Source organism: Streptomyces sp. NPDC012935, from assembly GCF_042900345.1.
In the GTDB taxonomy this organism is placed as follows: domain Bacteria; phylum Actinomycetota; class Actinomycetes; order Streptomycetales; family Streptomycetaceae; genus Streptomyces.
Map to the genome: position 1 here is coordinate 57,672 of NZ_JBIBBC010000024.1, position 56,799 is coordinate 114,470.

Annotated in this window: 47 protein-coding genes and 2 pseudogenes (1 of these 49 cut by a window edge); 23 read left to right on the plus strand and 26 right to left on the minus strand. The window is 70.8% G+C overall.

What is annotated here, in order from left to right; genetic code table 11:
• The 4 genes from ACFY5C_RS37205 to ACFY5C_RS37220 form a co-directional block, all read right to left on the minus strand.
• Window positions 1–547, minus strand: the 5' portion of a protein-coding gene (locus ACFY5C_RS37205; RefSeq protein WP_389453447.1) for a carbohydrate ABC transporter permease. Its footprint begins 341 nt before the window's first position; only the first 547 of its 888 coding nucleotides appear in the window; the start codon lies at window positions 545–547; its stop codon lies beyond the left edge, outside the window.
• Between the two features lie 18 nt (window positions 548–565).
• A complete protein-coding gene (locus ACFY5C_RS37210; RefSeq protein ID WP_389453563.1) occupies window positions 566–1,546 on the minus strand; it encodes a carbohydrate ABC transporter permease in 981 nt (326 codons plus the stop codon).
• Window positions 1,547–1,718: 172 nt separating this feature from the next.
• Entirely contained in the window at window positions 1,719–3,050 is a 1,332-nt protein-coding gene (locus ACFY5C_RS37215) for an ABC transporter substrate-binding protein (RefSeq protein WP_389453450.1), read from the minus strand.
• Between the two features lie 270 nt (window positions 3,051–3,320).
• Complete coding sequence (locus ACFY5C_RS37220) at window positions 3,321–4,442, minus strand: ROK family protein (RefSeq protein WP_389453453.1); 1,122 nt, start codon at window positions 4,440–4,442, stop codon at window positions 3,321–3,323.
• Window positions 4,443–4,711: 269 nt separating this feature from the next.
• Between ACFY5C_RS37220 and ACFY5C_RS37225 the strand changes: the two genes are divergently transcribed.
• The 5 genes from ACFY5C_RS37225 to ACFY5C_RS37245 all read left to right on the plus strand — a co-directional run bounded on the left by ACFY5C_RS37225 (window position 4,712) and on the right by ACFY5C_RS37245 (window position 11,419).
• Window positions 4,712–5,620: an N-acetylglucosamine kinase gene (locus ACFY5C_RS37225; protein ID WP_389453456.1), complete on the plus strand. Its 909-nt coding sequence runs from the start codon at window positions 4,712–4,714 to the stop codon at window positions 5,618–5,620.
• A 180-nt stretch (window positions 5,621–5,800) separates the two neighbouring features.
• Entirely contained in the window at window positions 5,801–7,723 is a 1,923-nt protein-coding gene (locus ACFY5C_RS37230; RefSeq protein WP_389453459.1) for a phosphatase PAP2 family protein, read from the plus strand.
• A gap of 347 nt (window positions 7,724–8,070) precedes the next feature.
• A complete protein-coding gene (locus tag ACFY5C_RS37235) occupies window positions 8,071–9,621 on the plus strand; it encodes a phospholipid carrier-dependent glycosyltransferase (protein WP_389453566.1) in 1,551 nt (516 codons plus the stop codon).
• A gap of 80 nt (window positions 9,622–9,701) precedes the next feature.
• On the plus strand, window positions 9,702–10,622 hold the full coding sequence (locus ACFY5C_RS37240; RefSeq protein WP_389453569.1) for a MurR/RpiR family transcriptional regulator: 921 nt from the start codon (window positions 9,702–9,704) through the stop codon (window positions 10,620–10,622).
• A gap of 422 nt (window positions 10,623–11,044) precedes the next feature.
• Complete coding sequence (locus ACFY5C_RS37245; RefSeq protein ID WP_383601764.1) at window positions 11,045–11,419, plus strand: hypothetical protein; 375 nt, start codon at window positions 11,045–11,047, stop codon at window positions 11,417–11,419.
• Between the two features lie 46 nt (window positions 11,420–11,465).
• Here ACFY5C_RS37245 and ACFY5C_RS37250 read toward each other — a convergent pair whose 3' ends face one another.
• Complete coding sequence (locus ACFY5C_RS37250; RefSeq protein ID WP_389453463.1) at window positions 11,466–12,284, minus strand: cellulose binding domain-containing protein; 819 nt, start codon at window positions 12,282–12,284, stop codon at window positions 11,466–11,468.
• 228 nt (window positions 12,285–12,512) lie between these two features.
• Here ACFY5C_RS37250 and ACFY5C_RS37255 point away from each other — a divergent pair, with 228 nt between their 5' ends.
• Window positions 12,513–14,957 carry a polysaccharide lyase 8 family protein gene (locus ACFY5C_RS37255; protein ID WP_389453466.1) on the plus strand — a complete coding sequence of 815 codons (2,445 nt, stop codon included), beginning with the start codon at window positions 12,513–12,515 and terminating at the stop codon, window positions 14,955–14,957.
• Between the two features lie 36 nt (window positions 14,958–14,993).
• On the opposite strand, the gene ACFY5C_RS37260 is transcribed toward ACFY5C_RS37255, so the two are convergent.
• The 7 genes from ACFY5C_RS37260 to ACFY5C_RS37290 all read right to left on the minus strand — a co-directional run bounded on the left by ACFY5C_RS37260 (window position 14,994) and on the right by ACFY5C_RS37290 (window position 23,302).
• Window positions 14,994–15,836, minus strand: coding sequence for a hypothetical protein (locus ACFY5C_RS37260; RefSeq protein ID WP_389453469.1), 843 nt, complete (start codon window positions 15,834–15,836; stop codon window positions 14,994–14,996).
• Window positions 15,837–15,913: 77 nt separating this feature from the next.
• Entirely contained in the window at window positions 15,914–17,458 is a 1,545-nt protein-coding gene (locus ACFY5C_RS37265; protein WP_389453472.1) for an HAD-IA family hydrolase, read from the minus strand.
• Window positions 17,459–17,585: 127 nt separating this feature from the next.
• The gene (locus ACFY5C_RS37270; RefSeq protein ID WP_389453475.1) at window positions 17,586–18,590 is read right to left on the minus strand and encodes a hydroxyacid dehydrogenase; all 1,005 of its coding nucleotides are present in this window, start codon (window positions 18,588–18,590) and stop codon (window positions 17,586–17,588) included.
• Between the two features lie 47 nt (window positions 18,591–18,637).
• Window positions 18,638–19,561 (minus strand): carbohydrate ABC transporter permease, encoded by a 924-nt coding sequence (locus ACFY5C_RS37275; protein ID WP_389453478.1) that lies wholly within the window; start codon window positions 19,559–19,561, stop codon window positions 18,638–18,640.
• Entirely contained in the window at window positions 19,558–20,400 is an 843-nt protein-coding gene (locus ACFY5C_RS37280) for a carbohydrate ABC transporter permease (protein WP_389453572.1), read from the minus strand. The genes ACFY5C_RS37275 and ACFY5C_RS37280 overlap by 4 nt, the downstream gene beginning before the upstream one ends.
• A 333-nt stretch (window positions 20,401–20,733) precedes the next feature.
• Window positions 20,734–22,092 (minus strand): ABC transporter substrate-binding protein, encoded by a 1,359-nt coding sequence (locus ACFY5C_RS37285; RefSeq protein WP_389453481.1) that lies wholly within the window; start codon window positions 22,090–22,092, stop codon window positions 20,734–20,736.
• A gap of 115 nt (window positions 22,093–22,207) precedes the next feature.
• On the minus strand, window positions 22,208–23,302 hold the full coding sequence (locus ACFY5C_RS37290) for a substrate-binding domain-containing protein (RefSeq protein WP_389453484.1): 1,095 nt from the start codon (window positions 23,300–23,302) through the stop codon (window positions 22,208–22,210).
• Between the two features lie 339 nt (window positions 23,303–23,641).
• Here ACFY5C_RS37290 and ACFY5C_RS37295 point away from each other — a divergent pair, with 339 nt between their 5' ends.
• The 3 genes from ACFY5C_RS37295 (at window position 23,642) to ACFY5C_RS37305 (ending at window position 28,021) form a co-directional block, all read left to right on the plus strand.
• Entirely contained in the window at window positions 23,642–24,319 is a 678-nt protein-coding gene (locus ACFY5C_RS37295; protein WP_389453574.1) for a TetR family transcriptional regulator, read from the plus strand.
• A 266-nt stretch (window positions 24,320–24,585) separates the two neighbouring features.
• Window positions 24,586–24,999, plus strand: a complete 414-nt coding sequence (locus tag ACFY5C_RS37300) for a Zn-ribbon domain-containing OB-fold protein (protein WP_389453487.1) — start codon at window positions 24,586–24,588, stop codon at window positions 24,997–24,999.
• Between the two features lie 241 nt (window positions 25,000–25,240).
• A complete protein-coding gene (locus ACFY5C_RS37305; RefSeq protein WP_389453490.1) occupies window positions 25,241–28,021 on the plus strand; it encodes an alpha/beta hydrolase family protein in 2,781 nt (926 codons plus the stop codon).
• A gap of 307 nt (window positions 28,022–28,328) precedes the next feature.
• Here ACFY5C_RS37305 and ACFY5C_RS37310 read toward each other — a convergent pair whose 3' ends face one another.
• Together ACFY5C_RS37310 and ACFY5C_RS37315 are read right to left on the minus strand one after the other, a co-directional pair.
• Window positions 28,329–28,721 carry a PPOX class F420-dependent oxidoreductase gene (locus ACFY5C_RS37310; protein WP_389453492.1) on the minus strand — a complete coding sequence of 131 codons (393 nt, stop codon included), beginning with the start codon at window positions 28,719–28,721 and terminating at the stop codon, window positions 28,329–28,331.
• 75 nt (window positions 28,722–28,796) lie between these two features.
• Window positions 28,797–29,972, minus strand: a complete 1,176-nt coding sequence (locus tag ACFY5C_RS37315; protein ID WP_389453495.1) for a MalY/PatB family protein — start codon at window positions 29,970–29,972, stop codon at window positions 28,797–28,799.
• A 279-nt stretch (window positions 29,973–30,251) separates the two neighbouring features.
• Here ACFY5C_RS37315 and ACFY5C_RS37320 point away from each other — a divergent pair, with 279 nt between their 5' ends.
• Entirely contained in the window at window positions 30,252–31,607 is a 1,356-nt protein-coding gene (locus ACFY5C_RS37320; RefSeq protein WP_389453497.1) for a S1 family peptidase, read from the plus strand.
• A gap of 8 nt (window positions 31,608–31,615) precedes the next feature.
• On the opposite strand, the gene ACFY5C_RS37325 is transcribed toward ACFY5C_RS37320, so the two are convergent.
• The 4 genes and pseudogenes from ACFY5C_RS37325 to ACFY5C_RS37340 all read right to left on the minus strand — a co-directional run bounded on the left by ACFY5C_RS37325 (window position 31,616) and on the right by ACFY5C_RS37340 (window position 34,085).
• Window positions 31,616–32,014, minus strand: coding sequence for an EamA family transporter (locus tag ACFY5C_RS37325; protein WP_389453500.1), 399 nt, complete (start codon window positions 32,012–32,014; stop codon window positions 31,616–31,618).
• Window positions 32,015–32,217: 203 nt separating this feature from the next.
• Window positions 32,218–32,553, minus strand: a pseudogene (locus ACFY5C_RS37330) (EamA family transporter); the annotation flags it as partial.
• Window positions 32,554–32,638: 85 nt separating this feature from the next.
• Window positions 32,639–32,824 carry a hypothetical protein gene (locus ACFY5C_RS37335; protein WP_369275248.1) on the minus strand — a complete coding sequence of 62 codons (186 nt, stop codon included), beginning with the start codon at window positions 32,822–32,824 and terminating at the stop codon, window positions 32,639–32,641.
• Between the two features lie 100 nt (window positions 32,825–32,924).
• Window positions 32,925–34,085, minus strand: a complete 1,161-nt coding sequence (locus tag ACFY5C_RS37340; RefSeq protein ID WP_389453503.1) for an ROK family protein — start codon at window positions 34,083–34,085, stop codon at window positions 32,925–32,927.
• 191 nt (window positions 34,086–34,276) lie between these two features.
• Between ACFY5C_RS37340 and ACFY5C_RS37345 the strand changes: the two genes are divergently transcribed.
• From ACFY5C_RS37345 to ACFY5C_RS37360, 4 genes are read left to right on the plus strand one after another with little or no spacing between them, the layout of a single operon-like run.
• A complete protein-coding gene (locus tag ACFY5C_RS37345; RefSeq protein WP_389453505.1) occupies window positions 34,277–35,242 on the plus strand; it encodes a carbohydrate ABC transporter permease in 966 nt (321 codons plus the stop codon).
• A gap of 18 nt (window positions 35,243–35,260) precedes the next feature.
• Entirely contained in the window at window positions 35,261–36,178 is a 918-nt protein-coding gene (locus ACFY5C_RS37350) for a carbohydrate ABC transporter permease (protein WP_389453507.1), read from the plus strand.
• A 10-nt stretch (window positions 36,179–36,188) separates the two neighbouring features.
• Window positions 36,189–37,538 (plus strand): ABC transporter substrate-binding protein, encoded by a 1,350-nt coding sequence (locus ACFY5C_RS37355; protein ID WP_389453510.1) that lies wholly within the window; start codon window positions 36,189–36,191, stop codon window positions 37,536–37,538.
• Between the two features lie 14 nt (window positions 37,539–37,552).
• Entirely contained in the window at window positions 37,553–38,755 is a 1,203-nt protein-coding gene (locus tag ACFY5C_RS37360; protein ID WP_389453513.1) for a Gfo/Idh/MocA family protein, read from the plus strand.
• Between the two features lie 42 nt (window positions 38,756–38,797).
• On the opposite strand, the gene ACFY5C_RS37365 is transcribed toward ACFY5C_RS37360, so the two are convergent.
• Entirely contained in the window at window positions 38,798–39,499 is a 702-nt protein-coding gene (locus ACFY5C_RS37365) for a L,D-transpeptidase family protein (RefSeq protein ID WP_389453516.1), read from the minus strand.
• A gap of 160 nt (window positions 39,500–39,659) precedes the next feature.
• Window positions 39,660–40,457, minus strand: a complete 798-nt coding sequence (locus ACFY5C_RS37370) for an SDR family NAD(P)-dependent oxidoreductase (RefSeq protein ID WP_389453519.1) — start codon at window positions 40,455–40,457, stop codon at window positions 39,660–39,662.
• 50 nt (window positions 40,458–40,507) lie between these two features.
• Here ACFY5C_RS37370 and ACFY5C_RS37375 point away from each other — a divergent pair, with 50 nt between their 5' ends.
• A complete protein-coding gene (locus ACFY5C_RS37375) occupies window positions 40,508–41,056 on the plus strand; it encodes a hypothetical protein (protein WP_389453522.1) in 549 nt (182 codons plus the stop codon).
• Between the two features lie 42 nt (window positions 41,057–41,098).
• Here ACFY5C_RS37375 and ACFY5C_RS37380 read toward each other — a convergent pair whose 3' ends face one another.
• From ACFY5C_RS37380 to ACFY5C_RS37390, 3 genes are all read right to left on the minus strand, one after another.
• Window positions 41,099–42,013, minus strand: a complete 915-nt coding sequence (locus ACFY5C_RS37380) for an SDR family oxidoreductase (protein WP_389453525.1) — start codon at window positions 42,011–42,013, stop codon at window positions 41,099–41,101.
• A gap of 190 nt (window positions 42,014–42,203) precedes the next feature.
• Window positions 42,204–42,833, minus strand: a complete 630-nt coding sequence (locus tag ACFY5C_RS37385) for an MBL fold metallo-hydrolase (protein ID WP_389453528.1) — start codon at window positions 42,831–42,833, stop codon at window positions 42,204–42,206.
• The gene (locus ACFY5C_RS37390; RefSeq protein ID WP_389453531.1) at window positions 42,833–43,921 is read right to left on the minus strand and encodes an S-(hydroxymethyl)mycothiol dehydrogenase; all 1,089 of its coding nucleotides are present in this window, start codon (window positions 43,919–43,921) and stop codon (window positions 42,833–42,835) included. The genes ACFY5C_RS37385 and ACFY5C_RS37390 overlap by 1 nt, the downstream gene beginning before the upstream one ends.
• Window positions 43,922–44,781: 860 nt before the next feature.
• Here ACFY5C_RS37390 and ACFY5C_RS37395 point away from each other — a divergent pair.
• Window positions 44,782–46,536: an ABC transporter ATP-binding protein gene (locus ACFY5C_RS37395; RefSeq protein WP_389453534.1), complete on the plus strand. Its 1,755-nt coding sequence runs from the start codon at window positions 44,782–44,784 to the stop codon at window positions 46,534–46,536.
• 134 nt (window positions 46,537–46,670) lie between these two features.
• Here ACFY5C_RS37395 and ACFY5C_RS37400 read toward each other — a convergent pair whose 3' ends face one another.
• Window positions 46,671–47,516, minus strand: coding sequence for a (2Fe-2S)-binding protein (locus ACFY5C_RS37400; protein ID WP_389453537.1), 846 nt, complete (start codon window positions 47,514–47,516; stop codon window positions 46,671–46,673).
• A gap of 382 nt (window positions 47,517–47,898) precedes the next feature.
• Here ACFY5C_RS37400 and ACFY5C_RS37405 point away from each other — a divergent pair, with 382 nt between their 5' ends.
• From ACFY5C_RS37405 to ACFY5C_RS37430, 6 genes are read left to right on the plus strand one after another with little or no spacing between them, the layout of a single operon-like run.
• Window positions 47,899–49,074, plus strand: a complete 1,176-nt coding sequence (locus ACFY5C_RS37405; protein ID WP_389453540.1) for an acetyl-CoA carboxylase biotin carboxylase subunit family protein — start codon at window positions 47,899–47,901, stop codon at window positions 49,072–49,074.
• Window positions 49,071–50,765: an IucA/IucC family protein gene (locus ACFY5C_RS37410; protein ID WP_389453543.1), complete on the plus strand. Its 1,695-nt coding sequence runs from the start codon at window positions 49,071–49,073 to the stop codon at window positions 50,763–50,765. The genes ACFY5C_RS37405 and ACFY5C_RS37410 overlap by 4 nt, the downstream gene beginning before the upstream one ends.
• Complete coding sequence (locus ACFY5C_RS37415) at window positions 50,762–51,250, plus strand: hypothetical protein (RefSeq protein ID WP_389453546.1); 489 nt, start codon at window positions 50,762–50,764, stop codon at window positions 51,248–51,250. The genes ACFY5C_RS37410 and ACFY5C_RS37415 overlap by 4 nt, the downstream gene beginning before the upstream one ends.
• Window positions 51,250–53,031, plus strand: a complete 1,782-nt coding sequence (locus tag ACFY5C_RS37420; RefSeq protein WP_389453549.1) for an IucA/IucC family protein — start codon at window positions 51,250–51,252, stop codon at window positions 53,029–53,031. The genes ACFY5C_RS37415 and ACFY5C_RS37420 overlap by 1 nt, the downstream gene beginning before the upstream one ends.
• A complete protein-coding gene (locus ACFY5C_RS37425) occupies window positions 53,028–54,356 on the plus strand; it encodes a type III PLP-dependent enzyme (RefSeq protein WP_389453552.1) in 1,329 nt (442 codons plus the stop codon). Before ACFY5C_RS37420 ends, ACFY5C_RS37425 begins: the two co-directional genes overlap by 4 nt.
• Window positions 54,357–54,406: 50 nt before the next feature.
• The gene (locus ACFY5C_RS37430) at window positions 54,407–54,772 is read left to right on the plus strand and encodes a nuclear transport factor 2 family protein (protein ID WP_389453554.1); all 366 of its coding nucleotides are present in this window, start codon (window positions 54,407–54,409) and stop codon (window positions 54,770–54,772) included.
• Between the two features lie 233 nt (window positions 54,773–55,005).
• Here the strand turns inward: ACFY5C_RS37430 and ACFY5C_RS37435 are convergent, their stop codons facing one another.
• Together ACFY5C_RS37435 and ACFY5C_RS37440 are read right to left on the minus strand one after the other, a co-directional pair.
• Window positions 55,006–55,986 carry a CU044_5270 family protein gene (locus ACFY5C_RS37435; RefSeq protein ID WP_389453557.1) on the minus strand — a complete coding sequence of 327 codons (981 nt, stop codon included), beginning with the start codon at window positions 55,984–55,986 and terminating at the stop codon, window positions 55,006–55,008.
• On the minus strand, window positions 55,979–56,512 hold the full coding sequence (locus ACFY5C_RS37440) for an RNA polymerase sigma factor (protein WP_389453560.1): 534 nt from the start codon (window positions 56,510–56,512) through the stop codon (window positions 55,979–55,981). Before ACFY5C_RS37440 ends, ACFY5C_RS37435 begins: the two co-directional genes overlap by 8 nt.
• Before the next feature lie 81 nt (window positions 56,513–56,593).
• On the opposite strand from ACFY5C_RS37440, the pseudogene ACFY5C_RS37445 reads away from it, so the two are divergent.
• Window positions 56,594–56,799 (plus strand): annotated as a pseudogene (locus ACFY5C_RS37445) (hypothetical protein); the annotation flags it as partial.

Below are 56,799 nucleotides of genomic sequence, written 5' to 3' on the forward strand. Positions count from 1 at the left end.
GGATGGAGCGGATGAACTGGACCATCAGGAAGATGAAGAACGCGTCCACCGCGAGGAACTTCGGCACGATCAGCGGCAGGAACGTGTTGATCCAGGTCAGGTTGTAGAAGATCGTGTACTGCGGGATCAGGACGGCCTGGGTGGGCAGCATCAGCGTGCCGAGCATCAGGCCGAACCAGATCTTCTTGCCGCGGAACTCGAAGCGGGCGAAGGCGTAGGCGGCCAGCGAGCAGGAGATGACGTTTCCGATCACCGCGCCGATCGTCACGATCAACGAGTTGGTGATGTAGAGGGAGAAGGAGTTGCCGGAGCCGCTCCAGCCCTCGGAGTAGTTCTCGGGGCGCAGCGCAGTCGGGATGAGCCCGGGGTGGGTGAAGATCTCGGTGTCGGGCTTGAGGGAGCTGCTGAGCATCCACATCAGCGGGTAGAGCATGACGATCGCCACGCCGATGAGCACGGTGTGGATGAAGATACGGCGGGTCCCGGTGGCCGAGCGGAGCCTGTGCAGCGGCGACGTCGAGGGCCGGGGCGGGGTGATGGCGGACATGGGTGAAGGACTCCTCGCTCAGTCGTCGTAGTGGACCCAGTAGCGGCTGGCGATGAAGTTGACCGCCGTGAAGAGTGCGATGACCAGGAACAGCACCCAGGCCAGCGCGGAGGCGTACCCCATCTGCAGGTCGGTGAAGCCCTTCTTGTACAGGTAGAGGGAGTACAGCATGGTCGAGTTGAGCGGTCCGCCGGAGCCGTTGCTGATCACGAACGCGGGCGTGAACGTCTTGAACGCGTCGATGATCTGAAGGACCACGTTGAAGAAGACGATCGGAGTGAGCAGCGGGAGGGTGATCTTGAAGAACCTCGTCACGGCGCCGACGCCATCGATCGCGGCCGCCTCGAACACGTCCTTCGGCAGTTGCTTCAGCCCGGCGAGGAAGATCACCATGGGCGTGCCGAACTGCCAGACGGCCAGCAGGACGAGCGTGTAGAGCGCGGTGTCCGGGCTGGAGATCCAGTCCTGTCCGGTGTTGAGCCCGAACCAGCCCAGGAAGTCGTTGAACAGGCCCTCGCCGCCGAAGACCTGCCGCCACACGATGGCGATGGCCACGGCCCCGCCGAGCAGGGACGGCAGGTAGAAGGCGGCCCGGTACAGGCCGATGCCCTTGAGGTCGCGGTTGAGCAGCATCGCCACCGCGAGGGCGAGGGCCAGTTTCAGGGGCACGGAGACGACGACGTACACGAGGGTGGCGTGCACCGAGTCCCAGAAGACCGGGTCGTCGTTGAACATCCGGTCGTAGTTGTCCATGCCGACCCACTGCGCGGGCGTCAGCAGGTCGAAGTTGGTGAACGACAGGTACAGCGAGTCGAGCATCGGGTAGATCGTCAGCCCGAACAGGCCCACGAACCAGGGGGCCAGGAAGAGGTACGGCCACCATCCCCCGCCCCGCCGTCTGGCGAGCCGACGGCGCATACGGTCACGCTCCCGCTGGTCGGACGGGGTCGCGGGAACCGACGGCTCCTTCATGACCTCGCCGGTCTGCGCGGTGGTCATACTCATGTCTTCCTGGCCCTCTCCCGGTATTTCAGCTGGGGCTGCACTCCTCGACGCCCCGGTTGACTGCCACGCCCCCGAGGGGCGCGGGGAACTGCGCGACCAGCCACGACGAATCCGCAGACAACCGACGGCACATCGCGGCAATTCCTCCTCGGCAGTCCCGGCGGAGCTAACTTCCGAGAATCCCCGACGCCTGGTCGAAGAACTCGGAGAGCTGCGCCTTGATCGACTTCTTGCCGAAGGCCACCGCGAGGTTCGACTGGAACAGCAGGTCCCAGATCTGGTCGGCCCCCTGCGGCGGCGGCACCGGCGCGGGCAGGGCGTTGGACGCCTTGGAGACACGCTGGGAGATGTAGTCCGCGTTCTCCATGTTCAGCTTGTCCGTCTCGGTCAGGCCCGCGGCGATGAGGTTGCGGGCCTTCTCGGTCGGCGGGATGCCACGGAACAGCTGCATGTCCTTGATCGCCGTGTCGTCCTGGGCGAAGAAGTTCATGATCTTCACCGAGTCGGCGACCTTCTTGCTGGCCTTGGTGGCGCACAGCAGGACGCCGCCGTTGACGAAGTTGCCCTCGCGGGCGCCGGAGAAGTCGCCCTGCGGGGTCGGCAGGAAGTCCAGCTGGGCGTCGGTGATCGAACCGCCCGCGCCGTAGACACCGGAGTCGAAGGTGAACAGCGCCTTGCCGATGACGACCGCGTTCTTGGTGAGGTCGTTGTGCGCGGCGGAGGTGATCGCCGGGGGCGGGGACGCGTTCGTCCTGCGCATCTCGGCCCAGTACTCCCACCACTCCTGGAGGGTGTCGGAGGTGAAGCCGAGCTTCTTGCCGTCGTCCGAGAAGAAGGTCTGTCCCTTCTCGCGCGCGAACACCTCGAAGCACTGGAGGGTGGAGCCGCCGCCGTCGTCGACTCCGTAGGTCTTGCCGCCGCTCTTCTTGTAGACGTCCTGGGCGGTCTTCTTCAGGTCGGCCCAGGTCCACTCGCGGTCGGGCAGCTTCAGGCCGAGCTTCTCCAGGCCGCTGCGGTTGACGGTGAGCTGGTTGACGCCGATGCCGGACGGGACCCCGTACAGCTTGCCGTCCACGGTGCCGGCGGCGAGGAGTGTCTTGGAAAAGCCCGTCAGGTCCAGGGTCTTGCCGACGTAGGAGTCGAGCGGGGCGAGGACGCCCTTGCGCGCGTACTGCGCCACCAGGGCGGTGTCCATCTGCAGCAGGTCCGGGGCGCTGCCGCCGGCGATGTTGGTGTTGAACTTGTCGAAGTAGCCGTCGTAGCCCTGGTAGGTCTCGCGGATCTTGATCTTCGGGTTCTGCTTCTGGAAATAGGCGAGCGACTTCTTGTAGGCGTTGTGCCGGTCGTCGCTGCCCCACCACGTCATGGTCAGGTCGCTGCTGGTGCTGCCGGCGCCCGTGCCGCCGGCGCAGGCGCTGAGCGAGCTGCCGAGCGCGCCGGCGACGGCCAGTCCGCTCGCGGTGCGGAAGAGAGTTCTGCGCGAGATGTGGTGACCCACCGGGTCCTCCCTGGATGTGCGTGACGGATTGCCCGGCCGGTCAGCGCGGCTCGGATCCTTCTGTGGATGGCGCCCTACGGCCCGCGACCTCGCCCGGTCGTTCCGCCGTGTCGGACGAGGGTCCACGGCCGTCGTCCTGGCCGTGACCGTACGAGCACGCCCTCGCACGGCTGGCCGTACCCGATGTACGGCGCAGTACCTCGTCCCGAGCCGGGTCCCGCCGACTCAGAAAGCGCTTGTCCGGACATTGGCAGAAGCGGGTGGAGTCCGTCAATGCTTCGCCTGGACCGCCCCGGTCACGGTTTGGAGTCCACGGGCGACGGCGAGGCGGGTGGCTCCCACCACGGTGCCGCTGTCGCCGAGCGCGCTGCTGACGACCTCGGTGGGCCAGCTCAGCCGGCCGAGCTCGGTCCGAACACCCGGCACGAGCTGCGGGTTCGAGCCGACGGCACCGCCCAGCACGATCAGCCCGGGGTCCAGGACGGCGGCCACGGCGGCGGCCAGCCGTCCGATGTCGGCGGCATGCCCGGCGACCGCGGCACCGGCCGTGCGGTGACCCGCCCCGGCGAGGGCGAACAGCTGCTCGGCGGTCTCGGGGCACGGCTCGTCGTCGTCCTGCCACGCCTCGGCCGTCCGGCGCAGCAGGGAACGTACGCCCATGCGGTCCTCCAGCGCCTCGTGGCGCGGCTCGCGGCCGTCGTCCCACGGGTACGGCAGCCGGGCCACCTCACCGGCGGCCCCGTTCGCGCCGCGCAGGACCTGGCCTCCTACGACGATGCCGAGACCGATGCCCACGCCGATGCGCAGATATCCGAACGTGCGACGGCCGCGGGCCGCGCCCTCGTGCAGTTCGGCGAGGGCGGCGCAGTTGACGTTGTTCTCCAGGTGGACGGGTACGCCCGGCGGCAGTGCGACGGCCATGGCGTCGAAGACGGGGCCGGCCTTCGCGGTCGCGGGCCGCATCCCGCCGCCGTCCCGGTCCAAGGTCGTGACGTCACCGACGGCGACGACGACGGCGCGCAGCGGGGCGTCGTCGGGCAGGGCGTCAAGGACCTTGCGCACGGTGTCGGCGGCGGCGTCGCGGGAGCCGGTGCCCTCGGCCAGCAGGGTGCCGTCCAGGGCGCAGCAGCGCACCTGGGTCTGGGCGGGCCCGAGGTCGACGGCGAGCACGGCGCCGGCGGCGGGCCCGAGCCGGTAGACGGCGGCGGAGCGGCCGGTGGCGCCGGAGGCGGTGCCGGAGTGGGCTGCGAGGTCGGCGGCCTCCAGTTCGGCTACGGCGGCGGAGACGGTCGGCTTAGAAAGGCCCGCACCTGCCGCCAGCTGGGGACGGGTGGCGGTGCCCGCCCCGGCCAGTACCGCGAACACCGCACGCGCGCTCTCGCTCAGGTCCATGGTCTCCCCAGGTCTTGCCGCGGCAGTCGGAACCGCCGAAATGATCGTGCGGCAACGGGAATTCCGTGCCTCTTGACGCACCCTACTTCGTTAGTTAACTTCCTAACGAACTGATGCGGTACTCGCCTGCCGCACTCGGCAACGAAGCCCGTCCCGGGGTTTCCCTACGCTCAACGGCGCGGATCCACGCCGCTCGTCGCGACGTCCGCGCCCGCCCAGGCACGGTTCGCCCGCCGTCGCAGCCGACGCGCAACGACGAAAGAGGATCCGTGCAGGACACTCCCCACTCGCCTCCTGTCGTGGTGGGCATCGACGTGGGCGGCACCAAGACGCACCTGCGCGCGCTCGCGGGGGACGTCATGGTCGCCGACCACGTCCGTACGAGCAGCGGCTGGCGGCCGCACGACCCGGTCGCCGCCGCCGGCTGGCTGGCCGCTCTGGTCGCCGACACCCTGCCGGCCGGCGGGCGCCCCTCGGCCCTCGCGGTCGGCGGGCACGCCTGCGAGACACCCCGCCAGTGCGGCCAGATCCGTACCGCGCTCCAACTCCACTTCGACGCGCCCGCGTCGGTGGTGGGAGATGCCGAACTGCTCGTCCCCGCCGCCGGGTTGGACAAGGGCATCGGGCTGGTCGCCGGCACCGGGTCCGTCGCGGTCGGCCGGCTGACCGACGGCACTGCGGTCCAGGTCGGCGGCTGGGGCGCGGTCCTCGGCGACGAGGGCGGCTCGGCGGGTCTCGTCCGCGAGGCGGCTCGGGCCGTGTGGGCGGCGCACGATCTCGGCGAGGAGCCCGACGCTCTGACGCGCGGGCTTCTCGACGCGTTCGGCGTCGTCGAAGTGCCCGCACTCGGCGCGGCGTTGGAGAGCGCCGAGAGTCCGTCCGCACAGTGGGGCCGGCATGCGCCGATGGTGTTCGCGGCCGCCCGGGCCGGTTCACCGCTCGCCCGTGCGGTGATCGACGAGGGCGGCCGGTCGCTGGCCGCGCTGGTCGGACAACTCGCCTCGCGTGGGGTCCCGGTGGACGACGTCGTGGTAGCCGGCAGCACCATTCTCGCCCAGCCCGTCCTGTACGACGCCTTCGCCGCCGCGCTTGCGGACAGCGTGCCGGGGGCCCGGCCGTGGCGCCTGGAAGTGCCGCCGGTCGAGGGCGCCGTGGCACTCGCCCGTTCACTTGTGTGACAGCTGCCGGACTCCGCGCCCTCCTGAGTCCGACACAACTCGCCCGTAGATCTTCGCTCGTAAGACTCGATCCCCCTGCGTTTCGTGCGTCTCATGTGCACCAGATGTGCACCAGACCGTCGAGTCGATCACTTCGATCTCCTCCCGGCCGTTCGGGCCGATGAACTCGAGAGAGGCACCATGCCGGCATCCGTCGGGCGCCATGCCACCCCGTCCCTCAATAGAAGGCGCTTTCTCCTGACCTCCGCCGGCGGCGGTGCGGCCCTGCTGACCGTCCCTGCCGTCGCCGGCTGGCTCCCCGCCGCGGACGCCAAGGCCGCCACGAAGGCAGCCGCGTTCGTCGACGACTACAAAACCAACGTCGTCGCGAACCTGACGCCCGAGACCAACGCGGTGGTCCGCGTCCTCGGCGGCTTCGCGAAGATGTGGAAGACGGGCGGCGCCTGGAACACCGGCATGCCGCTCATGCCCGACGTGCTGCGCGCCAACATGCGCTACAGCGTCCGCATCACCATCGCGCGCACGGACGCTCAGGCGAAGGAATCGTTCATCATCGACCGTCAGCATCAGAGCTACTCGGTGATCGCCGGGCTCGGTCCGCTTGCCGACCTGTACAAGTCGGGCGCCAGGGCGGTCACATCGATCACCAGCGCTCCGGACGGCACCCCCTCGGGGAAGATCAGCGACGCCGTGCCCGCGGACGCCCCGCCCGGTTCCGCGATCGGCGCGGGATCGTACGACTCGGAGCTCGGCAAGGTGGCCAAGCTGATCGACACCGTGCGCGGCCCTTTCGCCTCCGGCAACCCGGCCAAGTTCGCCTTCCAGTACCCGCGTCCATGGCGGATGAACGAGGAGAGCGAGGTCGTCGACACCGGCACGAAGGACGAGTTCGGCTTTCCCGTCTACGAGTCGAAGGTGGTCGTCGCCCCGCAGCTGCTGCGCCAGCGCGGTGAGAACGCGACCGAGGACGGCGGCTTCCCCAGCGGGCACACCAACGCCCTGCACCTGGCGGCGCTGGCGTACGCCTACGCCGTGCCCGAGCGCTTCCAGGAGCTGGTGACCCGCGCCTTCGAGCTCAGCCACACCCGCATCGTGGCGGGCATGCACTCCACGGTCGACGTCCTCGGCGGCCGCATCATGGCCACCGCCCTGGCCGCCGCCGCCCTCGCCGACCCCGCGAACGCAGACCTCAAGGCCGCCGCCCGCGCGCAGGCCCTGGCGTACTTCAAGGCGCGGACCGGCACCACGGCCGACACGCTCAACGCGTACGCCCACTCGGCCGACCGCGCGACCGACCCGTACGCCGACCGTGACGCCAACGCCCGCACGGTCGAGCCGAAGCTGACCTACGTGCTGCCCCGTCGGGGCCGCGACGAGCCCCTGACCGTGCCGAAGGGCGCGGAGGTGCTGCTGGAGACGCGGCAGCCGTACCTGACCGCGGCCCAGCGCCGCGAGGTGCTGCGCACCACCGCGCTGCCCGGCGGATACGTCCTGCTGGACGGCTTCGAGCAGTGGGGACGGCTCGACCTGTTCACCGCGGCGGACGGTTACGGCGCCTTCGACTCCGACGTGAGCGTCACGCTCGACGCGGCGGCCGGGGGCTTCGGCGCGGCGGACAGCTGGCGCAACGACATCCGCGGCGAGGGCGGCCTGACCAAGCGCGGCACCGGCACGCTCACCCTGACCGGGCACAACCGGTACCACGGCGGCACGGTGGTCGAGGAGGGCGTGCTGGTCGCCGCTTCCGCCAACGCCCTCGGAGAGGGCGACGTGCGGGTGAAGGGCGGCACGCTCCACGCGGACAAGGTGCTGCGGGTGCGCGGCTCGTACGTCCAGGACGGCGCCGCTGCACTGCAGTTGCCGGTCCGCAGGAATCACGGTCCGGCGCTCGAGGTGTCCCGCCGGGTCACGCTGGGCCGGGGCAGCGTGCTGTCGTTGCGCCTCGACGCGGAGCGTCCGCCGGTCGCAGGCACCATGGTGCCCGTCATCGAGGCGTCACAGCTGCGCGGCCAGTTCGACCGCGTGGAGCTGAACTCCCGCACGCTGCGAGCCGTACCCGTCTGCACGACGGATGGTCTGTCGGTACGACTCCTCAGGCGGTAACGCCGTCCCCGGGGCGGGAGCTGGTGCAGAGTGGGCTCATGCGCCGGCTCCGGATCAGCTCCCGCCGCCGCGGGGTCGACGGCGCCGCGGAGCGGAAGATGGCGCTCGAACAGCACTCGGTCCCTGCCTCGGCCCCGGGGGTGCTCTCCGGTGTGCCCAACGGTTCTGCCGGGTCCGACGCCTGCGCCGGTTCCGACGCCAAAACCGGGTCCGATACCAACGCCGGTTCCGATACCAACGCCGGTTCCGATGCCAAAACCGGTTCCGATGCCTCCGGCGTGCAGCCGTCGCGGCTGGCCGGCCGGCGCTGGCTCGTACCGCTCCTCGTGGTCGTGCTGCTCGGCCAGATGGCCATCGCGATGGTGACGACGGCCGTACAGCAGACTCCGACGATCGATGAGCCCGTGTATGTGGGCACGGCGGCCGAGTATCTGCACGAGCACCGACTGACCCACAACCCCGAGCATCCGCCGCTCGGAAAGCTGATCATCGCCGTCGGAGTGGCGGCGGCCGATCCACACGTCGACCACTCCTTCGCCGGCGATCAGGGCCAGTTGGGGCGCCACCTGCTGTACGAGTCGGGCAACGATCCATGGCGGCTGATGCTGTTCGCCCGACTCCCTGTGATCGTTTTGACGCTTTCGTTCGGGTTGATCGTCTTCGCCTTCGCCCGTGAACTGGCCGGTGCCGCGGGCGGTTTGGGGGCGCTCGGTCTGTACACCTTCTCCCCCGACCTCGTCACGCACGGCTCGCTGGCCACGCTGGACGTGCCGGCTGCGGGGTTCGTCCTCACGTCGGTCTGGCTGCTGTGGCGGGCCCGCCGCGGGCCACGTTGGTACCTGCCCCTCGCCGGGGTGGCGCTCGGCGCGGCACTGGCCACGAAGATGAGCACTCTGGCTGCGGTCCCGGTGCTGCTGGCGCTCACGGGACTGTCGCTCTGGTGCGCGAAGTCGCCCTCGCAGCCGCGCCGACGGGCCCTCGGGCGGGTGGCCGCGGGTGCCGGTGTCGTGGCGGTGACCGCCATCGCGGTCGTATGGGCCTCGTACCTGGTGGTCGACCCGCGGCTGCGCTGGACGCCGCAGCAGCCCGTGCCCGTCGTGCACGGGCTGCGCGCACTCGTCATCGATCTGCTGCCGTTCCCGCAGGCCTACGGCGACGGGATGCGGGTCCAGTTCGGCTTCGAGGAGTACCCGTGGCAGGGCTTCCTGTTCGGCCGGCTCTACACCGGCTCGCTCTGGTACTACCTGCCGGCCGCGCTGCTGGTGAAGACGCCGCTCGGCATGCTCGCCCTGTGGGCGGCGGGTGTCGTGGCGGTGGTGGCCGTACGGCGGCTGCGCCCAGCGGCGCCCTACCTGCTGGTGCCCGCCGCCGTGCTGCTCGTCGCGGCCATGCTCGGGTCACGGGACTTCGGCACGCGTTACGCCGTCTTCGTGCCGATGTTCCTGGCGGTGGCGGCGGGTTGCGTGCTCGCGGTGCGGTGGCGGTGGGCGCCGGTCGCGGTGGGGGCGCTGGTGGCGTTCGTCGCGGTCAGCTCGCTGCGCACGTACCCGTACTACCTGCCGTACTCCAATGAGGCGTTCGGCGGTCCGGCGAAGACCCGTCTGCGGCTGCACGACTCGAACGTGGACTGGGGCCAGGACCTGGGCCGGCTCGCGGACCGGCTGGACGAGCGGTACCGGGGGGAACGGATCTGGCTGGTGTACAAGGGCAGCGGGGTGCCGTCCGCCTACGGCGTCCATGCCGCCGATCCGCGCAAGGCACCCGCCCGTGAGGTGCGCGGACTGCTGGTCGTGTCGAACTCCTCGGTCGCCAAGGCGACCGGCCGATTGGCCGAATTGATCGACAGTAGTCGTATGATCGATACGGTCGGCCATTCGATCACCATCTATCGACGGTGAGCGCGGGAGTCATACCAGCCCAGGTCACCACAGTGTGTGAGCTATGTTGAAGCACTGTGGAAGACAAAGGAGCCGCCTCCCTGCCATCGCCGCAGCAGGCACGCGCACAGGCATCCGCCATCACCTCGGGCAAGTCCGCCGGCGAAGCGGAAGCGTCCCCGACTTCCCAGCTCAGGACACTCTTCGACCAGCCCCGGCTGTCCCCCGGACAGCGGCGCATCGCCCAGTATCTGATCGAGCACATCACCGAAGCGGCGTTCCTTTCGATCACCGATCTCGCCGAGCGGGTCGGTGTCAGCCAGCCCTCGGTGACGCGTTTCGCGGCGGCGGTGGGCTTCAGTGGTTACCCCGCGCTACGGGAGAAGCTGCAGTCGATCGCCCTCGGCCATCTCGCCGGGGGCCCCGCGGCCGAGGAGAACGGCGCGAACGAACTGCAGTCCGCCGTGGACGCCGAGATCGACAACCTGGAGAACCTGCGGCGCGACTTCGCCGACCCCGACCAGGTCATCGACATCGGCCGCAAACTGTCCCGGTCGACGCCGCTGACCATCCTCGGACTGCGCATCTCGGCGTCCCTCGCCGAGTACTTCGCCTACGCGGCGCGCCGCGTCCACCCCGACGTGCGGCTGGTGACCCGGGGCGGCAGCGTCGCCTACGACGCGCTGCTGCAGTCGCGCGAGGCGGGCGGCACCTGGGTGCTCGCGTTCTCCATGCCCAGGCACGCCCAGGAGACCCTGACCGCCGTACGGGTCGCCCGCAGCGCCGGACTGCGGGTCGCCCTGATCACCGACCTGGCGCTCGGGCCGGTGGCCGACAACGCCGACGTCGTCTTCGCCACCGGCACCGGCTCCCGGCTGGTCTTCGACTCCTACGCCGCGCCCGGTGTGATGGCCGCTGCGCTGCTGCAGGCCATGACCGACGCCGACCCGGAGCGGACCCAGGCGCGGCTCGAGGACTACGAGCAGATCTCCGACCAGCACCAGTTCTTCCTCCGGGACTGATCCCGCCGCGACCGCCGCCACCAGGACTGATCCTCCGCATCACCCGTCCGTACGGCGCCGCTCCCCCACTTCGCTCGAACCGCACCACACGGGGACCATTCACTTCAAATCACGCATGAATGTTTTCATACGTCTTGCAAAGCGGACGGCATATATAAATACTTCACACGCACCATCCGCCCGCAGAGAGCAGCCGGTCCGTTCATGCGCACGTCACCCCATCCGTCGTGCGACTGCCGTCTGCCCTTCCGGGCTCCTCAACGAACACCCGTTGCCGCCGTCTCCTACCCGCGTCGGCGCGCGGGCTGTTCGGTCGGGCATCGCCTGCGCGAGCGCCCGTGGCGGCGGCCCCGGTCATCCCCTAGGCCGGGGCCGCCCCGACCACGTCGAACACCCCGGACGACGCCGCACACCCGGAAGCGATGATCATGCCCCTGACGACCACGCGCATCACCCCGGACTGGCCGTGCCAGGTCAAGACCCCCGGTTCCTACGACTGGGAACGCTCGGCGGCCAAGTGGCTGCGTGAACTGGTGCCGGCCCGCTACGCCAGCTACCCGGCCCTGATCCGCCACCCCGTGCTGCTCGCCCGCCATGCGCAGATCCAGGTCCAGAACGAGATCCGGGTCGCGCGCACCGCACTGCAGACCGCACGGGCCGACCTGCCCGCCCTCGGCATGCCGGAGGCGGTCATCGAACACACCATCAAGCTCTACGCGGCGGAGGTCATGCAGCTGCAGCACATCGCCCGCAGCGTGCGTGCGGTGTCGCAGGCGCTGGTCGACCACGGGCGCTGACCGGCCGCCCGGCCCTCGCACCGAGGCCCTCGGCCGTGCGGGGGCGTCAGGAGGCATCGGCTGTCGCCGCGCAGGTGACCTCCGCGGACGGGGCACCGGACGCCGAGGTGTCGGCGATGAAGCCGAACTTGACGCTCGCGCCGGGCGCCAGCTTCCCGTTCCAGGACGCGTTGGCGACGGTGGCCGTGCCGTCCCCGGCCGTGGTGAGGGTGCCGTCCCAGACCTGGATGAGGCGGGCGCCTTCGGCCGGTACGACCGTCGCGGTCCAGCCGGCGGCCGAGGACGCGGGCGCGCCGGTCACCGTCACCTCGCCCTGATAGCCGCCCTGCCAGCTGCTGACGGTCCGGAAGGACGCACTGCAGGCGGGAGGGTCACCGGGCTCGTCGGCGCCGGGTGCGCCGTCCGCGCCTGCGCCGGGGGCGGGGGCTGGACGGGTGGGCGCGGCCGACGCTGAGTCTGCGGCGGAAGGTGCCGGATCCTTCGCCGCCGCCCTACCGTCGTCACGGCCGGAGAGCAGGAGCGCCCCGCCGAAGCCGAGGACCGCGGCGGCCGTCACGGCGACCGCGGCGGCCACGCGGCCAAATCCCGGGCCGGGCGCGGGCGGGCCGGGCGCGTCCGGGCCGGGGCGGGCGGCGCTGCCGCGCGGTGCGATCCTCGTGTCCTCGGTGACGGCCGGGAGTTCCTGTGTCGCGTCCTCGGCGCCGGGCTGGGCACCGGGCACGACCACGGTCTCGTAGCCGTTCCTTTCCTGCTCCAGCTCCTTGAACAGCTCAGCGAGCGCGTCGGTGCGGCGCGGGCGCAGGACGCGGATCGGTTCCAGGGCCGGGTCTTCGTCGGGCTGCGCGGGGTCGGGCCGTGTGGGCACGCCGCTCTCCTTCCGTCCCGTCTTCACGGGCTTCGCCAAATCCCCGAGGAGTGATACGGGGTTGCCGTCCCGCCGGTTCAGCGGACGGCGCCACCCGCGCAACAGAACACGCCGAGCGCCTTGCCTGTTCGGCACCTACCCTCCCTTCACCTCCCTCAAATGCTCAATACGATCAATTAGGTATTCACTATTGAGCGTTTGAGCGTTCCCCTGCTAGAAAGCGCCGTCATGACGACTCGTTGGTCACGTCGCGGCTTTCTGGCCGCAAGCACCGGCACCGCTGTCGCGCTCGGCCTGTCCGTCCAGGCGAGCGCCGCGCCTCCGTCCGCCGAACCGGCCGCGGAGGCTGACGAGTTCACCACGCTGCGGGCGAAGTGGCGCGCGCTCATTCTGGGCGAAGGGTTCAGCCCCACCTCGGAACCCTTCAAGAGCCGGCTCGCCGAACTCGGCAGCGCCGCGGGCCAGTGGCGGTCCTCCATGGCCCCGGCGGCCGGCTCGCTCTGGCCGGATCTGGTGTACGCCGATCCGGAGCCCGACACCGATCAGGAGTCGTACGGCTACTCCGGCAACATGAACACCAGTTACAACCGGCTCAACACGCTCGCCCAGGCGTACTCCCAGCAGGGCACCGGCCTGACCGGCAACGCCGGGCTCAGAGACGCGATCCTCACCGGCCTCGCTCACCTCCATTCCGAGGTCTACAACGCGAGCCAGGCCCGCTACGGCAACTGGTACAGCTGGCAGATCGGTGCCCCGCAGGCGCTGCTCGATATCTGTGTGCTGATGTACGACCACCTGTCGGCGGACGGGATCGCCGACTACGCCGCCGCGGTGGACCACTTCGTACCCGACTCGGCGGTCGCCAACTACACCGGCACCAGCACCGGGGCCAACCGCGTCGATCTGTGCCGGGTGCTGGCGCTGCGCGGGATCGTCGGTGCGAACTCCGCCAAGATCGCGCTGGCGCGGGACGCCCTCTCCCCCGTCTTCCCTTACGTGACCAGTGGCGACGGGCTCTACACGGACGGGTCGTTCATCCAGCACACCACGGTGCCGTACACGGGCTCGTACGGCTCGGTGATGCTCGGTGGGCTCGGTTCGCTGTTCGCGCTGCTCGACGGGTCGAGTTGGGAGGTCACCGACGCGAACCGGCAGATCGTGTTCGACGCGGTGGAGCGGGCGTGGGCGCCGTTCCTCTACAACGGGCTGGTGATGGACAGCGTGTCGGGACGGGCGATCAGCCGGGGACTGTCCGCGTCCGACACGAAACAGATCCAGCAGGACGATCACCTCAGGGGTCATCCGATCCTCGCGTCGATCGTTCTGCTCGGTCAGGGAGCGAGTGCCGCGGAGAACGTTCGTTGGCGCGGTCTGGTCAAGGGGTGGCTGCAACGCGACTATTACAGCCCGCCCATGAGCAACCCCACGATCGGTCTCACCGGCCTGGGCCGCCTCAAGTCGGTCCTTGACGACACCTCGATCACTTCGATCGCCGAGCCGACCGGCCACCGGCTGTTCCCCAACATGGCCCGTGCCACGCACCGCAGACCCGGCTGGGCCGCCTCGCTCAGCATGGCCGACCGGCGGATCACGTACTACGAGACCGGCAACGGAGAGAACCTGCACGGCTGGCACACCGGCTCCGGGATGCTCAGTTGGTGGGGTGACACCTTCGGCAACGGCCAGTACAGCGACGCCTTCTGGCCCACGGTCGACCCGTACCGGCTGCCCGGCACGACCACGTCGCGCAAGGCGCTCGCGGACGCGGCCGGCGGCGACTGGGGTGCTTCGCTGCCCGACGTGAACTGGGTCGGCGGGGCCACCGACGGGCAGCGGGCGGCGATCGGGCAGTACCTGAAGGGCCTGCAGTCCACGCTGCTCGCGAAGAAGTCGTGGTTCTTCCTGGACGACACGGTCGTCTGCCTCGGTGCCGGCATCAAATGCACCGACGGCACCACGGTGGAGACGACGGTCGAGAACCGCAACCTCGGCACCACGGGCGGCGCCCCCTTCGTCGTCGACGGCACCGCCAAACCCGCGAGTTACCCCTGGTCGGAGACGCTCACCGGCGCCACCTGGGCGCACATCGGCGGGCACAGCGGCTACGTGTTCCCCGGCGGTGCGAACGTCGAGGCGCTGCGGGACGCGCGAGTCGGTCGGTGGAGCGACATCAACAAGGGCGGCTCCACGACGGCACTCAACCGCAAGTACCTGACCCTGTACGTCGATCACGGCACGAATCCGACCGACGGCCGCTACGCCTATCTGCTCATGCCGGGTGCGACGGCGGCCCAGACCCAGGCCCGCGCCGCCGCCACGACGTGGCTGACCGTCCTCGCCAACACCGACGACCAGCAGGGTGTCGCTGTTCCCTCGATCGGCTTCACCGGCGTCAACTTCTGGTTCGGCGGCACGGTCGGACCCCTCGTCGCGAGCAATCCGTGCTGCGTGATGATCAGTGAGAGGTCCGACGGCACGGCGGTGATCTGCGTCAGCGATCCGATGAGGATGCAGACGAGCCTGACGCTCACCTGGAACAGGGCTGTGTCCGCGGTGGTCTCCAAACCGTCCACGGTGACCGCGGCGACGACCGGTTCGTCACTGCGGCTCACGTTCGGCGACCTGAGCACGACGAAGGGCGCTACGCAGAAGATCATCGTCCGTCAGGGGTGAGCGCGCGGCTCGGGCCGGGCGAGCGCGCGGTCCCGGTCAGCCCTCCGCGGCGAGGAAACGGTGCAGGGACGCCTTCAATGCGACGACGAAGGCGTCCCTGCGCCTGTCGTCCAGAGCGTCCAGGGACAGATAGGGGTTGAGGTCCTCCAGCTCGACCAGCAGCAGTTCGCCGCCCGGCGCACGGCAGGCGTCGACGCGCTGGATGCCGTGGCCGATGCCGTTCCACTCGATGAAGCGCCGGGCGAACTCCAGGTCGCCGTCGGTGGGTTCGTACGGCTCCAACTGCCAGCGCCGGTCGGTGTGCGGCGCGTACAGGGCGTACTGGAAGTCGTGGTCGACGAAGTAGAAGGAGACCTCGTAGGCGAAGTCGACGCACGGCTGGATCAGAACGGTCCCGCCGGCCTCCTCACCCGCACCCGCAGTGACCGGGTCCGAAACGATCCTCAGCCCGATCGAGTCGGCACCGAGCTTGGGCTTGACGACATACCGATCGGACTCGGGCAGCAGGTGCAGGTCCTCGCGGCGGTCCACGGTCGGGATGACCGGGTACCCGGCGGCCGTCAGATCGAGCAGGTACTGCTTGCCCGCCATGTCCGCCTTGCCCGACAGCGGGTTGTAGACCCGCGTCCCCTCGGCGACAGCACGCCGGCGGAACTCGTCGTACGCGTCCTGGTGGCCCAGTACCGGACCGCTGTTGCGGACGACGACCGCGTCGAACGCATCCATGAGCGCGGCCGCGTCCCGGGGGTGGCACAGGGCGAGGTCGAAGTCCTCGCGCAGCCGTGAGGTGAGGAAGATGTCCTCGTCGCAGTAGCGCCGCCCGCGTGCCTGGTAGGCCAGGTCGGTGACGTACAGGAGGCGGGGTCGGGCGGGTGACATGCGGTGCTCCTCGGCTGCGGCGGCAGCCGATCGTAAGCGGACCGGCCGTCACCGAACAAACGTCGGGCCGGTCCGGATCACAGCCCTGCTGCCCACAGTTCCTCCCTCCCGATTCCCTCGAGGCCCCGCCGCACGGTGCGCCGAGGACCGGCGCCGATGGGCGCGTACGACGGCACGGCGAGCACCCGGCAACCCGCCGCCTCGGCCGCGGCGACGCCCGTGGGCGAGTCCTCGACGGCCAGACAGGCCGCGGGGTCCACCCACAGGGCCCGGGCGGCGGCGAGGTAGGGGTCGGCGGCGGGCTTGCCGCGCGGTGTCTCGCCCTCGGCGACCGTGGTACCGAATCTGTCGGCGCCCAGCGTCTTCAGTACCGCGTCCATGACCGGCCGCGACGACGCCGAGACGAGCGCCGTCGGGATGCCCGACTCCTGGAGCAGATCAAGCAGTGCGAGGGCCCCGGGGAGCGGGGCGGCTTCGCGCCGGACGGCCGTCAGGAAGCGGTCCTCCAGGTCCGCGGCGAGCGGCTGCGGGTCGTCGCCGCAGGTCAGGGGCAGGAGGCGGGCGGCGGCCTCGGCGGCCGAACGGCCCAGGACGTCGAAAAGGTCGTCGGTGCCGATCCGGGGCACGGCCTCGCGCACCGTGCGCAGCCACAGCGACTCGGTGTCGACGAGTGTGCCGTCCATGTCGAGGATCACGGCGTGTGGCGCGGCGGCAAAGGGTCGGCCGTCGAGGGTCCAGTGCCGGTCGGGGTGCCGGCCGAGCGCGGCGAACACCTGGGCCGCGACATCGGCATGCCGTAGCGGACGCGGCGCCGGGCCGATCCCCGGGCCGGCGGCGACCAGCCATGCCGTGCGCTCCTCGGACGTACGGCCGCCATGGCCGCCGGCGTCGACATGGCCGTGGTCGGTCACGACGAGAAACGTCCACTGTTCGTCGGCGTACGACGGCCGGGAGCGTACGGCGGCGAGCAGTCGGCCGAGGCGGGCGTCGGCGCGGCGGATCGAGGCCTCGTACGCCTCGCCGCAGCCCAGGAAGTGTGCGGTCTCGTCGGGTGCGCCGAGGTAGACGAACGACGCCACGACGTCGTCGGCGACTTCGGCTCCCGCCACGGCTACGGCTCCCGCTTCGGCTTCGGCACCGGCATCGGCATCGGCATCGGCATCGGCATCGGCCAGCACGCGTACCGCCGTCTCGGTGATCTGCTCGTCGCAGTGTTCCCAGGCTTCGGGCGTGTCGGCCGTGGGAGAGATGTACGCGCTTCTGGACGGGGCGCGGTAGAGGGGGCCTCCGTGGTGTGCCTGCAACAGGGGCTGCCAGCCGGCGGCGACGAAGGTGCGGCGGCCGTCCTGGACGGCGAGACGGGTGGCGAAGTCGGGGAAGACGTCGAGGCGGTTGCCGGTGAAGTCATTGCTCCACACGCCGTGTTTGGCGACCGTGACGCCGGTGACGACGGTCGCCCAGCAGGGGCCGGACATGGTGGGCGTGTCGGCGTCCACCTCGATCGGGGCGAGAAAGCCTTCCGCTGCCAGGGCGTCGAGGTGCGGGGTGGGAAGACGGTTCAGTGTGTCCAGGCGTACGCCGTCGATGCCGACGACGAGGACGCGGTGCGCGGCGTCGTGCACGGAAGGTCCTTTCCCTGACTGGTGGTTGACGGGCCGACGGGCTTGGTGGGCTTGGTGGGATTTGCGAGCTTTGTGGACTTTGTTGGCTTACCGGATCGGTCGGGCTCGGTCGGCTTCGATAAACCGTTCAAGCGGAGCGGGTCAGCTCGTCCGGCACGACCGCGTGCGCGAAGGGCAGACCCTGTGCGTACCGCGCGACCTCCTCGACGGCCCAGTCGGTCATCCGGCCGAGTTCGTTGCCGAGGGACCCCGCGATGTGCGGGGTCAGCAGCACGTTGGGCAACGAGTACAGCGGCGAGTCCGCAGGCAGTACGTCGGGTTCGGTGACGTCGAGGACGGCGTGGATGCGGCCGGTGACCAGGTGGGCGGTGAGGGCGTCGGTGTCGACGAGCCGGCCGCGGGCGGTGTTGATGAGAGTGGCGCCGTCCTTCATCAGGGCGATGCGTCGGGCGTCGAACATGTGCTGTGTCTCGGGCAGTTGGGGTGCGTGGACGGAGACCACGTCGCTGCGCCGGACGAGTTCGTCGAGGCTGACCTGCGCCGCGCCGAGGGCGTGCGCCTCCTTCGGGTCCAAGTACGGGTCGTGGAGGAGGACGTCGAGGTCGAACGGGCGCAGCAGGTCGAGGACCCGGCGGCCGATACGGGAGGCGCCGACGATGCCGACGGTGCGGCGGTAGTTGCCGTAGCCGGTGTAGTACGACAACAGGTCGGGCTGGGTCCGGGCGGCGGCGTAGGCGCGGGAGGCGTCGAGGACGCGTTTGCCCGCGAACAGGATGGCGGCGAGGGTGAATTCGGCGACGGGCACGGCGTTCGCGGCGGCGGCCGAGGAGACGGCGATGCCATGGCGCCAGACGGTGTCGGTGATGTGGTGTTTGACGGAGCCCGCCGCGTGGACGACCGCGCGCAGTCGGGGCATGCGGCGCAGCGCGTCCTCGGTGAGCGAGGGGGCGCCCCAGTGAGTGAAGAGCACTTCGGTGCGGGCGAGTTGGCGGGGATCAGCCGTGGTGAAGTCGGTGACGATGGCCGTGGTGTCGACGCGGGCGACGGATTCGAGGCGGTCCAGGGCGTTGTCGGCGAGGAGTTGGGTGTGGATGCCGGCTCCCATGGCCAGCACGGTGTGAGGTCGGCGCATGCTGTTCAGGAGGGTTCCTTCCGGAGCGGGCGTGGCGGAGGGCGTCGTCACTTCACCGCGCCGGCGGTCAGGCCGGAACGCCAGAAGCGCTGCAGGCAGACGAAGGCGGCGATCAGCGGGACGACCGCGACGAGCGAGCCCGTGATGACGAGCGAGTAGAACTCGGGCTGTTGCTGGGTGACGCTGTTCCACATGAACAGGCCCAGGTTGACCGGGTAGAGCTGCTCGTCGTTGAGCATGACCAGGGCGCCGAAGAAGTTGTTCCAGCTGGCGGTGAACGAGAACAGGAAGATCGTCATGAAGCCGGGTGCCAGCATGGGCAGGGCGATGCGCGCGAAGGTGCGCAGTTCGCCGGCGCCGTCGACGCGGGCCGCTTCCAGGACCTCGTTCGGCACGTAGCCCTCGGAGAAGACGCGGGCGAGGTAGACGCCGAACGGGTTGACCAGGGCGGGCAGCAGCAGCGCCCAGTAGGTGTTGACGACGCCGGCCTTGGTTGCGAGCAGGTACATCGGCAGCTGGATGACGGTGGTGGGGACGAGGACGCCACCGAGGACCAGTCCGAACAGCTTCTCCTTGCCTCGGAAGTCGTACTTGTCGAAGGCGTAGCCGGTGGCGACGCAGATGAGCGTGGAGGCTGCCGAGCCGACGACTGAGTAGAGGACGCTGTTGCCGAACCAGCGCAGGTAGATGCCGTCGTTGAAGGTGAGCACGTGGTGCAGGTTGGTGAGGAGGTTGAAGTCACCGAAGGTGAACCCGGATGTGGCGAAGAGGTCGCGGTGGTTCTTGGTGGCGGCGAAGAGCAGCCAGGTGACGGGCAGGAGGGTGTAGCCGGCGGCGACGATCAGCATGCCGTTGACGACGCCCTTGGACAGCAGGGTGTTCGGGGTGTTGCGCCGGCGGGTGGCCGCGGTGGACCGGGGAGCGGCGGAGGGCTCGGCAGTGGGTGCGGTGTTGCGGGTGAGGACGCTCATGACGTGGTCGCCTTCCACCGGTTGCCGATCCGGGTGACGAGGTAGGAGAGGACGACGCCGAGGGCGGCCAGCAGCAAGGACGCGGCGGCGGCCAGGCCGTAGTCGTGCTGCACGAATCCGGCCTTCCAGATGAACAGGGTCGGGGACCACTCGGTGTCGATCGAGGGCGCTCCGCGCTGGTTGAGGAGCTTCGGCTCGGTGAAGATCTGGATTGCTCCGACACAGGTGAACAGAACGGTCATGACGACCGCTGATGCGATCATCGGCACCTTGATCTGCAGCGCGGTGCGCAGTGCGCCGGCTCCGTCCACTACGGCCGCTTCGATCACTTCGCGCGGCACGGCTTGCAGGGCGGCGTAGAAGATGACCATGTTGTAGCCCATCCACTGCCAGACGCTCAGGTTGACCAGCGACGCCAGCACATGATCGTTGGCGTAGAAGTCCCAGGAGCCGCCGAACGCGCCGATCCATTCGAGCACCGGGCTCAGGCCCGGCGTGTACAGATAGATCCAGATGATCGATGCGATCAGTCCGGGGATCGCGTGCGGCAGGAACAGGGCGAGTTGAAAGAAACGCTTGGCGCGGGCGAGGGCCGAGTCGACCAGGAGGGCCAGGGCGAGGGAGCCGCCGATCATCACCGGGATGTAGAGGGCGCAGTAGAGCGCGATGTGCGCGAAGGATGCGCGAAAGCCGGTGTCGGCCAGCGCCTTCGTGTAGTTGCCGAAGCCGGCGAACACCCGCTCGGTGCCACCGAATCCGAGCCCTGAGGAACGCTCCTGGAACAGGCTCATCCACACGGCGTAGCCGATGGGCGCCACCATGACCACGGCGAACAGCATGAAGAACGGCGTGATGAGCAGGGCGGCCGTACGCCGTTGGCTGCGCAGGAGAAGCGAGGCGCTCGGCGGCTGGGGCGGCAGCTGGGCAAGAAGGTGGGACGAGATGCGGCGGCTCTGCGCCGGCCGGCTGGTGGGGCGGGCTGGGGGTGGGGCCACTGCGGCTCCTTGGTGGGTGGGGCGCGGCTGAGGCGGGTGGTGCAGGGGCAGGGGGCGGGGCTGAAGGGGGCGGGGCTGGGGGCTGGAGGGGCGGTTGTCGGCAGGCCGTTGTTCCCTGGACGGCGAGGCACCCCGGACCGCGCCGTCGAACCCTTCCGCCGCCGCCACCCCGCACCACTACTGCGCGAGCTTCAGTCCCCGTTCGGCGATGCCCGTCTCCGCCTTCTGCTGCCCCGCCTCGATGCCCTGTGCGAAGCCCGACTTGGCGGTCTCGTCCTGGATGGCCGTGTAGACGTCCATCTGGTTCGGCCCCCAGGTCCAGCCGGGGACGATGGTGTCGACCTGCTGGGACGCGAGGGCGTAGAGGTTCTGGCCGTTCAGGTACGCGGTGTCGAACCTGGCGGCCGCCACGTCGCGCATCTCGGGGTTGGCCGGCAGGGCGCTGCTGGGTGAGTCGAGGTCGGCGAGCCTGGCCTCCACGCCGGCCTTGTTCGTGGTGAGCCAGGTGATGAACTCGGCGGCGGCGTCGGCGTGCTCACTGCCCTTGAGGACGCCGTAGGAGGTGCCGCCGTAGTTGCCGCTGGCGGCGGTGCCCCAGTTGGGCATGGGCGCTGCGGCCCACTTGCCCTTCTGGTCGGGCATGGCGGTCTGCATGCCGCCCGCGGACCAGGAGGCGCCGAGGAAGGAGAGGGTCTTGCCGGAGGTGCGGGCCTTGGTCTCCTCGGGGCTGTAGGCGGTGAACGACTGCACGAGGTCGTCCTTGATCAAGCCGTCCCAGTAGGAGGCGACCTTGTTGCTCCCCGTGTCGTCGACGGCGGGCTTCCAGGCGTCGCCCTGGGTGGTGAACCACTTCCCGCCCGCCTGCCAGGCCAGTGCGGCCAGCAGCGCGGGGTCGCTCTTCGGCATGGAGGCGAGCCGTACGTTCTTGTCCTGCTTCTTGACCTTCTCGGCGGCCGTCCTGAACTCGTCCCAGGTCTTGGGGACTTCGATGCCGTACTTCTTGAACAGGTCGGTGCGGTAGTAGTAGAGCTGCGGCGCGGCGTCGTACGGCACGGTCCAGGTCTTGCCGCCGAAGGTCACCAGGTCCTGGATGGGTTTCGGGAACTTCGTCTTGACCGTTTCACCGGCGTATTCGGTCAAATCGATCAGATTGCCCTGGCTGGCGAACTCGGGGACCATCTGGTACTCGACCGTGGCCACATCGGGTGCATTGCCGGCCTTCACCGAGTTGACGAGCTTGCTGTAGCCCTCGGTGCCGCTCGGTATCTCGGTGAGCTCGACCTTGATGTCCTTGTGCGTTCTGCTGAACGCCTCCACGGTCGACTTGGCCCCGAGTGTCCAGGTCCAGTAGGTGAGCGTGACGGGCTTTCCGCCCGCGTCGGTTCCGGTCGAGCCCCCGTCGCCGTCGTCGCTGCCGCCGCAGGCGGTGGCGAGCAGGCCGAGCGCGGTGACGGCGGCGAGAGCGGCGGTCGTACGGAATGAACGTGTGATGCGGGACGAAAGTGTGGTGCGGGACGAACGTGAAGTGCGCGTCATGGCACGTCTCCTACGAGACCTCGTACGGGCAGAGGCGGTCGCAGGACATCTTTTGCGCACACACGATCAGAGTCAAGAGCGTTCGCGCGAAACAATCAAAACGATCGCCTTTCGCTCATTCGGCGATCGATTCGCCGCCGCAGGATGAGCGGACCCTCAACTCCGGGAGCAGGTCCAGGTGTTGACGCGGCCCCGGCCGCTGCCCGCTCCGGCGCTCGGCGAGGCGCTCCAGCAGCAGCTTTGCGGCCAGCTCCCCCACGGAGCGCGTGGGTGGCGCGACCGCGGTCAACGGCACGTCGGACAGACCGGCGACCTCGTCCTCGTACGCGATCAGCGCCAGGTCGTCGGGGACCCGGATGCCGCATGCCTGGAGCCGTGGCACCAGCACGATCGCGTCCTCGTCGCTGTGCACCAGCGCGGCGGTGACGCGACGCTTCTTCACCGCTTCGACGAGATAGTCGACGCTGGCTTCGTAGTCCCCGTGTTCGCGCACGGTCGGGGCGGCGCCCGTGTCCACGTCGAGCCCCAGGGCCTGCACGGCCGCCTGGTAGCCGGCGGTGATCTGGTTGGCGTGCGGGCCCTCCTGGAGCACCGCGGTGATCCTGCGGTGTCCGAGGCTCGCGAAGTGACCGACGGCGACCGCCGCGCCGTGGGCCCGGTCGGTGCGCACCCGGTCGAGCACCGCGGCGGGGTTTCCGGGCGGAGCCAGGCGTTCGACCAGGACGGCGGGAACGTCGTGCTCCAGCAGCCACTTCTCCTGACCGTTCTCGGGCACGCCGCCGAACCAGCTGGGCGCGACGAGCAGTCCCTCCGCGCCGCCCGAGAGCAGGTGGTCGGCCTGCACCGAGTCCTCGGTGTCCACGTAGCCGGACACCCCGAGCACGAGCCTGCCGCCGTGGGCCGCGACCGCTTCCCGGGCGCCGCGCACGATGTCGGCGAAGATGTAGTTCGTGGTGGGGACGATCATTCCGATCACCGCGCCCTCGGCGCCCGAGGACCGTTCGCGCGCCTCGGTGGCCGGGTCCCCCGGCCACACGACCGCGCCGTGCAGCCGCTGCACCCGGCCCTGCGCCGCGAGCGCTTCGACGTCGCGCCGCAGGGTGACGGCGGAGACACCGAGTTCCGTGGCGAGTTCGGCGACGCGGAGGCTGCCCCGCTCCCGGACGAGTTCGAGCACCCGCTCGTGGCGCTGGTCGACGTGCAGTCGCATGGTTCCCCCTGGGGCGAGGCCGGTCGAACGATCCCGCGGGCCACGCGGAGCGTGATCCCGAGGGCGCTCACTCTACGCCCACAATCGTATCGATCGTTTCCGATCAATACGATCAGCCTACGAGATTGCGCCTGGTTGGACAGCTGCCCGGACCTCATCAACGGCGGTGCGCGGAAGTAGCACTCAGTTCCCCCACTCCACTGCACTGAGTGCCATCCATCCAGCTCAGGTGCTACGTTCCCGTCCATGAGCTCCAGCAGTGCGGCATCCGGCCGCGGCGAGAAGGCCGAGAGGGCGGAAAAGGGCGAGAAGGCGGAGGCCGCGGCCGCCAAGCCCCCCATGCGCGATGCCCTCGTCGCGGCGGCTTTCCACCTGTTCCTGGAGCGGGGCTACGAGCAGACGACCGTCGACGACATCGTGACGCTCGCGGGCGTCGGTCGACGGTCGTTCTTCCGATACTTCCCGTCCAAGGAGGACGTGGTCTTCCCCGACCACGAACGGTGCCTGGCCGACATGACGGCCTTCCTCGCGGCGAGCGGCGAGGAGCACGAGCCGGTGCGCCGGGTGTGCGACGCGGCCCGGCTCGTACTGCGCATGTATGCGGAGAACCCCACCTTCTCGGTGCAGCGCTACCGGCTCACCAAACGGGTGCCTGGGCTGCGGGCGTACGAGCTGTCCGTCGTGTGGCGTTACGAGCGGCAGCTGGCCGAGTACCTGCGCGAGCGCTTCGCGGGCCGGCGCGACGGGTGGCTCCAGGCGGACGTGATCGCCGCCGCGGTGGTCGCGGCCCACAACAACGCACTGCGGTCCTGGCTGCGCTCCGACGGCCAGGGCGACGCGAGCGCCGAGGTGGACCACGCCCTGGGATATGTGCAGTCGGCCTTCGCCACCGGCCCCGTCCCGCGCCCGGACGGCGACGAACCGGCCGAGGACGTCGTGGTCGTGGTGTCCCGGCGTGGTGCGCCGCTGTGGCGGGTCGTTCAGGAGATCGAGACGGCCCTCGGCACGGGCACATGAACCACAGCTCGAACTGGACACGTGAAGCACAGCTCGAACTGGACACGTGAAGCACAGCTCGACCTGGGCACATCAACCACGGCTAGGCCCGGTCACATGATTCCCGCGCTCGACCCCGTCACATAATTCAGGGTACGCAGTGCCTTTACGAGTGGCACTCAGTGCCATACGCTGAGGCCGTGCACGGTGGCACGGTGAACCGGGCACGTGCGTGCTCGGGTGACCCGCGCACGCGGGATTCCGGCCGAGCGCAGGGAGTTGACAGCGTGTACCACCACTCAGGAAGCGTTGCTCGCCAGACCGCCGGTTCCGGGGCCGGCGTACTCGACCCCGCGGCCCCGGACAGGGACGCCATCGTCTTCCAGCGCTGCACCTGGTGCGGTACCGCCATGTACCACCGGCTGTTGTGTCCGGTCTGCCAGGGCAGTGACCTGCGGACCGAGCGCAGTGAAGGGGTGGGGACCGTCCGGCACTCCACGGTGGTCCACCGCAATACCCCCGCGGCGCGCAATGTGTCCCTCATAGAGATGGCAGAGGGGTTCGTCGTGCGTGGCCGGGTCATCGGCCCGCCGATCGGCATTCACAGCGGGGACCGGGTCCGGCTGTCCACGGCGAAGGACCCGGTCCGCAGCGAGCCGGTGTTCCAGCTGATCGACGAGCCCTACCGCGCCTGGACCTGACCCGCCTGCCGGCTCCTGCACACCGGTCCCGGCCAGGCGGCCGCCGACGGTTCTTCTCCTCCCCTCCGCCGTCGCGCGCGCGTCCCCTCGTTCTCGCGGTCATCTCCGGCTGTGACCAACCCAGTTCGCCCCGAGAGCAACCACTCTTCGTTCCCGCCACAGGCAACGCACAAGTACCACCTTCCGTCCTTCCCAGGTGAAGGGCCCGGGGGCGTCCCGGTGCGAACGGAAGGAGGGGCACGTGATTCGTGCCCGGCGAATATGGGTCACCGTCTTAGCGGTGCTCGCGGTGGTGGGGGCGTCGCCGGGGTGGGCTCAGGCTCAACCGGCATCCGAGGCAAGGCCGTCGGCGAACTCCACCGACGCCGACGGTGGTGGGGGCCTGCCGGACGACTGGAGCATCACCGGTGACGGGTCCGCGCGCAAGCTGGTGTGGCGGTCCGACGAGCGGGTGCCGATGGGCGACGCCCGCGTCGAGTTCTACGCCGGTGACCGGCTGCTCGGCCGTCCGGCGCCGGCGAAGGACGGGCGTACGTTCCGGCTCGGCCTTGACGGGGTCCGGCTGGACTCCGTGCAGGACCTCGAAGTACGGGCCGCCGGACGCCGGTTGGACGCGCCCGGCCCGACCGCCGGCAACTCTCGCTCGGCGGTGACTGTGCCGCCGCGGCTGCCGGTGAACCAGGTCGACCCCGGCAAACCGGGCGCGTACCGGACCGTCACGGGCGAGTACGACCTCGACCCGGTACGGCTGCCCGGATACGCCGAGCCGGTCGAGATGCGGGCCGTGGTGGTGGCGCCCAAGGGTGCCGACGGCCGGCGCCCACTCGCCCTGTTCCTCCACGGCCGCCACTCCACCTGCTTCACACCGCAGGGTGAGATCAGCGGCGACTGGCCTTGTGCGGCCGGCGCCGATCCGGTGCCGAGCCACCGGGGCTATCTGCGCGACCAGCAGCTGCTGGCCTCCCAGGGCTATGTGACCGTGTCGATCTCCGCCAACGGCATCAACGGCCAGGACTGGCGCGCCGAGGACGGCGGCGCGCAGGCCCGTTCCTCGCTCGTACGGCAGCATCTCGCCCGCTGGGTCGACTGGTCCGCCCACCCGGCCACGGCCCCCGCGGCCGTACGGCAGATGCCCAGGGCCGAGCTGACCCGTGTGCTGCTCGTCGGGCACTCGCGGGGCGGCGAGGGCGTCAACCGGGCAGCGATGGACAGCCTCTATCCGCCGCCCGCGAAGCAGGACGGCTACCGCGGCCCGGTGCGCTGGCACATCCGCGGCACTGTGCTCATCGGCCCGACGATCTTCGGCCAGAACCCGGTCCCGGACGTACCGTCGATGACGATCCTGCCGGGCTGTGACGGGGATGTCTCCGATCTGCAGGGCGAGGTGTACGTCGACGGCACCCGCCGGGTCAGCCGCGGAACCGCGCTGCACAGCGCGGTGTACATGGTCGGCGCCAACCACAACTACTTCAACAGCGAGTGGACGCCGGGCCGGGCCGAGGCGCCTGCCGACGACGACTTCTGGAACGACGAGGAGCAGCCCGACCCCGTCTGCTCCCCCGGTGCCCGCACCCGGCTGACCGCCGACCAGCAGCACAAGGCGGGCGCCACCTACATCGCCGCGGCTGCACGGCTGTTCGTCGCCGAGGACGACCGGGTCCGCCCGCTGCTCGACGGCTCGGGCCGCCGTGCGCCCTCCGCCGGGCCCGCGCACGTTCTCACCCATGCGGTGGGTGCGCGGCGCGGCGCGGGGTTCCTGCCGGACGGCAGGGTCACGGTGAGCTCAGGAGGCGGCCGGCTGTGCTCGGCGGTGCATCCCGCCACGGCCACCGCGTGCCTGTCGTCGGAGACGGCCGGAGGCTCCCCGCACTTCGCGCGGTGGGAGACCGACCGCGAGCCCGGCCGCCGCGCGGTCGCGCTGCGCTGGACCGCGGCGGGGTCGGCCGTACGGATACGTCCCGAGCGGCCGCTGTCCCTGACGGGCGCCAAGGCGTTGGCGCTGCGCGTGATCGTGCCGCCGAACACCACCGGTACGCAACTGGACGTCTCGGTCACCGACAGCGCCGGCCGGCACCGGACCCTCGGCCGCGTAAAGGTCGACGGCCTGCCGGGGTCGGACCGGACGGCGTCGTACTGGGCGCGCGAGGTGCGGGTGCCGATCGGCGCCGATGACGCGGCGGCGCTCGACCTGCGGCACGTCAAGTCCATGGAGCTGACGCCGCGTACGAGGTCCGGGCGGGCCTGGCTGATGGACGCCTGGGGTTGGCGGCCGGGCACTCCGGAGGTGCGGGAGGCTGCGTTGCCCCGGGTCGACGTCGGCCGGCTGACCGTCAAGGAAGGGACCTCGGGCGAACGGACGTACCGAGTTCCGGTGCAGGTGTCGGGACGCGGCAGCGGGCAGGTACGCCTGTTCGTCGCCGACCCGGTCACGGGCAGGGCCACGGACCGGCTGGTGACGGTGCGGCCAGGAGCACAGGACATCGACGTACCGGTGAAGATCCGGGGCAACACCCGCTACGGCTACGACCTGCGGCACAACGTCTTCGTCAAGGCGGTCCGCACGGCCGTGGTCGGTTCGCACCTGGGCGGGGTGACCGCGGAGAACGACGACCCCTTGCCCACGATCGGGGTGAAGCCGGTCGCGGACCGGGTGACCGAGGGGAAGCCGTTGAAGTGGCGGGTGACTCTGTCCGCAGCAGCCGATGTGGAGGTGGGCGGCGTGTTCACCGTGGTGCCGGTCACCGACGGTGCGGCGCTGTCCACCAAGGACGTCGATCCCGAGTGGCTCCAGGAGACAACCGGCGCCGCACCGGATCCGCAGCGCCCGCTGTCGGAGGTGGACGATGTCCGTCTGTGGGTGTTCGTCCCCGCGGGCGCCACTGGTGCGGAGGTGACCGTGCCGACCGTGAAGGACACGGTGGCCGAGCCTGCCGAGTCGGTGCGCTTCCAGTTGTCCGACGACGAGGGTGAACCTGTGCCCGGTGCGCCGGTGGTGAAGGGCACGGTGGTGGACGCGTCCTGAAAAAGGCGCATCTGATGCCTTTGGGGCGACGTATCTCGCGGGCGGTCTTGCGCATGGCCGCCCGCGAGGGCGTCTACGGCGACCCAGCCGCTCAACATGAGTGCGCTCCACGGAGACTCGCGGGATACCCGGAGTAACTGCCCCCTCACGCCGTAGGTTTGAAGGTGAGGGGGGATCCGTGCGTTCCGGAGAGGAGTTCGCCGGTCGCTATGTCCTCGAGGAGGTCATCGGCGCCGGGCGCGGCGGCGAAGTGTGGCGGGCCCACGACAGGCCGGCGCTACCCCCTGGGCGCGGCCAGCACCGGCGGTCAGCCGGCCGGCGTCAGTGTCAGGCGGATGCCGACTGTGCCGTTCACGCCTCGGCGCAGTCGGCTGCCGAAGAGGGTGAGGCGGCCGGTGATGCCGTACTTGCGGGCGATGAGTCGGCGGTAGCGGGCGCTGGTGGCCTCGTCGCAGATCTCGGCTGTGGCGGGGACCTGGTCGCCGGTCGGTCTGCCGCGCAGGTCGCAGGGGCCGACGAGGACGTCGCGCCGGGCGCGGATGCGCTTGACCTTCCACGAGTCGGCCACCGTCCACACGCCCAGGGCGTCTCCGTCGCGGACCACCCAGACCGGCGTGGCGACGCCGGTGCCGTTCTTGCGGTAGCTGGTGAGGAGCAGGTACTGGCCCGCGCCGAGCGTGTCGAGCGACGTATCGTCCATGGTCGGAAGTGTAGGCAGCGAGGGTGCGGGCGGCGCAGGTGGGGACGCCGACCGGGGGCGCCCCCACCGTGCTGCTCAGCGAAGGGCCGCCGCCATGCGCCGTACGCCCTCCGTGATCAGCTCGGGTGATGTCGCCAGGTTCAGCCGTACGTGACCTGCTCCGCCGGTGCCGAAGGGGATACCGGAGTTGAGTGCGACCCTGCCGCGCCGCAGGAAGACGTCCGCCGGGTCGTCGCCGAGGCCGAGGGCGCGGCAGTCGAGCCAGGCGAGGTAGGTGGCCTCGCCCGGGCGGTGGGTGATCGCGGGGAGGTGCTCGGCCAGGAGGTCCGCGAGCAGGAGCCGGTTGTCGTCGAGGCCCGCGAGCAGCGCGTCGAGCCAGTCGGTGCCGTCGCGCAGGGCGGCGCTGTGGGCGATGATGCCGAGGTGGCTGGGACCGTGGCTGACCTCTTCGGGCAGCCGGGCCATGTCGGCGGCGGCCTCGGGTCCGGCGATGGCGAGGGCGGCCTTGAGGCCGGCCAGGTTCCACGCCTTCGACGCCGACATCAGTGACAGCCCGTTCTCGGCGCCGGGGGTGCTCAGATACGGCACGAAATCGACGCCGCCCGCGGTGAGCGGGGCGTGGATCTCGTCGGCGACGACGCGCACGCCGTGGCGGTCGCCGAGTGCGGCCACGGCGGCCAGTTCGTCGGCGGTGTGCACGGTCCCGGTCGGGTTGTGGGGGCTGCACAGCAGGAAGGCGGCGCGTCGGCCGCCCGTGGTGGCCCGCCGGAACGTCTCTTCGAGGGTGTCGAGGTCGATGCGCAGGTCGGCGCCGAGCGGGGCCTCGATCACCTGGCGGTCCATGTGCTCGACGAACATGTAGAACGGCGGGTACACGGGTGAGTTCACCACGACCGGATCGCCCGGTCCGGTGACCAGTTTGAGCATTTCGACCACCCCGAGCATCACGTCGGGCACGATCGCCGTTCGCTCCACGGCGAACTCCCAGCCCCACCGCTTCTGCGCGAAGCCGGCGAGCGCCTCGGCGTAGCCGGTGCCCGCGGGATATCCGGTGTCGCCGAGCGCGAGGACGTCGGTGAGCGCACGCACGATGGGTTCGGCCAGCGGTACGTCCATCTCGGCCACCCACAGGGGAAGGACGTCCTCGGGGTAGGCGCGCCACTTCATGCTCGTACGACGCCGGAGGCGGTCGAGGGTCAGTGCGCGGAGCGGATTCGGTTCACCGGACGTTTCGTGCGGGATCCTGGTCATGAGGCACAAGATAAGGGGATGTGCGGGCGCCGGGAACGATGAGGACGGGCAGTGGCCGGTGACGGTCGGTGCTGCGTCGGCTGTGTTGCCGTAGCGCGGCTGGATTGCCGTACGCGGCCGGCCGAGCGCGGCCGAGCGGTGCTGGTCGGGACGTCGGCGCAAGAACGATCACCCGCGGGGTGAACACGCGCGTACCGGGCCACGTATGGAGTGAGGGTGCTCAACCACGGGAGGGCCCCGCGGCGTTGACGCCGCGCTGTACTGGTTCGGGAGCCACGCATGAGGCACGCACGACGACGTCTCGTCCGGCGAGTGACACGGCTGGCGGCGGTCGGCGGACTCCTCCTCGGAGGAACGATGGTCACACGCGCCGTGGCGAGCGAACCACCCGACGCCTCAGCCGTCCCGCGCACCTATGCCGCCTCGGCCGGCGACACCGGCAGTGAGCTCGTCTCACGGCTCGGCACGTCCCGTACGGCGGGCAGCTGGATCGGTGCCGACGGGAAGCCGGTCGTCGCGGTCACCGACGAGGGTGCCGCCGCCGAGGTGCGCAGGGCCGGCGCCCGGGCGAAGCTGGTCGGCCACAGCATGGACGAGATGAAGTCGGCGACGTCGACGCTGCGTTCGGCGCCCCGGGTGGCCGGGACGGCGTGGGTGATGGACTACCGGTCCAACGAGGTGGTCGTACGCGGCGACAGCACCGTCTCGGCGTCCGACTGGTCCCGGATGACGGACCTCGCGGCGGACATGGGCGGCTTCGTCCGCATGGAGCGCACCGAGGGCACGTTCACCACGCGCCTCAACGGCGCGCTGCCGCTGCTGTCGACGGCCGGGCGCTGTTCGGCCGGCTTCAATGTCACCGACGGCCGGCGCGACTTCATCCTCACCGCCGGGCACTGCGGGCCGAACGGTTCGGTGTGGTTCGCCGACAACCGGGGCCGGCAGCAGATCGGGCAGACGGTCCAGCAGAGCTTCCCCGGCGGCGACTTCTCGCTGGTCCAGTACGCGAACGGGGACGCCGGCGCCGGGGCCGACGTCGTGTCCATCGGCGAGGGCAAGGGCGTGCGGATCACCGGCGCGGCCGATCCGGCCGTCGGACAGAAGGTGTTCCGCAGCGGCAGCACGAGCGGGCTGCGTGACGGCGAGGTGACGGCGCTCAACGCCACGGTCAACTACCCCGAGGGCACCGTCACGGGGCTGATCGAGACGAACGTGTGCGCCGAACCCGGGGACAGCGGCGGTCCGATGTTCTCCGAGGGGGTCGCGCTGGGTGTGACATCGGGTGGCAGCGGCGACTGCAACGCGGGCGGCACGACGTTCTTCCAGCCCGTGAGCAAGGCGCTGGCCGCGCTCGACATGAAGCTCATCGTGGCGCAGAACGGCTCCGGTCAGGGCGCTGCGCCCGCGCCGTCGCAGGGCGCGGGCGCGCCCGGTGACGCGTCGCCGGGTTCGTCGGCGCCGGTTGCCGGCGAGGCCGCCGTGACGCTGCTGTCCCGGCTCGCGGACCCGAAGAACGTCGGCCCTGGTCTGCTGGTCGTCGCGGGCAGCCTGGTCGCTTTGGTGGCGACCCGTTTCATCCGCGCCGAGCAGGACCGCAAGGCCTACCGGCGGTACTACTCGGCGACCTGGGGGTGACGATCCGGTCACCCGAGGGTGAGCACAACGGTCGCGACCGCCGCGCCGGCCAGCCCGGTCACCCGCCGCACGGTGAGGGGTTCGCGCAGGAGGATGAACCCCAGGACGACGGGCAGCGCCGGGTAGAGCGAGGCGAGGACGACGGCGACGGCCGGCAACTGCCGCTGCGCGGCGAGCAGGTAGAGGATGAGGCCGAGTGCCGCTCCCGCGCCCATCAGCAGCGCCTCGCCGAACCTCCGCTTCGGCAACCGCAGCTCACGGCCGAGCCGGAATCCCACCGGCGGCAGCACCAGTACGGCGGCGGCCCGGCCCGCCGCGACCGGCCACAGCCCGCTCGACGACCCTGCCTGGCCGAGTGCGAGGTACTGCACGGCGACGCCGGCACTGGCGAGCAGTCCGTCGGCCACACCGTTGGCGGCCGGTGTCCGGGTCGGTTCCCGTTGCCGTCCGGGTGGGCGCTCCTCGCCGCGGCGCCGGGCGTCACTCCCCCGGCAGGTTCTGCAGCCGGCTCGTCGCGGCCTCCTCGCCGCGGGCCACTGCGGTCGTCCGCGACGAGCCAGAGCGCGGGCACGGTGACGAGGAAGCCGGTCCAGGCGAGCGCTCCGGGGCGGTCGCCGAGCAGCAGCACACCGCACAGCACGGACAATGCGACGGAGGTGACGGCGCTCACGGGAACGACGGTGCTCATCGCGCCCCGGCTCAGGCCCCGGTTGAGGAAGTGCATCGCCGCCGCGCTGCCGACGCCGGACAGGGCGCCCCATCCCAGATCCGTGAGACTCACGTCACCGGCAAAGACGAGGAGTGCGGCCGTGGTGGCGAGGAGCAGGCCGCCGAGCTGGCCGATCAGGGTGACGGCGGCGAAGTGTGCGCGCCGGGAGAGCATTCCGCCGGCGAAGTCGACGATGCCGTGACAGACGGCCGAGGTCAGTGCGAGAAGGGCACCCATTGGATCAGGGGTGCCCGAGCGGGGCGTTGCGATGCGTGGCGAGACGGGCCGAGGAGGATGCTGGGGCCTGCGCCGAGGCGAGTGTTCAGGCCGCCTTCACCGGCTGCAGGGCCGCGGCGGCCCACTCCAGGACGAGGCGCTGGTACTCCTCGCGCTGCTCGACGCTCAGTGTCCCGCCCGACCGGCGCCACAGCGCCCGGATCTCCTCGTTGACCTCGTCAGCCGATCGATCGGAGGCGATTTCAACAGTGGTGGACATGCTGTGAAGCATACGGCGCCTGAGGTGAAGGCCATGTGAGTAAGAACGCGCAATACGGACATACCAGACAGTGTTGCTGATCACGTCCATCTGTCCCCGCAGAGCGCGGAGTTCAGGCCTCGGTCGCCCCCAGCACCAGCACCTGGATCGCCAGAACGGCGGCGCCACGGGCCCAGTCGTGAAAGTCGGACACCTTGGTCTCGAGGTCGATCGACGCGGCCAGCGGATGCCGCTGGGCACGGATGGTGTCCGTCACAGTCTTGCCGGCGACCTCCATGAGACCCACCCCCTCCCCCGCGAGAAGGATCTTCTGCGGCAGCACGAAGTTGGCGATCTGGGCGACCAGGGTGCCCAGGGCGCGGGCCGCCTCCTCGATGACCCGGGCGGGCATCGCCTCGCCCGCCGCGGCGCTCTGCAGAATCTCCTCGTACGTGCGGTCGCGGCCGGTGGCCGCCCGGACCTGGTAGCGGATGCTGGGGATGGTCAGCAGGGAGACGGCGCTGCCGCGCTCCCCTTCGGGGGTCAGCGGGCCGTGGGGGTTCACGATCCAGTGGCGGCCGAAGCCGCGGTCCTCCTCGGCGTAGGGCACCCGCTTGCCCCCGAGGACCAGCCCGTAGCCGATGCCGGCGCCGATGGTGAGGACGACGAAGCGGTCGAGACCGCGGCCGGCGCCGAACCAGGTCTCCGCCTCGACGAGGGCGGCGACGTCGTTCTCCACGACGACCGGCAGCCCCGTGCGCTCCTCGACCAGTTCGGCGAGCGGCACGCCTCGCCAGTCCAGGAACGGTGACTCCCCCACCACGGCCCGGTCCTCGACGAAGCCGCCTACGCCGATGCCGATGCCGGCGAGCCGCGGACGGTCGCCGGCCAGCGCGTCGGTCATCTCCCCCAGCAGCTCCACCACCGCGGCCGGTTCACGGGTGACCAGGGGGCGGTCGTGGCGGGCGACGATCTCGCTCCGGAGGGTGGTCAGGACGCCGTAGACCATGTCGTCGGTGATCTTGAAGCCGAGGAAGGAGAGGGATTCGGCGACGACGTCCAGCGGCTGGGACGGGCGCCCCTGACGCACCTCGGCCGGGCTGCCCGCCTCGGGCACCTCGACGAGAAGGCCCGACTCGATCAGCGGTTTGGTGAGCCGGGTCAGGCTGCCTGCGGACAGGTCGAGCCGCCGGGCGAGCTCGGTGCGCGACAGGGGCCCGCCGACGAGCACCTCGATCGCAACCGAGCGCTCACCGGGACTCAGAGGGGGCCAGCTGGCGGCTACTGGGGTCATGGTCGTCAGGCTCCCACATGATCTTTTCTCTGACTTTTTTCCCTGGTTTTTTTCCTTGCGAAACCAACAAGACCATTCTAGAGCGGTTCACCCGGCCAGAAGAAGATGTTTGCACACCCCTTGACGGCTGGATTCTTCCGCGGCAAAAGTAAGTGGCGCCGAGGACGAGCCGCAGACGAGGGAGTCTCCTGATGACCATCGCCTCCAGCAGCCCTCCTTCGCGCCTGCCGCTGGGTGGCCGCGAGGGAACAGGGACCAAGTCGAGGACGCGTCAGGCGCGCTCCCGCGAGAACGAGGGGGACGGGCGGCTCGCCGCGGTGTTCATCGCTCCGGCGATGCTGGGCTTCCTGCTCTTCCTGCTCTGGCCGACGCTGCGGGGCATCTACCTGAGCTTCACCCGCTTCAACCTGCTCACGCCCGCGGAGTGGGTGGGCCTGGACAACTACGTGCGGATGGTCCACGACCCGATCTTCTGGGAATCGCTCGGGGTCACCGTCGAGTACGTGGTCATCAACATCGGCGTCCAGACGGTGTCGGCGCTCGCCATCGCCGTACTGCTGCAACGGCTGACCCAGTCGGCCGTGCTGCGCGGGATCGTGCTCACGCCGTATCTGATGTCGAACGTCGTGGCGGGCATCGTCTGGCTCTGGATGCTGGACACCCAGCTGGGCATCGGCAACGAGATCATCGCGGGGATCGGCGCCGACCGCATCCCGTTCCTCGCGGACGAGACCTGGGCGATCCCGACGATCGCCCTGATCAACGTGTGGCGGCACGTCGGGTACACCGCGCTGCTGCTGTTCGCCGGTCTGATGGCGATCCCCAACGACATGTACGAGGCCGCGAGGGTCGACGGTGCGAGCGAGTGGCGCATGTTCTGGCGCATCACGATGCCGTTGCTGCGACCGGTCCTGGCGGTCGTTCTGATCATGACGGTGATCGGTTCGTTCCAGGTGTTCGACACGGTCGCCGTGACGACCGCGGGCGGACCGGCGAACGCCACGAACGTCCTGCAGTACTACATCTACGGCGCCGCCTTCGGCCGCTTCCAGTTCGGGTACGCCTCGGCGATGTCGGTGGCCCTGCTGGTCGTGCTGAGCGCGATCACCGTCCTGCAGTACCGGCTCACCCGGGCCGGCCAGAGCGACCTCGGCTGAGGGAAGGGAGACACCGACATGGCTGCCGTGGCAGACACCACGACCGTACGGCGCGTCAGGCGCAGGCCCTCCTTCGGACGGGCCGTGGCCTGGGCGGTGATGGCCGCCGTCGTGCTCATCACGCTGTTGCCGTTCTACTGGATCCTGCGCACCGCGCTGTCCTCGAACACCGCGCTCGCCGCCCATCCCGGCGATCTGCTGCCCGTGGATCCGACGACCGGAGGCTTCGAGCGGGCGCTCGGTCTGCAGTCGGCCGAGGAGGCGATCGCCCAGGGCGGTTCGGGCGGCGGGCTCAAGTTCTGGCGCTATCTGATCAATTCGGTGATCGTCTCGACCCTGATCACCGTCTGCCAGATCTTCTTCTCCGCCATGGCCGCGTACGCCTTCGCGCGGCTGCGCTGGCGGGGGCGGGAGCAGGTGTTCGGGCTGTTCCTGGCCGGGCTGATGGTGCCGGCGATCTTCACGCTGCTGCCCAACTTCGTGCTGATCAAGCAACTCGGCCTGGTGGACAACCTGTTGGGGGTGGCGCTGCCGACGATGTTCATGACGCCGTTCGCGGTGTTCTTCCTGCGGCAGTTCTTCATGAACGTGCCGCGGGAGGTGGAGGAGGCCGCCCTGCTCGACGGGGCCGGGAAGATCCGGATCTTCTTCCGGGTGATGCTGCCGATGGCGTCCACACCGATCCTCACGCTGGGGCTGCTGACGTACATCACCGCCTGGAACGACTACTTCTGGCCGTTGATGGTGTCCTACAGCGACAGCTCGCGCGTGCTCACCGTCGCGCTCGCCATCTTCCGGGCACAGACCCCGCAGGCGGGCTACGACTGGTCCGGCCTGATGGCGGCCACGCTGATCGCCGCCCTTCCGATGCTCGTGCTGTTCGGCTGCTTCGCACGGCGCATCGTCAGCTCCATCAGCTTCACCGGCATCAAGTAAGGGGACAGCGATGCGAGTTCGGATGCGTACGATCCTGGCCTTGACCGGGGCGATGGCGCTGTCCCTGGCCACCGGCTGCGCACAGGGCGGCGCGGCCGGGTCGGGCGGGAACACCGTGACGTACTGGCTGTGGGACGCCAACCAGCTGCCCGCCTACCAGGCCTGTGCGAAGGGGTTCGAGAAGCAGAATCCGGGCCTGAACGTGAAGATCACACAGATGGGCTGGGCCGACTACTGGACCAAGCTCACCGCGAGCTTCATCGCGGGCACCGAGCCGGACGTGTTCACCGACCACATCCAGAAGTTCGGGCAGTTCGCCGACCTGAACGTGCTCGAGCCGCTGGACGACCTCGGGATCGACGACTCCGCCTACCAGGCCGGGCTGGCCGCCAACTGGAAGGGCCAGGACGGTCATCGCTACGGCGCACCCAAGGACTGGGACACCGTCGCCCTCTTCTACAACAAGAAGATGGTCAAGGAGGCCGGGCTCACCGCCGACGGGCTCGACGGCCTGTCCTGGAACCCGAAGGACGGCGGCACCTTCGAGAAGACCATCGCGCATCTGACCGTCGACAAGAACGGCAGGCGCGGCGACGAGAAGGGCTTCGACAAGAACAACGTCAAGGTGTACGGGATGGCCACCGGCGGCGCGGGCGACGCCGACGGGCAGACCACCTGGAGCCCGTTCGCCGCCTCGGCGGGCTGGCGCTACACGGACCAGGCGCGCTGGGGCACCAAGTACCAGTACGACAGCAAGACCTTCCAGTCGGTGGTCGACTGGTACTTCGGCCTGGCGAAGAAGGGCTACCTCGCGCCCTTCACCGACTACACCGACGGCGCCAACCCGGCCACCGCCCAGGTCGCCTCCGGCAAGGCGGCGACCGCCCTGGACGGCGCCTGGATGATCTCCACCTACTACGGCACCAAGGATCTCGACGTCGGCACCGCACCCACGCCGACCGGCCCCACCGGCAAGCGGGCCACCATGATGAACGGCCTCGCCGACTCGATCACCAAGAACGCCCGCAACAAGGAGGGCGCGAAGAAGTGGGTGCGGTATCTCGCTTCGAACGAGTGCCAGAAGGCCGTGGGCGGCTACGGCATCGTCTTCCCCGCGACCCCTGACGGCACCGACGCGGCCGTGGCCGCGTACGAGAAGAAAGGCATCGACGTGTCCGCGTTCACCGAACCGGTCACCGACAGGCAGAACTCCACCACCTTCTCCTTCCCGATCACCGACTACGCGGCGGACGTGTACTCCCTGATGCGCCCCGCGATGCAGGACGTCTACGCCAACGACGCCCCGGCGAGCGGCCTGACCAGGACCAACGACCAGATCAACTTCATCCTCGGCCAGTGAAAGGCACACACTCCATGACGTTCTCCCTCGGCATCGTCGGCGCCGGCCAGTTCTCCGGCCAGTTCGCCACGCTGTTCCAGGCCCACCCCGGTGTCAGCGACGTGTACGTCACCGATCTGCTGCCCGAGCGGGCCGAGCAGCTCGCCGACGCACAGGGACTGGCCGGCACCTTCCCCTCGTACGAGGCGATGCTGGAGTCGGCGGCCGTCGACGCGGTCGCCATCTTCACCCAGCGCTGGACTCACGGGCCGCTGGTGCTCCAGGGCCTCAACGCCGGCAAGCACGTCTACTCCGCGGTCCCCATGGCGATCACCACGGAGGAGATCGCGGCGATCATCGACGCGGTCAAGGCGACCGGCCTGACCTACATGATGGGCGAGACCAGCGAGTACAACCCGGCGACCGTGCACGCGCGCAACCAGATCGCCGAGGGCGCCTTCGGCCGGCTCTTCTACGCCGAGGGTGACTACGTCCACGACATGGACCTGGGGTTCTACGAGGCGTACCAGTACAGCGGCGGCGAGAACTGGAAGGCGACCGCCTCCTATCCCCCGCTGCTGTACCCGACGCACGCGGTGGGCGGTGTGCTGGGGGCCTGGCGGACGCACGCGGTGAGCGTCTCGGCGATCGGGGTCGTGGACGACCGGGGTGACGGGGTCTTCGACAAGAGCGTCAGCCAGTTCGGCAACGACGTGTCCAACGCGACCGCGCTGTTCGAGGTCGCGGGCGGTGGCTCGTTCCGTACGAACGAGTTCCGGCGGGTCGGCTACCCCTCGCACATACGGGAGTCGCGGTTCCGTTTCTTCGGTACCGAGGCGAGCATGGAGCAGCTCGCCACCGTGGCCCTCTGGCAGGACAAAAAGGGCGTCAAGGACATCAGTGAGCTGCTGGAGCCCAAGCCCACCATGTCCCCCGACGACCCGTCGCTCCAGCACATCGCGCCGGAGCTGCGGGCGGCCTTCACCTCGGGGTCGGCGCCGGTGCACGACCGCGCCCGGCTGCCGCGGTCGTTCGACAACCTGCACAACGGCCACGAGGGCAGCCATCACTTCCTGGTGGACGACTTCGTGACCGCGGTCAACACCCGCACGCTGCCCTCCGTGAACGCGTGGGTGGCCGCTCGCTACACCCTGCCGGGCATCGTCGCGCACGAGTCCGCGCGGCAGGGCGGGGCCAGGCTGGAGATCCCGGACTTCGGGGACGCGCCGGAGGCGTGACGTTTCTCCCCGTCCGCTCGCGAGCCGGGTGCCTGCCGTCCGTCAGGTGCCCGGCTTGCGGCCGTACACGTAGACGTCGTCGCCGTTCTTCAGCAGCGACCAGTACTTCTTCGCGTCGGTCTTGGTCATGTTGACGCAGCCGTGCGAGCCGGGCGGGTTCCACATGCTGACGCCGACCGAGTGGAAGGCCTGGCCGCCGTCGAAGAACTGGGAGTACGGCATCGGCACGTCGTAGATGGTCGACACGTGGTCGATGTTCCGCCAGTAGATCTTCTTCAGGCCGGTGCGGGTCTCGTAGCCGTTACGGCCGGTGCGGACCGGCACCGGGCCGTACACCAGCTTCTTCCCGTCCTGGATCCAGCTCAGCTGGAGCGAGAGGTTCACGCAGGCGATGCGGCCCTTGTCGACGGGGCACTTGCCGTCCTTGTTGGGGTTCGTGCCTACGGCCTTCTGCTTGTTCATCAGGTCCATCACGCCCCACGTGACGGGGCCCGCATAGCCGGCGTTCGGGGTGATGCCGTGCTTGGTCTGGAAGGCCTGGATGGCCTTGCAGTCGGCGCTGGACTGCCTGCCGTCGACCGGCCGGCCGAGGAACTTCTCCACCTTCTTCTGATACGGGCCGGCCTGCGTCGTGCAGCTCGGAGCCGCCTGCGCCGGCGCGGCGGTGAGCGTCAGCGCGAGCGGTGCGACGAGTCCTGCGGTGATGCCGAGTGCGACGGCACGCCGTCTGCGTATGTCCCCCATGGCCGGGCCTCTCCCTTGGGTGTTCCTGTGGACTTCTGCCAGGTAGACCGCTGTACGGGGGCTTCGGTTGTGGCGCGCGCCGGGCTGTGACCGAACGGTGAAATTTCGCCAGGCCTGAATGTGACCCATGTGGCCTGGCTCACTCGGTGAGCGAGGAGTTTCAGGCGTCGCCCGGCCGGCGCACGGCTGCCCGGAACCCGGTGTTGACCGCGGTGAGGCCGCCGTCGACGGTGAGGGTGGCGCCGGTGATCCAGGCGGCGTCGCGGGACGCCAGGAAGGCGACCGCGGCGGCGATGTCCTCGGGCTCGCCGACCCGGCCCAGCGGGTACAGCGGGCGGATCGCGTCGAGTTCCGCCTCCCGTCCCTCCCAGGCCGAGGTCCGCACTGTGCCCGGCGTCACCAGGTTGACGCGGACCGAGCGGGCGGCGGCGTGCCCGGCGAGGGTGCGGGTGAGGGAGCCGAGGCCGGCCTTGGCGGCGCTGTAGGCATGATTGCCGAAGTCCTGCAGGCCGTTGACGGAGCCGATGTTCACGATGGCTCCGCGGCCGGTGGCGGCCAGGTGCGGAAGTGCGGCACGGCAGCAGCGGTACGTGCCGGTCAGGGTGACGTCGAGGTCGCGGGCCCATGCCTCGTCCGGGCCGTCCTCGAAGAGCGCGGTGTCGGGTGAGCAGGAGGCCGCGCTGTTGACCAGGACGTCGAGCGAGCCGAACGCGCCGACGGCGAGGGCGACGGCCGCCTCGACGGACGCGAGGTCGGCGACATCGCATGCCGAAGCCTCGGCCGCGAGCCCCTTCTCCCGCAGTCTCGCCGCGGACCGCTCGGCCTCGGCCCCGTCCACGTCCGTGACAAGGACGCGGGCCCCCTCCTCGGCGAACCGGCGGGCGGTAGCCGCGCCGATGCCGCGGGCCGCGCCGGTGATCAGAACTCCGTGACCTGCGAAGCGCGTTGTGTCCGTCATGACCCGAACCGTAGTGCCGGAAGGATCATCCGGGCAGATAGCGTGCGTCCATGTCCGTGTTCATTCAGCAACTCCCCGCGCTCATAGGCGTCGTGATCGGCGCGCTCGGTTCGTACATGGCGGTCGTGCGGGGCGACCGGATGAGGTTCCGGCGGGAGCAGACGGCGCGTTGGGAGGAGCGGCGGCTCACGGTGTACGCCGAGTACGCGCAGTCGGTGAAGAAGACGGTCACGGTGACGTACCGGGTCGCGGCGCGGGCGGGCGTCGATCCGTACCCGGATCCCCTGAGTCTCGAAGAGGCGCAGCCGCTGCTGGCCGAGGCGAGCCTGCGCCGGGACCCCTCGGGTGAGGCGCTGCTCATGCTGGGCAGCCGCGAGGTGGTGGAGAAGGCGCGGGTCTGGGTCGTGGCGGCGATGGAGATGGAACGGTTCGTGCGGGAGGGCCGGGACGACCGTGCGGCCTGGCAGGCGCTGCTGGAGCGGCAGCGCGCCGGACGTGAGGGCTACTACGCGGCCGTACGCGACGATCTGGGCCTGCCGCCGGGCCACTCGGCGCGCTGGCCGCTCCCGGCCATGAACCCGCTGCCCCCTCAGCGGTAGCGGGTTGCTGTAGCGGTCAGCGGTAGCGGGTTGCTGTAGCGGTCAGCGGTAGCCGGTCGTGTCCGCCGGCTTGTCCGCGTCCTGGACCTCCACGAGGTACCGCCAGGCGTCGGGGCGGCTGCCGTCGAGGTCCGTGAAGCCGTAGACCGGCGCGAGCTGCCCGCTGGAGAGGGACTCGCCGTTCCAGCGGGCCACGTCGGGGTCGGCGGCGAGGGCGGCGACGGCGCGGCCCACGTAGCGCGGGGTCTCGGAGATGGCGAAGTGCGGGACGCGTTCGAGGGCGTCGCGCCAGTTGTCCTCGCGCACCTCGAACGCGTCGAGCATCATCTCCGAGCGCAGCCAGCCCGGGGTGAGCGCGACAGCGGTGGCGCCGCGCGGTCCCAGTTCATGGCCGAGGGAGAAGGCCATGCGCAGGACGGATGCCTTGGCGAGGTCGTAGAAGAAGGAAGTGCGGTAGTTGGCGCCGTTGTACTCGGCCGTGCCGTCGGTCATCTCGACGACCAGTCCGCCGGGGTGGCGCAGGAGCAGGGGCAGGGCGTGGTGGCTGGTGATCGCGTGCGTCTCGACCCCGAGCCGGAGCAGCCTGAGGCCCTTGTCGAGGTCGTGCTCCCAGACGGGGCTGTCCCAGGCGAAGAGCTTCTCGCCGCCCCAGACGTCGTTGACGAGGACGTCGAGGCGGCCCTGTTCGTCCGCGATGCGGTCCACGAGGACGCGGACCTGGGCGGGGTCGAGGTGATCGGTGGGTACGGCGACGCCGTGCCCGCCCGCTTCGGTGACGAGGTCCGCGGTGTCCTCGATCGTCTCGGGGCGGTCGTACTCGGAGCGCCGGGTGCGCGTGCTGCGTCCGGTCACGTAGACGGTGGCGCCGGCCGCCCCGAGCTCCACGGCGATGCCGCGTCCGGCGCCCCGTGTCGCGCCTGCGACGAGTGCGACCTTGTCCTTCAACGGCTGTGACATGTCCGGCCTCCCGACCCTGTGCGCCCGGCCTCTGCGAGCGGTGTCGTCTTCGAGGGTGCCGGGTAAGCCGGACATCTTCTGTCGTCTTTTGCCGGTCCTGCTCCGGTCCTGCCGTGGGGTCACCCGGCCGGGCGCAGGCGCGCGCGTCGGGCGCGTCGAGTGCGTCGAGTGCGTCGAGTCGGACGCGGCCTCAGTGGCCGCGGTCGATCCACTCCTGAAGCTGGGGTGCCTCCGCGCCGATGGTGGTCCCGTCGCCGTGGCCGGTGAGGACCTTGGTCTCGGGCGGGAGGGCGAGCAGGCGGGTGCGGATCGAGTCGATGATCGTCGGGAAGTGGGAGTAGGAACGGCCGGTGGCGCCGGGGCCGCCCTTGAAGAGGGTGTCGCCGGTGAAGACGACGCCCAGACCGGGGTCGTACAGGCACACCGCGCCCGGCGCGTGCCCGGGGGTGTGCAGGACCGTCAGGTCGACGCCGGGGCCCTCGATGATCTGCCCGTCCACGAGGTGGGCGTCGGGGTCGCGGTCCGGGTGGGTCTGCTTCCACAGCGGCAGGTCGTCGGGGTGGAGCCAGATGGTGGCGCCGGTGCGGTCGGCGAGGGCGGGCGCGGCGTCGATGTGGTCGTTGTGGGCGTGGGTGCACACGATCGCGGTGAGGCGGCGGCCGCCGACGGCCTTGACGATGGCGTCGGCGTCGTGGGCGGCGTCGATGACGATCACCTCGTGGTCGTCGCCGACGAGCCACACGTTGTTGTCGACGTCCCAGGTGCCGCCGTCGAGCCTGAACTGGCCGGACGTGACGAGGCGTTCGATGCGGGCGGTCATCAGAGCATCACCACCGAGCGGAGGACGTCGCCGTGGTGCATTCGCTCGAACGCCTTCTCCACCTCGTCGAGCTGGATGGTCTCGGTGACGAACGCGTCCAGGTCCAGACGGCCCTGGAGGTGCAGGTCGATCAGCATCGGGAAGTCGCGGGAGGGCAGGCAGTCGCCGTACCAGGACGACTTCAGGGCGCCGCCACGTCCGAAGACGTCCAGCAACGGCAGCTCCAGCTTCATCTCCGGGGTGGGCACGCCGACGAGGACGACCGTGCCGGCGAGGTCGCGGGCGTAGAAGGCCTGCTTGTAGGTCTCGGGACGGCCGACCGCCTCGATGACGACATCCGCGCCGAACCCACCGGTCAGTTCACGGATCGCCTCCACCGGGTCGGTCTCGCGCGAGTTGACGGTGTGGGTGGCGCCCATCGTGCGGGCCTTGTCGAGCTTGCGGTCGTCGATGTCCACGGCGATGATCCGCGCCGCGCCCGCCAGGTTCGACCCGGCGATCGCCGCGTCCCCGACGCCGCCGCAGCCGATCACCGCGACGGTGTCGCCCCGGCCGACGTTGCCGGTGTTGATCGCGGCGCCGATGCCGGCCATCACACCGCAGCCCAGCAGGCCGGCCACCTGCGGGGTGACCGCCGGGTCGACCTTGGTGCACTGCCCCGAGGCGACCAGAGTCTTCTCGGCGAAGGCTCCGATGCCGAGCGCCGGGGAGAGTTTCCGGCCGTCCGAGGCGAGCGTCATCTTCTGCGTCGCGTTGTGGGTGGCGAAGCAGTACCAGGGCCGGCCGCGCAGACAGGCCCGGCACTGGCCGCACACCGCACGCCAGTTGAGGATCACGAAGTCGCCGGGCGCGACGTCCGTGACGCCCTCGCCGACCGACTCCACCACGCCGGCCGCCTCGTGGCCCAGCAGGAAGGGGAAGTCGTCACTGATGCCGCCCTGTTTGTAGTGCAGGTCGGTGTGACAGACGCCGCAGGCCTGGACCTGTACGACGGCTTCGCCCGGCCCCGGGTCCGGCACGACGATCGTCTCCACGCGCACGGCCTCGTCCTTGCCCGGTGCGATCACGCCGCGTACTTCCTGCGCCATGGTGCTCCACCCTTCCCTCGGCGGGTCCTCGTCCACTGCCGACCCTAGTTGTGACTGATCGGTAAGGGGGTGCGACAGACGTCATCCGGCCAGGCAGTCGCCCTCCTCCGGGCCCCAAGCGGCCCGCGTCGATCTTGAGCGGCGCGGTCGGGAGCCGGTCACCTGAGGACGTCCCGGACTGCCTGCCCGGGCCAGGGCGCCGTCGTCCAGGCCGAGGGCGTCCTGGTCCAGGGGCATGAGCGTCCTCATCCAGGCCGTGGGCGCCGCCGCCCTGGGGTAGCGGTCGGTGCGCGACGTGGACCAGGGTCTCGGCGACGTCCCGGGCGGACGGGACCGGGCAGTCCGGGCTCGACGAGCACGACCTCCGCGTGGTCGGCGGCGGGACGGCCTTTCCAGGCCGACCTCGTCGAAGAGGCGGACGGTGGCCGTGTGGTACAGCCCGCGCGTCGCCGTACCGACGAGCTCCGCCTGGACGTGGCACCCACGCCCGCCAGTTCGACGCCCCGCTGAACGACCACCGCCAGGCCCCGGAGTCGCTCGACCTGTGTGCCCCGCGCCTGCCCCTCCTCTCCGACACCCCACCGAGCCGCTCGGGGGCGGGGCGGCGACGCCGGAGTGGTTTCGGGTGCAGGCGATACGCGGCGCCGATCCGTTTCGCGGACGAGGTCGGCCGACGGCACCGTGACGGTGTGACGGTCCGCGTCGAGCTCGGGCCGTCGACGTCCTGAGCGGCATGCGGGACGGCGGCCTGCCCGAAGTTGCCGAACGGCCCCCGGCGCTCGCGCGGGCACGAAATCGGCAGGCTCCGCGGGATCGGACCGACGTAGCCTGAGGGCTCCGTTCGACTCCGGAGGAGCCCCGTGAGCATCGCATCGACCGAATCCACCCCGCCCACCTGGCGGCTGCTCCTGGGCTATGTGCGCCCGCACCGGTGGACCCTGCTGGTGGGTGCCGTGCTGTCGCTGGTCACCGGGGCCACGGGGCTGCTCCTGCCGCTGGTGGCAAAGGGGTTGATCGACGACCTCTCCCACGACCGGGCCATCACCGGGGCGTTGGTGATCATGTCCGGGCTGGTCGTGGCCAACGCGGCGGTGGGCGCGCTCGGTTCGTACGTGCTGCAGCGCACCGCCGAGTCGGTGGTGCTCGGGGCGCGGCGCACCCTGTCGTCGTATCTGCTCAGGCTGCGCATCACCGCCGTGGACCGCAGTGAGCCGGGCGATCTGATGGCCCGCATCACCTCGGACACGACACTGCTGCGCGAGGTCACGACCGACTCGCTCGTGGGCCTCGGCACCGGAGGGCTCACGCTGGTGGCGACGGTGGCGATGATGGGTGTGGTCGAACCGGTGCTGCTGCTGGTCACCCTCGCTGTGATCCTCGGCGCGGGCACGATCCTCGGCGTGATCGTGCCGCGCATCAACCGGGCCAGCCGGCAGGCACAGGACGCCGTCGGGGTGATGGGCGCCTCGCTGGAGCGGATCCTCGGCGCGCTGCGCACGGTGAAGGCGTCCGGCGCCGAGCACCGGGAGGAGCGGACGCTGCACGAGGCCGCCGAGGAGTCGTGGCGGCAGAGCGTGCGGGCCGCCAAGTGGTCGGCAGCGGCGGGCAACACGGCCGGACTCGCGATGCAGATAGCGTTCATCACGGTGCTCGCGGTGGGCGGGGCGCGGGTGGCGACCGGGGCGATCGACGTGGGCACGCTGGTCGCGTTCCTGCTGTACGTCTTCTATCTGATGTCGCCGATCCAGCAGGTCGTCGGCGCGATCACGCAGTACCAGACCGGCGCGGCGGCGCTCGCCAGGATCCAGGAGGCGCTGCAACTGCCCGCCGAACCGGCCGCCGCGCCCGCCGCGTTGCCCTCCGCCGGGGCAAAACCCGCCGCGCTGGCCTTCGAGGACGTCCGTTTCCGGTACGCCGACGATCTGCCGTACGTCCACCACGGGGTGACGTTCGACGTGCCCGCGCAGGGCATGACCGCCTTCGTCGGGCCGTCGGGCGCGGGCAAGACCACCGTCTTCTCCCTCATCGAGCGGTTCTACGACCCCGAGGCCGGCACCATCACGCTCGACGGGCGGGACCTGGCGGACTGGGAACTGCCTCAACTCCGGTCGGCGATCGGTTACGTGGAGCAGGACGCCCCGGTCCTGTCGGGTTCGCTGCGGGACAATCTGCTGCTGGGCAATCCCGACGCGGACGACGCCGCCGTCACGCGCGTACTGAAGACGACCCGCCTCGACGGCCTGGTCGCCCGGCTGCCCGGCGGCATCGACACGCTCGTCGGTCACCGGGGCACCAAACTGTCCGGCGGCGAACGCCAGCGTGTCGCCATCGCCCGCGCCCTGCTGCGCCGCCCCCGGCTGCTGCTCCTGGACGAGGCCACCTCGCAGCTGGACGCGGTGAACGAGGCGGCGCTGCGTGACACGGTCGCCGATGTGGCCCGTACGACCACGGTTCTGGTCGTCGCGCATCGCCTCTCGACGGTGACGATGGCCGACCGGATCGTCGTGATGGACGGGGGCCGGGTGCGCGCGGTGGGGACGCATCGCGAACTCGTGGCGGCCGACCCGCTGTACGCGGAGTTGGCGGCGACGCAGTTCCTGGCGACGGCCGAGTGACGACAGCCGACCCACCGCAGCCGGCCGACGGCCGAGTGACGACGCCCGGGCGTACCGTGCCCGGCCGGTAACGTGCCGGGCCGGCACCATGCCCGACCGGCACCATTGCCCGACCGGCACCATGCCCGGCAGGTTCAGCCCTGGAGCCTGCGCAACCGCTCCGCGTCGCCGGTGCGGGGGCAGGTGCCGCACGCCTCGGCCGGGCGGATCGTGTAGTACATGCAGCACCCGGTGCGGGTGCGCGTCGGGTGCCGGCGCCCGTCGTCGGTCGTGAGGTGACGGAAGTCGGCGCCGTCGGGATACGGGGCCACCGCGGTCGGCAGCAGCCGGGTGGCCGCCTCGACGGCCTCGTCCTCGCGGCCGAGGGTGCGGCCCAGGTACCAGATGCCCGAGACCAGGTCGTCGGCGACCATGCCCCACAGGGCGCGTGAGCGGCGGCGCGTGACGGGGCCCATCGCGTCCAGGAGCGGCCCCATGTGATCGGCGACTGCAGCACGCAACTCGACGCGCAGGGCCTCCTCATGAGGAACCGTCAGCACGCCCGGCAGCAGGGCCGTCCGGTCGTCGGCCAGGCAGGCGAGGTCGCTCCCCGGTGTGAGGGTGAACCGGGCCGAGCCGAGGTCCAGGCGCAGGTCCTCGGGCCGGATCCGCGGCACGCGGCGTTCCAGGTACCAGACGCCGCTCATGAGGAGTGAGACCGACCAGGCGTAGTCGTGCAGGGCGCGCGAGGCGGCGACGTCGCGACGCGGAACTGTCCCGTGACGATCGTGAATTCGCGCCGCCTCCGCCGCGACGAAAGCGTCGAGCACGGCCTCGTCCTTCACCAGCTCCGCCGCCGAGACTCCCGCTCTCGCCTCGTCGGCACCGCACTCGGCGATCCGCACGGACAGGACGTCGCAGAGTTCGGTCAGCCGCGCATATGCGTCACGGAGCGTACGCGCGACGGCGCCGGGCGGCGGGGTCGTCAGGGCCACGGACATCGGTGCTCCCGTGCGGATTCTCAGCCAAAGCCGGATAGGTAAGGCTTACCTTACACTCGCGATCAAGCGGAAAATGCCAGGTGGGCTCGCAAGCGGTTTCACGGCGGCTGATCACCTGCCGCGATCATCACGGTGATCACACGGCAGGTTGAGGTCTTAAGCAAGGCTACCCTAAGCTCACGCCTCGTGACTGTGATCCAACAGGGCGCACCCAGCAGTGCGCCCTTCCGTGCCCTCGGGCACGTACCGCCCTTCCATGCCGGCCTCGCCGCTCTGGCGCTCTGGGGCTCTGACTGCCGCTGACCTCCTGGGCGAACCGTGCCCGACCGCCGCCCGGCCCGCCCTCAACCCCCGACCCGCTAGCGGAAGTTGTTCATCCGGCATGCGCCTGTACCTGCTCGCTCTCAACCCCACCGACTCCGTCACCGAGGGCTTCCTGCCCGCCGCGGCCCGGCTGGGCCTGGACGTCACCGTCCTCACCGACCAGCCCGAGGCCCACCGCCGCGCCTACCCCGACGTCGAGATCCTCCAGTGCGACGTCCGTGACTTCCGGGCCGTGATCACCCGCATCTCGACCCGTCACAAGCCCGACGCCGTCTTCACCAACAGTGACCACCTTCAGACCCAGGCCGCCCTGACCGCCGCCTACTTCGACCTCCCCCGCAAGGACTGGCGGACCACCCTGCGCTGCAAGGACAAGGCCGAGATGCGCCGCCGCCTCGCCGCGGCCGACGTGGACACCGTCTGGTCGGCCGAGCTGACCGAGCCGGTCGCGCCCGGCGACACGCCGTACCCGTGCGTGGTCAAGCCGCGCGAGGGCGTGGCCAGCGAGGACGTCGTCCTCGTGCACGGCCCGCAGGAGCTGGTGACGCACACCAAGGCGGTCCTGGAGCGCCGTCCCGGCGCCGTGCTGGTCGTCGAGGAGTATCTGCCCGGTGAGCTGTTCACCCTGGAGACCCTCGGTGACGGGCAGGTCCGCCATGTCCTGGGCGGCTTCCACACCGAGCTGTCACCGCCGCCGTACTTCATCGAGGAACGCCTCACCTTCGTCCCCGCCCACCCCGAGCCGGTCGTCGCTCAGGTTCTGGAGCAACTGGACGCACTGGGTGTCGGGTTCGGCGCCTGTCACACCGAGTTCGTGGTGCACGAGGGGCGGGCGCGGATCATCGAGGTCAACTACCGTGCCATCGGCGACCAGTGCGACCTGCTGCTGGCCCGCCTCCTGGAGATCCCGCTCTTCGAGCACATCCTGCGCACCCACCTGGGCGAGCCGCTGCCGGCCGGCCTGGGCGCCCGGAGGGACGGCGCGGCCCGCCTGGAGTACCCGTGCGCCGACCGCGAGGGCACTCTCGTCGGCGCCCCGGACGCCGCGGAACTCGACATCGACGGCGTGCATCTGACGTACCGTCCGCTGCGCGCGGTGGGCGAGCGGCGCGAGCTGTACCGCACCAACCGCGACTACCTCGGCGTCCTGCGGGCCACCGGCACCGACCAGCCGACCGTGGACCGCGTGGCGGCCGGCTTCCTGGCCGAGCGGCGCTGGGAGATCCAGCCGTGACCGCGCCGACCGTACCGGACACCTGCGAGGCGCAGCTGCTGACGCGCGTGCTGAGTGCGCTGCTGCGGGAGGACGTCGTCGGGCTGCGCACGCGCGGCGCGCTCGTGCACCGGCCGGACGGGGACTGGATGCGCCTGCCGACACCGGACGGCGACGCGCTGTTGCTCCCGGTCGCCGAGGACGGCTACCAGTGCGTGTACGCCGCCCGGCTGCCGCTCCTGCTCCGCGAGTCGGACGGCACCGAGCTGACGTCCTACGACACAGTGCTCGGCGTGTTCCGGGAGCTCGCCGAACCGGAGGACCGGGGCGGCTTCGACACCTTCGCCGAGGAGTGCCGTCAGACGCTGGCCACGATGCGGTTGCACGCGGTGACGCACGCGGATGCCATGGAGGGGGTTGGGGAGAGCCTCCGGCACGGGACGGGACTCGGCGGTGGTCTGGCGTATGACACCCTCGCCGCTCGTCACGACCATCCCGTCTACCCCACGGCACGCGGCCGCTCCGGGCTCGACGAGAGACAACTGCGCGCGTACGCCCCGGAGTTCTCCCCGCGCTTCGCGCTGCGCTGGATCGCCGTGCCCCGGGACGCGGTCACCCTGGCGGGTGCGCTGCCACCGTGCTGGCCGACACCCGCGAGCCTCGGACTGCCCGAGGTGCAGGGCACGCACGTGCTGCTGCCCGTCCACCCGCTGACCGTCGACGCCCTGCGCGCCGCCGCCGACCTCCCGCACGGCATGGTGCTCGCCGAACGGGCTCACCTGGACGTCGTGCCGACGCTGTCCATGCGGACGGTCGCGACGGTGCCCGATCCCCGCGTGCATCTCAAACTCCCCCTGGCCACCGCAATGTTGGGGCTGCGCAACAAACGGACCATCAAGCCCGGCACGCTCGTCGACGGTGCGGCCGGGCAGCGGCTGCTGGAGGCGGTGATCGACCGTGAGCCACGCTTCCGGGACACGATCCTGCACGCCGACGAGACGTCGTACGCGCATGCCGGGCACGAGCTGCTCGCCGTCCTGTGCCGCCGCCACCCGGTCGGCCTCGACGACGCCGTGGTGGTGCCGATGGCGGCGCTCCTCGCCCGGGCCCCCGACGGACGGCCGGTGATCGACGGTCTCGCCGACCGTTTCCACGGCGGCGACCCGCTCGCCCTGCTGGACGCGGCTCTCACCCTGCTGTTCGACTGGCAGACCACGCTGTTCGGCTACGGCATCGCCCTGGAGTCGCACCAGCAGAACGTCTCGCTGGTTCTGCGGCCGGGCAGCCTGCGCCTGCTGTTCAAGGACAACGACGGTCCCCGCATCAACACCGAACGGCTGGACGCGGTCATGCCCGGCCCGTGGCACTTCGACGACGCGCGGATCCTCGGTACGGACGACGGACCGCTCGCCGACCTGTTCGCCACGATCACCGTGCATCTGTGCGCCGGCGCGTACGCGTTCGGGCTGGCCCGGTACCGCCGCGCGCTGCTGGATCTCGTACGTGACCGGCTGACGGAGTGCGTCGACCGGCTCGGCGGCGACGCGGCGGCAGTACTGCGCGTGCGTGTGCTGGAGGCCGCTGAGCTGCCGGTGAAAGCGATGGTGTCGGCCGGGACGCTGCTGTCCAAGGAGAGATCGGGTGCCGCCGACATCAACAAGCACTACACGACGGGACCCAACTACCTGCTGCGTGACGGGGGTTCGGCATGAGCGCGCAAGCTCTGCGGATGCCGCGGCGGGGATGCGGGCGCGGGCACATGCACGCGGTGGCGGGCTGCAGTTTCGTGGCGTCGTTCGCCGCTCCCGTTCCACACCCTGCCCACCGCACTGATCAGCCGACCGTCCCGACGGATCGGCGCACCGCCGGACACGGGATCACCGGCTCACTGACAGTGCTGATCACCGTACGGCTGCTACTGATCGCCGTACGGCTGCCGCTGGGCGCTGGGCTCCCGCTCGGCCCGGTCTGCCGGTCGGCGCCGGCAGCCGCCGGTGCCGAGGGCCGGGCGCCCGGCGAGCTGATCGGTTCGCTGGAGTTCTTCTCCAAGGCCGGCGCGGTCGCCGCCGGCGTGACCGCGGCGGCCGGCAGCGCCCGCTACGGGCCGGCCGCACCCGCGCTGACAGGCGGAGCCGCTGCCGCCGCCAGCGCCGCATTACTCCCGACACTGCACCTGCGCACCCGCTGGAGCCGCTGATGCCCTCCCTGACCGACTCCCTCGGGAGCTCCTCCGAGCTCCCGACGCCGCTCGCCGAGCGGGGCGGTGCACCCGTCGCCCGCGTCCGTGTGCCCACCGCCGACGAGGCCGTGGCCCACACCCTCCTCAACTGCCTGCTGCGTGAGGTGTCCGGACCCGAGCACCAGTGCGTCGTCACGGACGGCCGCCTGCTGCTGCGGCTGCCCCGCCGCGGGGTCCTGCTGCGCGTGGCCCTGCGCCGGACCTCGCTGCTCGGGGCGCACCGGTTCACCGGACCGGTGAGCGAGCAGCGGGACGGCGCATGGGCCGAGGTGGACTGGCGGCGCCTCGCCGGGTACACCCACGACGAGTTGTCGCTGCGCACTGGTGTGCGCAACGAGGAGTTCCTGGAGCAGATCGCCTCCAGCCACGATGCCGTGGACACGGCCCTGGCCGCCACCACCTCGGCGCACCACCCGACGGACGGCCGGCTGTCCGCGTACCTCGCCTCCGAGCAGTCCCTCGTCTTCGGCCACCGCTTCCACCCCACCCCGAAGGCCCGTACGGGCGATCCGCGCGCCTGGTCCGCGTACGCCCCGGAGGCCGGGGCCTCCTTCCCGCTGCGGCATCTCGCCGTGCGTGCCGGTCTGGTCGCCGAGGAGTACGCCGACCCGCCGGCCGTCGCCGCCCTGGACCGGCAGCGCGCGGACGTGCCGGCCGGCTACCGGCTGCTGCCCGCCCACCCCTGGCAGTACGAGACGCTCCGCGAGCACCCGCTGCTGCGCGCCGCGCTGGACCGCGGCGACGTCATCGACCTCGGCCCGGGCGGACGGCCGTTCGCCGCCACCGCATCGGTGCGCACGCTGTACGACGGGGAGACGTTCCTGAAGTTCAGCCTGAACGTGCGGATCACCAACTGCCTTCGCAAGAACAGCAGTTACGAGCTGTCCGGTGCCGTCGCCCTCACCCGCGTCCTGGCCCCCGCCCTCGCCGACCTGGCCGAGCGCTTTCCCGGCAACGCCGTCCTGCGCGAGCCCGCCTATCGCACGCTCGCCGTCCCCGGCCCCGACGGGACGCCGGACCGCGCACTGTTCGAGGGCTTCGGCGTCATCGTCCGCGAAGGCCTGCCGCGACGGCTCGCCCCGGGCACCACGGCACTGCTGGCGGCCGCCGTCGCCGACGAGTACCCGACCGGTCCCGCCCACATCTCCCGCCTGCTCGCCGGGGCGGACGAACAGGCCGCCCTCGACTGGTGGTCCACGTATCTGGACCTTCTCCTGCCGCCCGTGCTGGCCGCCTACTTCGACCACGGGCTGGTCCTGGAACCCCACCTGCAGAACGTCCTGATCTGCGTCGACGGCGAGGGCCGGCCCGCCCAGGTGCTCTTCCGCGACCTGGAGGGCACCAAGCTGCTCCCCGACCACCACGAGGACGCCCTCGCCGCGCTGCCGCCCGAGGTCGCGGGTCCCCTGACGTACGACGCCCAGCGCGGCTGGGACCGCGTCGTGTACTGCCTGCTGGTCAACCACGTCGCCGAGCTGCTGGCCGCGCTGGCCGATCTGTACCCGCAGGCGGAGGCCGCGCTGTGGGGCCGGGTGCGCGGCACGCTCCGGGCGTACACCGAACGGTTCGGCTGCACACCCCGGCTGTCCGCACTGCTTGCCGGGGTGCCGTTGCCCGCCAAGGCCAACCTCCTCACCCGCTGGGAGCGCAAGGCCGACCGGGAGGCGGGCTACGTCCGGCTGCCGTCGCCGCTCGCCGCGGACATCCTGCGCGAAACGACCGGGAGTGCTGCCCGATGACCGACCCCACTCCCGCGGTCCGCGACCGCGTCCTGTCCCTGCCCTCCGCCGAACTGCCCGCGTACGTCTACGACATGACGGCCCTGCGTACCCACGCCGCCGCCGTGCGCGACGCGCTGCCCGAGCGGGTCGAGCTGTACTACGCCGCCAAGGCCAACCCGGAGCCGGAGGTCCTGGCCGCGCTCGGTCCTCACGTCGACGGCTACGAGGTTTCCTCGGGCGGCGAACTCGCCCATGTCGCCGAGGCGGTGCCCGGCCGTCCGCTCGCCTTCGGTGGCCCCGGCAAGACGCCGGACGAGGTGACGGCCGCGCTGGAGGCGGGAGTCGAGCGCTTCCACGTCGAGAGCGCCCACGAGTTGCGCATGCTGGCCGAGTTGGCGCGGCGCGTGACGCGTGGGCGGCGCGTGGCGGTGCTGCCGCGCGTCAACCTGCCGGTGGCCGACGGGGCGTTGGCGGGCAGCGCGCTCGCGATGGGCGGCCGGCCGACCCCGTTCGGCATGGATCCCGAGCGAGCCGGAGCGGTGATCGGCGCGCTGACGGACGGCACGTACCCGCAACTCGAACTGCGTGGTGTGCACGCCCACCTGGCCAGCGGGCTCGAAGCCCCGGAGCAGGTGGCGGTGGCCGAGTCCGTCGTCGCGTGGGCGACAGCGCTCGGCGGCCGGCTCGGTGTCCGGCTCGCCGAAGTGAACGTCGGCGGCGGCATGCACGTCGACTACGCCGCCCCGCAGCGGCGCTTCGACTGGAAGACGTACGGCATCGGGCTCGCCCGGCTCACCGAGCGGCACCCGGACCTGACCCTGCGCATCGAGCCCGGCCGGGCGCTCACGGCGTACTGCGGCTGGTACGCCAGCGAGGTGCTGGACGTGAAGCGCAGTCACGGCGAGCTGTTCGCCGTCGTGCGGGGCGGCACGCACCATCTGCGGACCCCGGCGACCAAGGGGCACGACCAGCCGTGCTCCGTCCTGCCGGTGGAGGCCTGGCCGCACCCCTGGCCACGGCCGGCCGCCGATGACGCGCGAGGCGAGACGGGAGTCCGCCCGGCCGAGGTCGCGGGGAGGATCACGCTGGCGGGACAGCTGTGCACCCCGAAGGACGTCCTGGCCCGCCGAGTCCCGGCACCGGGGCTACGGGCCGGGGACCGGGTGGCGTTCGCGCTGGCGGGGGCGTACGCGTGGAACATCTCCCACCACGACTTCCTCATGCACCCACGGCCCGGCTTCCACTTCCTGGACGGGGAATCCGGTGCGTGGACCGGTCGGGCTGGGCATGCCGGTTCGGCTGGGCTTGCCGAGTCCGGCGGGGCGGAGGAGCCTCGGAGGTGAGGCCGTCGCGGCCGCTCCTCGTCCTGCCGCGGGCCTCGGAGGAGGTCACCATGGGCACCGCTGCACGCCCGTCTTTCGACACCGAGACACTGCGCCGGGCCGTGGAAGGGCAGAGCCCGGAGACGCTTTTGTCGCTGTACACGGACGACGCCGAGATACGCGTCGTGAACCGCAACGCCCAGCCCAGCCACCCGAAGGTGCTGCACGGCCGTAGCGAGATCACCGACATGCTCACCGATGTCTACAACCGCGACATGACGCACAAGCTGGAGGCATGCGTGGTCCAGGGCGACCGCGCGGCCTACAGCGAGTCCTGTGAGTACGCGGACGGTGTGCGCGTCATGTCCGAGTCGATGCTCACGCTGCGGGACGGCAGGATCGCCCGGCAGATCATCATCGAGGCATGGGACGAGTAGGGAGGACGCTGCCGGAGGTTCAGGTCACTTCACGCCTGAGCTGGACCTTCTCGGCACGGGCCGCCGCGGGCCGGTCACGCCCGGTCCGGTCCGGGCGGCGATGGCCGGTCTCCGCGGCGGGCCGCCTGCTGTCCGCCGCTCTCGCACGGAAGGCGCTGCGAGCGGTGCGGCCTCGCCGGCTTCCTCCGTCGCCGCGTGTTGTCCGTACCCGGCGTATCCGGCATCGGTCGTGATCAGCGCATCCAGGCGCTGTACGACATCACGTCGCCGGCCTTGACGCCGTACTCCGGTTCGGCCTTCTTGAAGGTCGTCTCCAACCCGAGTACGGCGCCGGTGGCGGAGTCCATGATCAGCATTTCGCGGATGCCGGGCCGGTCCAGAACGTATGCCTGTCCGCGCCGCCCGAGCCGGTCCGTCACCTGACCGACGGGCCTGAGCCCCTCCGTGTCCGCGAGGAGTTGCGCAAGCGTCGCCGACTCGCGACCGCCGAGGGTCCAGGTGCCGAGCAGCGACGCGACGGCGTCGAGCAGCTCGCCGGTGCTCAGCGCGGTCTTGCTGTACGCCGTCTCCTGCAGGTAGGCACGCAGGCGTGCGACGTCGGTCGGAGGCGGCGACTGCGGCGGGGCGTCGCTCCAACTGGGCGGGTATGTCTGCCTGCTGAGGACGTGACCGTCCTCGACCGGTCGCGGCTCGCCGTCCTCGTCGGTCAGCACCGGGCGGCCGGGGTGACGCGGGTCGGTCGCCACGACGATCTCCGTGTGGCTGTCGTCGCCGTTCCACCTCACGATGCGCTCGATCGGGAGGGTGATCGGCGGCTTCTTGTCGCTCATGGCCAGGCTCCATGCCTGTACGTGCGTGCCCTTGCGCAGCGCGGGCGAGTCATCCGCCGCCGCCCGCTCGGCGCGTTCGGCCAACTCCTTCAGGGGGACGGGCGAGGAGTCGGCCCGCACGACGAGGGGACGCGGTGCGGCGACAGCAGGGGCCGTCGTCTGGCCGGTGAACAGCAGCGCCGACACGAGCGCGGCGACGACGGCCGTGGCGGCGAGGCCCCAGGCCAGCCGGGTGCGGCGGCGGGGGGTGGCGGTGGTGCTGCGTTCGTGCAGCAGCCGGTCGAGGCGGCGTTCGGCGTGATGGTCCAGCGGGCCGTCGCCGAAGTGGGGGCCGTCGACCGGTACCGGGTTGGCTCTGCGCAGCAGTTCGAGTTCGTCAGCCATGGCTTCGTTCCTTGGACACGGTCGTCGGGCTCATACGGTCGATCTCGGCTCTGAGTCGGCGCCGGGCCCGGTGCAGCCGCATGGCCGCGGCCCGCCTGCCGCAGCCCAGTGCCACGGCGACCTCCTCGACGCCCAGTTCCTCCCACGCCGTCAGCCGCAGGACCTCCTGGTCGGCCTCGGACAGCCGGTGCAGGGCGTCGTGCACCCAGGCGCCCGGCGCCTCCGCGTCGGGGCTGTCCACGATGTGCCGGCCGTGCGCGCTCTCGTCGTTGCCGAGCCGGTCGACCAGTCGGCGCCGGCGCCCGTAGCCGCGTACCGCGTTCGCCAGGCAGTTGCGTGCCACGCCGTACAGCCAGGGCAGCGGTGCGGCCGGGAGGTCGTCCCGGCGCCGCCAGGCGACGGTGAACACCTCCGCCACCACTTCCTCGACCTCACTCGTACGCCCGTCCAGTCGCCGCGCGACGTAGCGGCTGACCGCCCAGTAGTGCTCGCGATAGGCAGCGGCGAAGATCTCGTCGTTGCTCATGTTCCGTTCGTGTCCGGCACCGGCCGGATCGTCACACCCGTATCCGTGATTCTTGTCGCGTCCCCCGAGTGTGACGTGCGGGTGGGCCGCGGACACAGGCGGGGCGTGAAGAGGATCAGAAACGTCACAGGCACCAGGGGCGTCAAGTGGCTGACCACCACTGACCACAAGACGATCGGAACGCTCTATTTGGTCACGTCGTTCGCGTTCTTCGTGATCGGTGGCGTGATGGCGCTGTTCATGCGCGCCGAGCTCGCCCGGCCGGGTCTGCAGATCATGTCGAACGA

Excerpts from the sequence above, each read along its gene's own strand:
- ACFY5C_RS37365 (WP_389453516.1), bottom strand. The coding sequence starts at position 39,499 with ATGGGGGACATACGCAGACGGCGTGCCGTCGCACTCGGCATCACCGCA.
- ACFY5C_RS37295 (WP_389453574.1), top strand. The coding sequence starts at position 23,642 with ATGCGCGATGCCCTCGTCGCGGCGGCTTTCCACCTGTTCCTGGAGCGG.
- ACFY5C_RS37280 (WP_389453572.1), bottom strand. The coding sequence starts at position 20,400 with ATGCTGTTCGCCGTGGTCATGGTGGCGCCCATCGGCTACGCCGTGTGG.
- ACFY5C_RS37245 (WP_383601764.1), top strand. The coding sequence starts at position 11,045 with ATGATCATGCCCCTGACGACCACGCGCATCACCCCGGACTGGCCGTGC.
- ACFY5C_RS37310 (WP_389453492.1), bottom strand. The coding sequence starts at position 28,721 with ATGGACGATACGTCGCTCGACACGCTCGGCGCGGGCCAGTACCTGCTC.
- ACFY5C_RS37370 (WP_389453519.1), bottom strand. The coding sequence starts at position 40,457 with ATGACGGACACAACGCGCTTCGCAGGTCACGGAGTTCTGATCACCGGC.
- ACFY5C_RS37315 (WP_389453495.1), bottom strand. The coding sequence starts at position 29,972 with ATGACCAGGATCCCGCACGAAACGTCCGGTGAACCGAATCCGCTCCGC.
- ACFY5C_RS37440 (WP_389453560.1), bottom strand. The coding sequence starts at position 56,512 with ATGAGCAACGACGAGATCTTCGCCGCTGCCTATCGCGAGCACTACTGG.
- ACFY5C_RS37285 (WP_389453481.1), bottom strand. The coding sequence starts at position 22,092 with ATGACGCGCACTTCACGTTCGTCCCGCACCACACTTTCGTCCCGCATC.
- ACFY5C_RS37235 (WP_389453566.1), top strand. The coding sequence starts at position 8,071 with ATGGCCATCGCGATGGTGACGACGGCCGTACAGCAGACTCCGACGATC.
- ACFY5C_RS37345 (WP_389453505.1), top strand. The coding sequence starts at position 34,277 with ATGACCATCGCCTCCAGCAGCCCTCCTTCGCGCCTGCCGCTGGGTGGC.
- ACFY5C_RS37425 (WP_389453552.1), top strand. The coding sequence starts at position 53,028 with ATGACCGACCCCACTCCCGCGGTCCGCGACCGCGTCCTGTCCCTGCCC.
- ACFY5C_RS37400 (WP_389453537.1), bottom strand. The coding sequence starts at position 47,516 with ATGTCCGTGGCCCTGACGACCCCGCCGCCCGGCGCCGTCGCGCGTACG.
- ACFY5C_RS37390 (WP_389453531.1), bottom strand. The coding sequence starts at position 43,921 with ATGGCGCAGGAAGTACGCGGCGTGATCGCACCGGGCAAGGACGAGGCC.
- ACFY5C_RS37405 (WP_389453540.1), top strand. The coding sequence starts at position 47,899 with ATGCGCCTGTACCTGCTCGCTCTCAACCCCACCGACTCCGTCACCGAG.
- ACFY5C_RS37430 (WP_389453554.1), top strand. The coding sequence starts at position 54,407 with ATGGGCACCGCTGCACGCCCGTCTTTCGACACCGAGACACTGCGCCGG.
- ACFY5C_RS37420 (WP_389453549.1), top strand. The coding sequence starts at position 51,250 with ATGCCCTCCCTGACCGACTCCCTCGGGAGCTCCTCCGAGCTCCCGACG.
- ACFY5C_RS37290 (WP_389453484.1), bottom strand. The coding sequence starts at position 23,302 with ATGCGACTGCACGTCGACCAGCGCCACGAGCGGGTGCTCGAACTCGTC.
- ACFY5C_RS37385 (WP_389453528.1), bottom strand. The coding sequence starts at position 42,833 with ATGACCGCCCGCATCGAACGCCTCGTCACGTCCGGCCAGTTCAGGCTC.
- ACFY5C_RS37220 (WP_389453453.1), bottom strand. The coding sequence starts at position 4,442 with ATGGACCTGAGCGAGAGCGCGCGTGCGGTGTTCGCGGTACTGGCCGGG.
- ACFY5C_RS37255 (WP_389453466.1), top strand. The coding sequence starts at position 12,513 with ATGACGACTCGTTGGTCACGTCGCGGCTTTCTGGCCGCAAGCACCGGC.
- ACFY5C_RS37270 (WP_389453475.1), bottom strand. The coding sequence starts at position 18,590 with ATGCGCCGACCTCACACCGTGCTGGCCATGGGAGCCGGCATCCACACC.
- ACFY5C_RS37415 (WP_389453546.1), top strand. The coding sequence starts at position 50,762 with ATGAGCGCGCAAGCTCTGCGGATGCCGCGGCGGGGATGCGGGCGCGGG.
- ACFY5C_RS37355 (WP_389453510.1), top strand. The coding sequence starts at position 36,189 with ATGCGAGTTCGGATGCGTACGATCCTGGCCTTGACCGGGGCGATGGCG.
- ACFY5C_RS37380 (WP_389453525.1), bottom strand. The coding sequence starts at position 42,013 with ATGTCACAGCCGTTGAAGGACAAGGTCGCACTCGTCGCAGGCGCGACA.
- ACFY5C_RS37260 (WP_389453469.1), bottom strand. The coding sequence starts at position 15,836 with ATGTCACCCGCCCGACCCCGCCTCCTGTACGTCACCGACCTGGCCTAC.
- ACFY5C_RS37340 (WP_389453503.1), bottom strand. The coding sequence starts at position 34,085 with ATGACCCCAGTAGCCGCCAGCTGGCCCCCTCTGAGTCCCGGTGAGCGC.
- ACFY5C_RS37275 (WP_389453478.1), bottom strand. The coding sequence starts at position 19,561 with ATGAGCGTCCTCACCCGCAACACCGCACCCACTGCCGAGCCCTCCGCC.
- ACFY5C_RS37210 (WP_389453563.1), bottom strand. The coding sequence starts at position 1,546 with ATGACCACCGCGCAGACCGGCGAGGTCATGAAGGAGCCGTCGGTTCCC.
- ACFY5C_RS37375 (WP_389453522.1), top strand. The coding sequence starts at position 40,508 with ATGTCCGTGTTCATTCAGCAACTCCCCGCGCTCATAGGCGTCGTGATC.
- ACFY5C_RS37320 (WP_389453497.1), top strand. The coding sequence starts at position 30,252 with ATGAGGCACGCACGACGACGTCTCGTCCGGCGAGTGACACGGCTGGCG.
- ACFY5C_RS37360 (WP_389453513.1), top strand. The coding sequence starts at position 37,553 with ATGACGTTCTCCCTCGGCATCGTCGGCGCCGGCCAGTTCTCCGGCCAG.
- ACFY5C_RS37350 (WP_389453507.1), top strand. The coding sequence starts at position 35,261 with ATGGCTGCCGTGGCAGACACCACGACCGTACGGCGCGTCAGGCGCAGG.
- ACFY5C_RS37435 (WP_389453557.1), bottom strand. The coding sequence starts at position 55,986 with ATGGCTGACGAACTCGAACTGCTGCGCAGAGCCAACCCGGTACCGGTC.
- ACFY5C_RS37230 (WP_389453459.1), top strand. The coding sequence starts at position 5,801 with ATGCCGGCATCCGTCGGGCGCCATGCCACCCCGTCCCTCAATAGAAGG.
- ACFY5C_RS37335 (WP_369275248.1), bottom strand. The coding sequence starts at position 32,824 with ATGCTTCACAGCATGTCCACCACTGTTGAAATCGCCTCCGATCGATCG.